At 72.3% G+C, this 55,177-nt stretch carries 54 protein-coding genes and 1 pseudogene (1 of these 55 cut by a window edge); 34 read left to right on the top strand and 21 right to left on the bottom strand.

Annotated features, from left to right (window positions below):
• Positions 1-793, bottom strand: the 5' portion of a protein-coding gene (locus ACIHEJ_RS11125) for an MFS transporter (RefSeq protein ID WP_400135127.1). The gene continues 695 nt to the left of window position 1, outside the view; the window shows 793 of its 1,488 coding nt (coding positions 1-793); it begins with the start codon at positions 791-793; the stop codon falls past the left edge of the window.
• Between the two features lie 199 nt (positions 794-992).
• Between ACIHEJ_RS11125 and ACIHEJ_RS11120 the strand changes: the two genes are divergently transcribed.
• The 3 genes from ACIHEJ_RS11120 (at position 993) to ACIHEJ_RS11110 (ending at position 3,844) form a co-directional block, all read left to right on the top strand.
• Positions 993-1,628 carry a TetR family transcriptional regulator gene (locus ACIHEJ_RS11120; RefSeq protein ID WP_400134147.1) on the top strand — a complete coding sequence of 212 codons (636 nt, stop codon included), beginning with the start codon at positions 993-995 and terminating at the stop codon, positions 1,626-1,628.
• A gap of 83 nt (positions 1,629-1,711) precedes the next feature.
• The gene (locus ACIHEJ_RS11115) at positions 1,712-2,929 is read left to right on the top strand and encodes an alpha/beta hydrolase (protein WP_400134144.1); all 1,218 of its coding nucleotides are present in this window, start codon (positions 1,712-1,714) and stop codon (positions 2,927-2,929) included.
• 66 nt (positions 2,930-2,995) lie between these two features.
• Positions 2,996-3,844, top strand: coding sequence for a DUF4429 domain-containing protein (locus ACIHEJ_RS11110; RefSeq protein ID WP_400134142.1), 849 nt, complete (start codon positions 2,996-2,998; stop codon positions 3,842-3,844).
• 1 nt (position 3,845) lies between these two features.
• On the opposite strand, the gene ACIHEJ_RS11105 is transcribed toward ACIHEJ_RS11110, so the two are convergent.
• Positions 3,846-4,859 (bottom strand): aldo/keto reductase, encoded by a 1,014-nt coding sequence (locus tag ACIHEJ_RS11105; protein ID WP_400134140.1) that lies wholly within the window; start codon positions 4,857-4,859, stop codon positions 3,846-3,848.
• On the bottom strand, positions 4,856-5,317 hold the full coding sequence (locus ACIHEJ_RS11100; protein WP_400134138.1) for a MerR family transcriptional regulator: 462 nt from the start codon (positions 5,315-5,317) through the stop codon (positions 4,856-4,858). The genes ACIHEJ_RS11105 and ACIHEJ_RS11100 overlap by 4 nt, the downstream gene beginning before the upstream one ends.
• Before the next feature lie 96 nt (positions 5,318-5,413).
• On the opposite strand from ACIHEJ_RS11100, the gene ACIHEJ_RS11095 reads away from it, so the two are divergent.
• Both ACIHEJ_RS11095 and ACIHEJ_RS11090 read left to right on the top strand, forming a co-directional pair.
• Entirely contained in the window at positions 5,414-5,890 is a 477-nt protein-coding gene (locus ACIHEJ_RS11095; RefSeq protein WP_400134135.1) for a GNAT family N-acetyltransferase, read from the top strand.
• Positions 5,891-5,909: 19 nt separating this feature from the next.
• On the top strand, positions 5,910-6,725 hold the full coding sequence (locus ACIHEJ_RS11090) for a serine hydrolase domain-containing protein (protein ID WP_400134133.1): 816 nt from the start codon (positions 5,910-5,912) through the stop codon (positions 6,723-6,725).
• A gap of 5 nt (positions 6,726-6,730) precedes the next feature.
• Here ACIHEJ_RS11090 and ACIHEJ_RS11085 read toward each other — a convergent pair whose 3' ends face one another.
• Positions 6,731-7,417, bottom strand: a complete 687-nt coding sequence (locus tag ACIHEJ_RS11085; RefSeq protein WP_400135126.1) for a pirin family protein — start codon at positions 7,415-7,417, stop codon at positions 6,731-6,733.
• Positions 7,418-7,503: 86 nt separating this feature from the next.
• On the opposite strand from ACIHEJ_RS11085, the gene fasR reads away from it, so the two are divergent.
• From fasR to fabF, 5 genes are all read left to right on the top strand, one after another.
• A complete protein-coding gene (fasR, locus tag ACIHEJ_RS11080; RefSeq protein WP_400134131.1) occupies positions 7,504-8,709 on the top strand; it encodes a fatty acid biosynthesis transcriptional regulator FasR in 1,206 nt (401 codons plus the stop codon).
• Between the two features lie 89 nt (positions 8,710-8,798).
• Positions 8,799-9,716 carry an ACP S-malonyltransferase gene (locus ACIHEJ_RS11075; RefSeq protein ID WP_400134129.1) on the top strand — a complete coding sequence of 306 codons (918 nt, stop codon included), beginning with the start codon at positions 8,799-8,801 and terminating at the stop codon, positions 9,714-9,716.
• Between the two features lie 10 nt (positions 9,717-9,726).
• Positions 9,727-10,758 carry a ketoacyl-ACP synthase III gene (locus tag ACIHEJ_RS11070; protein WP_400134127.1) on the top strand — a complete coding sequence of 344 codons (1,032 nt, stop codon included), beginning with the start codon at positions 9,727-9,729 and terminating at the stop codon, positions 10,756-10,758.
• An 80-nt stretch (positions 10,759-10,838) separates the two neighbouring features.
• A complete protein-coding gene (locus ACIHEJ_RS11065) occupies positions 10,839-11,087 on the top strand; it encodes an acyl carrier protein (RefSeq protein ID WP_366015847.1) in 249 nt (82 codons plus the stop codon).
• 87 nt (positions 11,088-11,174) lie between these two features.
• A complete protein-coding gene (gene fabF, locus ACIHEJ_RS11060) occupies positions 11,175-12,446 on the top strand; it encodes a beta-ketoacyl-ACP synthase II (RefSeq protein ID WP_400134124.1) in 1,272 nt (423 codons plus the stop codon).
• Positions 12,447-12,529: 83 nt separating this feature from the next.
• Here the strand turns inward: fabF and ACIHEJ_RS11055 are convergent, their stop codons facing one another.
• Positions 12,530-13,024, bottom strand: coding sequence for a DUF3145 domain-containing protein (locus tag ACIHEJ_RS11055; protein ID WP_400134122.1), 495 nt, complete (start codon positions 13,022-13,024; stop codon positions 12,530-12,532).
• A 266-nt stretch (positions 13,025-13,290) separates the two neighbouring features.
• Here ACIHEJ_RS11055 and ACIHEJ_RS11050 point away from each other — a divergent pair, with 266 nt between their 5' ends.
• Positions 13,291-14,184: an SGNH/GDSL hydrolase family protein gene (locus ACIHEJ_RS11050; protein ID WP_400134120.1), complete on the top strand. Its 894-nt coding sequence runs from the start codon at positions 13,291-13,293 to the stop codon at positions 14,182-14,184.
• Between the two features lie 26 nt (positions 14,185-14,210).
• Positions 14,211-15,188 (top strand): aldose epimerase family protein, encoded by a 978-nt coding sequence (locus tag ACIHEJ_RS11045; protein ID WP_400134118.1) that lies wholly within the window; start codon positions 14,211-14,213, stop codon positions 15,186-15,188.
• Between the two features lie 14 nt (positions 15,189-15,202).
• Here ACIHEJ_RS11045 and ACIHEJ_RS11040 read toward each other — a convergent pair whose 3' ends face one another.
• Entirely contained in the window at positions 15,203-15,889 is a 687-nt protein-coding gene (locus ACIHEJ_RS11040) for a hypothetical protein (RefSeq protein ID WP_400134116.1), read from the bottom strand.
• Positions 15,890-15,904: 15 nt separating this feature from the next.
• Between ACIHEJ_RS11040 and ACIHEJ_RS11035 the strand changes: the two genes are divergently transcribed.
• Positions 15,905-16,246, top strand: a complete 342-nt coding sequence (locus ACIHEJ_RS11035; RefSeq protein WP_400134114.1) for a hypothetical protein — start codon at positions 15,905-15,907, stop codon at positions 16,244-16,246.
• A gap of 115 nt (positions 16,247-16,361) precedes the next feature.
• On the opposite strand, the gene ACIHEJ_RS11030 is transcribed toward ACIHEJ_RS11035, so the two are convergent.
• Positions 16,362-18,800: a beta-glucosidase H gene (locus ACIHEJ_RS11030; protein WP_400134112.1), complete on the bottom strand. Its 2,439-nt coding sequence runs from the start codon at positions 18,798-18,800 to the stop codon at positions 16,362-16,364.
• Between the two features lie 123 nt (positions 18,801-18,923).
• Between ACIHEJ_RS11030 and ACIHEJ_RS11025 the strand changes: the two genes are divergently transcribed.
• Positions 18,924-19,487: a TetR/AcrR family transcriptional regulator gene (locus ACIHEJ_RS11025; RefSeq protein WP_400134110.1), complete on the top strand. Its 564-nt coding sequence runs from the start codon at positions 18,924-18,926 to the stop codon at positions 19,485-19,487.
• A 3-nt stretch (positions 19,488-19,490) separates the two neighbouring features.
• On the opposite strand, the gene ACIHEJ_RS11020 is transcribed toward ACIHEJ_RS11025, so the two are convergent.
• The 3 genes from ACIHEJ_RS11020 to ACIHEJ_RS11010 are packed head-to-tail and all read right to left on the bottom strand — an operon-like array spanning position 19,491 to position 21,095.
• A complete protein-coding gene (locus ACIHEJ_RS11020) occupies positions 19,491-19,823 on the bottom strand; it encodes a YrdB family protein (protein ID WP_400134108.1) in 333 nt (110 codons plus the stop codon).
• The gene (locus ACIHEJ_RS11015) at positions 19,820-20,224 is read right to left on the bottom strand and encodes a RidA family protein (protein WP_400134106.1); all 405 of its coding nucleotides are present in this window, start codon (positions 20,222-20,224) and stop codon (positions 19,820-19,822) included. The genes ACIHEJ_RS11020 and ACIHEJ_RS11015 overlap by 4 nt, the downstream gene beginning before the upstream one ends.
• A gap of 10 nt (positions 20,225-20,234) precedes the next feature.
• Positions 20,235-21,095: an NAD(P)-dependent oxidoreductase gene (locus tag ACIHEJ_RS11010; RefSeq protein WP_400134104.1), complete on the bottom strand. Its 861-nt coding sequence runs from the start codon at positions 21,093-21,095 to the stop codon at positions 20,235-20,237.
• Between the two features lie 59 nt (positions 21,096-21,154).
• On the opposite strand from ACIHEJ_RS11010, the gene ACIHEJ_RS11005 reads away from it, so the two are divergent.
• On the top strand, positions 21,155-22,093 hold the full coding sequence (locus tag ACIHEJ_RS11005) for a LysR family transcriptional regulator (RefSeq protein WP_400134102.1): 939 nt from the start codon (positions 21,155-21,157) through the stop codon (positions 22,091-22,093).
• Between the two features lie 8 nt (positions 22,094-22,101).
• Here the strand turns inward: ACIHEJ_RS11005 and ACIHEJ_RS11000 are convergent, their stop codons facing one another.
• Entirely contained in the window at positions 22,102-22,902 is an 801-nt protein-coding gene (locus tag ACIHEJ_RS11000; RefSeq protein ID WP_400134100.1) for an EI24 domain-containing protein, read from the bottom strand.
• Positions 22,903-22,937: 35 nt separating this feature from the next.
• On the bottom strand, positions 22,938-23,372 hold the full coding sequence (locus ACIHEJ_RS10995) for a MarR family winged helix-turn-helix transcriptional regulator (RefSeq protein WP_400134098.1): 435 nt from the start codon (positions 23,370-23,372) through the stop codon (positions 22,938-22,940).
• An 88-nt stretch (positions 23,373-23,460) separates the two neighbouring features.
• Here ACIHEJ_RS10995 and ACIHEJ_RS10990 point away from each other — a divergent pair, with 88 nt between their 5' ends.
• Both ACIHEJ_RS10990 and ACIHEJ_RS10985 read left to right on the top strand, forming a co-directional pair.
• Positions 23,461-24,495 (top strand): NADP-dependent oxidoreductase, encoded by a 1,035-nt coding sequence (locus ACIHEJ_RS10990; protein ID WP_400134096.1) that lies wholly within the window; start codon positions 23,461-23,463, stop codon positions 24,493-24,495.
• A gap of 94 nt (positions 24,496-24,589) precedes the next feature.
• Complete coding sequence (locus ACIHEJ_RS10985; RefSeq protein ID WP_400134095.1) at positions 24,590-25,009, top strand: organic hydroperoxide resistance protein; 420 nt, start codon at positions 24,590-24,592, stop codon at positions 25,007-25,009.
• A gap of 64 nt (positions 25,010-25,073) precedes the next feature.
• Here ACIHEJ_RS10985 and ACIHEJ_RS10980 read toward each other — a convergent pair whose 3' ends face one another.
• Together ACIHEJ_RS10980 and ACIHEJ_RS10975 are read right to left on the bottom strand one after the other, a co-directional pair.
• A complete protein-coding gene (locus ACIHEJ_RS10980; protein ID WP_400134093.1) occupies positions 25,074-26,225 on the bottom strand; it encodes a serine hydrolase domain-containing protein in 1,152 nt (383 codons plus the stop codon).
• 196 nt (positions 26,226-26,421) lie between these two features.
• Positions 26,422-27,372 carry a hypothetical protein gene (locus ACIHEJ_RS10975; protein ID WP_400134092.1) on the bottom strand — a complete coding sequence of 317 codons (951 nt, stop codon included), beginning with the start codon at positions 27,370-27,372 and terminating at the stop codon, positions 26,422-26,424.
• A 201-nt stretch (positions 27,373-27,573) separates the two neighbouring features.
• On the opposite strand from ACIHEJ_RS10975, the gene ACIHEJ_RS10970 reads away from it, so the two are divergent.
• The 8 genes from ACIHEJ_RS10970 (at position 27,574) to ACIHEJ_RS10935 (ending at position 37,755) form a co-directional block, all read left to right on the top strand.
• Positions 27,574-28,731, top strand: a complete 1,158-nt coding sequence (locus tag ACIHEJ_RS10970) for a mandelate racemase/muconate lactonizing enzyme family protein (RefSeq protein WP_400134090.1) — start codon at positions 27,574-27,576, stop codon at positions 28,729-28,731.
• A complete protein-coding gene (locus ACIHEJ_RS10965; RefSeq protein ID WP_400134089.1) occupies positions 28,728-29,741 on the top strand; it encodes a zinc-binding dehydrogenase in 1,014 nt (337 codons plus the stop codon). Before ACIHEJ_RS10970 ends, ACIHEJ_RS10965 begins: the two co-directional genes overlap by 4 nt.
• Positions 29,742-29,855: 114 nt before the next feature.
• A complete protein-coding gene (locus ACIHEJ_RS10960) occupies positions 29,856-30,824 on the top strand; it encodes a hypothetical protein (protein ID WP_400134087.1) in 969 nt (322 codons plus the stop codon).
• Between the two features lie 35 nt (positions 30,825-30,859).
• On the top strand, positions 30,860-31,969 hold the full coding sequence (chvE, locus tag ACIHEJ_RS10955) for a multiple monosaccharide ABC transporter substrate-binding protein (RefSeq protein ID WP_400134085.1): 1,110 nt from the start codon (positions 30,860-30,862) through the stop codon (positions 31,967-31,969).
• Between the two features lie 41 nt (positions 31,970-32,010).
• Entirely contained in the window at positions 32,011-33,570 is a 1,560-nt protein-coding gene (mmsA, locus tag ACIHEJ_RS10950) for a multiple monosaccharide ABC transporter ATP-binding protein (RefSeq protein WP_400134083.1), read from the top strand.
• Positions 33,567-34,811 (top strand): multiple monosaccharide ABC transporter permease, encoded by a 1,245-nt coding sequence (mmsB, locus tag ACIHEJ_RS10945; protein WP_400134081.1) that lies wholly within the window; start codon positions 33,567-33,569, stop codon positions 34,809-34,811. Before mmsA ends, mmsB begins: the two co-directional genes overlap by 4 nt.
• A 46-nt stretch (positions 34,812-34,857) precedes the next feature.
• On the top strand, positions 34,858-36,009 hold the full coding sequence (locus ACIHEJ_RS10940) for an aldose epimerase family protein (RefSeq protein WP_400134079.1): 1,152 nt from the start codon (positions 34,858-34,860) through the stop codon (positions 36,007-36,009).
• 102 nt (positions 36,010-36,111) lie between these two features.
• Positions 36,112-37,755, top strand: coding sequence for a pyridoxal phosphate-dependent aminotransferase (locus ACIHEJ_RS10935; protein WP_400134077.1), 1,644 nt, complete (start codon positions 36,112-36,114; stop codon positions 37,753-37,755).
• A 50-nt stretch (positions 37,756-37,805) separates the two neighbouring features.
• Here ACIHEJ_RS10935 and ACIHEJ_RS10930 read toward each other — a convergent pair whose 3' ends face one another.
• A complete protein-coding gene (locus ACIHEJ_RS10930; protein WP_400134075.1) occupies positions 37,806-38,456 on the bottom strand; it encodes a DUF4360 domain-containing protein in 651 nt (216 codons plus the stop codon).
• A gap of 169 nt (positions 38,457-38,625) precedes the next feature.
• The gene (locus ACIHEJ_RS10925) at positions 38,626-39,084 is read right to left on the bottom strand and encodes an RrF2 family transcriptional regulator (protein WP_400134073.1); all 459 of its coding nucleotides are present in this window, start codon (positions 39,082-39,084) and stop codon (positions 38,626-38,628) included.
• Between the two features lie 75 nt (positions 39,085-39,159).
• Here ACIHEJ_RS10925 and ACIHEJ_RS10920 point away from each other — a divergent pair, with 75 nt between their 5' ends.
• A complete protein-coding gene (locus ACIHEJ_RS10920; RefSeq protein WP_400134071.1) occupies positions 39,160-42,114 on the top strand; it encodes a beta-galactosidase in 2,955 nt (984 codons plus the stop codon).
• Here ACIHEJ_RS10920 and ACIHEJ_RS10915 read toward each other — a convergent pair.
• A complete protein-coding gene (locus ACIHEJ_RS10915; RefSeq protein WP_400134069.1) occupies positions 42,101-43,621 on the bottom strand; it encodes an alpha-N-arabinofuranosidase in 1,521 nt (506 codons plus the stop codon). The genes ACIHEJ_RS10920 and ACIHEJ_RS10915 overlap by 14 nt on opposite strands.
• A gap of 304 nt (positions 43,622-43,925) precedes the next feature.
• Here ACIHEJ_RS10915 and ACIHEJ_RS10910 point away from each other — a divergent pair, with 304 nt between their 5' ends.
• The 3 genes from ACIHEJ_RS10910 to ACIHEJ_RS10900 are packed head-to-tail and all read left to right on the top strand — an operon-like array spanning position 43,926 to position 47,156.
• Positions 43,926-44,531: a toxin-antitoxin system, toxin component family protein gene (locus tag ACIHEJ_RS10910; protein WP_400134066.1), complete on the top strand. Its 606-nt coding sequence runs from the start codon at positions 43,926-43,928 to the stop codon at positions 44,529-44,531.
• 5 nt (positions 44,532-44,536) lie between these two features.
• Positions 44,537-45,760 carry an MAB_1171c family putative transporter gene (locus tag ACIHEJ_RS10905; RefSeq protein ID WP_400135125.1) on the top strand — a complete coding sequence of 408 codons (1,224 nt, stop codon included), beginning with the start codon at positions 44,537-44,539 and terminating at the stop codon, positions 45,758-45,760.
• On the top strand, positions 45,753-47,156 hold the full coding sequence (locus ACIHEJ_RS10900) for an NAD(P)/FAD-dependent oxidoreductase (RefSeq protein WP_400134064.1): 1,404 nt from the start codon (positions 45,753-45,755) through the stop codon (positions 47,154-47,156). Before ACIHEJ_RS10905 ends, ACIHEJ_RS10900 begins: the two co-directional genes overlap by 8 nt.
• A 9-nt stretch (positions 47,157-47,165) precedes the next feature.
• Here the strand turns inward: ACIHEJ_RS10900 and ACIHEJ_RS10895 are convergent, their stop codons facing one another.
• Both ACIHEJ_RS10895 and ACIHEJ_RS10890 read right to left on the bottom strand, forming a co-directional pair.
• Positions 47,166-48,014, bottom strand: coding sequence for an SMP-30/gluconolactonase/LRE family protein (locus tag ACIHEJ_RS10895; RefSeq protein ID WP_400134062.1), 849 nt, complete (start codon positions 48,012-48,014; stop codon positions 47,166-47,168).
• On the bottom strand, positions 48,011-48,784 hold the full coding sequence (locus tag ACIHEJ_RS10890) for an IclR family transcriptional regulator (RefSeq protein WP_400134060.1): 774 nt from the start codon (positions 48,782-48,784) through the stop codon (positions 48,011-48,013). The genes ACIHEJ_RS10895 and ACIHEJ_RS10890 overlap by 4 nt, the downstream gene beginning before the upstream one ends.
• A 143-nt stretch (positions 48,785-48,927) precedes the next feature.
• Between ACIHEJ_RS10890 and ACIHEJ_RS10885 the strand changes: the two genes are divergently transcribed.
• A complete protein-coding gene (locus ACIHEJ_RS10885) occupies positions 48,928-49,485 on the top strand; it encodes a hypothetical protein (protein WP_400134059.1) in 558 nt (185 codons plus the stop codon).
• 9 nt (positions 49,486-49,494) lie between these two features.
• Here the strand turns inward: ACIHEJ_RS10885 and ACIHEJ_RS10880 are convergent, their stop codons facing one another.
• Positions 49,495-50,325 carry an oxidoreductase gene (locus tag ACIHEJ_RS10880; RefSeq protein ID WP_400134058.1) on the bottom strand — a complete coding sequence of 277 codons (831 nt, stop codon included), beginning with the start codon at positions 50,323-50,325 and terminating at the stop codon, positions 49,495-49,497.
• A gap of 93 nt (positions 50,326-50,418) precedes the next feature.
• Here ACIHEJ_RS10880 and ACIHEJ_RS10875 point away from each other — a divergent pair, with 93 nt between their 5' ends.
• A complete protein-coding gene (locus ACIHEJ_RS10875; RefSeq protein WP_400134056.1) occupies positions 50,419-51,321 on the top strand; it encodes a LysR family transcriptional regulator in 903 nt (300 codons plus the stop codon).
• 1 nt (position 51,322) lies between these two features.
• On the opposite strand, the gene ACIHEJ_RS10870 is transcribed toward ACIHEJ_RS10875, so the two are convergent.
• Positions 51,323-52,195, bottom strand: a complete 873-nt coding sequence (locus tag ACIHEJ_RS10870) for a RimK family alpha-L-glutamate ligase (protein ID WP_400135124.1) — start codon at positions 52,193-52,195, stop codon at positions 51,323-51,325.
• Between the two features lie 136 nt (positions 52,196-52,331).
• Here ACIHEJ_RS10870 and ACIHEJ_RS10865 point away from each other — a divergent pair.
• The 3 genes and pseudogenes from ACIHEJ_RS10865 to ACIHEJ_RS10855 all read left to right on the top strand — a co-directional run.
• Positions 52,332-52,585 (top strand): annotated as a pseudogene (locus ACIHEJ_RS10865) (hypothetical protein); the annotation flags it as partial.
• Positions 52,586-52,746: 161 nt separating this feature from the next.
• Positions 52,747-54,231, top strand: coding sequence for an acyl-CoA synthetase (locus tag ACIHEJ_RS10860; RefSeq protein WP_400134054.1), 1,485 nt, complete (start codon positions 52,747-52,749; stop codon positions 54,229-54,231).
• Positions 54,224-55,177, top strand: a 954-nt coding sequence (locus ACIHEJ_RS10855) for a carboxyl transferase domain-containing protein (RefSeq protein ID WP_400134052.1), incomplete at its 3' end; no start/stop codon positions are given. The genes ACIHEJ_RS10860 and ACIHEJ_RS10855, both read left to right, overlap by 8 nt.

Genomic DNA, 55,177 nt, shown 5'->3' with positions numbered 1-55,177 from the left:
ACAGACCGCCCATGAAGGCGATGGCCATGAGGACCATCAGGACGACGCCCGCCGACAGCGGGACGGAGCGGAACAGGCCCAGCGGGATCAGCGGCTCCCTGATCCGCGCCTCCCAGAAGGAGAAGAGGCCGAAGCCCACGACGGACGCGGCGATGAACGCCCACGTCCTGCCGTCGCCCCAGCCCCAGCTCGGGGCCTTGATGAGCGCCCACACCAGGCAGAACATGGCGCCGGAGAGCAGTGCGATGCCGAGGATGTCGAAGGAGCGCGGGGCGTTCTCGGCGCGGTGGTCGAGCAGGATCAGCGCGCCGAGGAGCAGGGCGACCGCGCCGACCGGCACATTGATGAAGAACACCGACTGCCAGTTGACGTGCTCGACGAGGACACCGCCGAGGATCGGGCCGCCCGCGGTGGACGCGCCGATCACCATGCCCCAGATGCCGATCGCCATGTTGAGCTTCTCGGCCGGGAAGGTGGCCCGCAGCAGGCCGAGCGCGGCAGGCATCAGCAGCGCGCCGAACAGGCCCTGGAAGACGCGGAAGGTGACGACCGCGGCGATGCTGTTCGACAGCCCGATGGCACCGGACGCGGCGGCGAAGCCGGTCACGCCGATGAGGAAGGTCTGGCGGTGCCCGAACCGGTCACCGAGCTTGCCCGCGGTGATGAGGGAGACCGCGAGGGCGAGGAAGTAGCCGTTGGTGATCCACTGCACCTGGGCGAAGGTGGCCCCCAGGTCCTTCTGGATCGCCGGGTTGGCGATGGCCACGATGGTGCCGTCGAGGGCCACCATCATGACGCCGACGGCGACGGTGATCAGGGTGAGCCAGGGATGCCCGCGCAGCCCCGCGGCCGGGGCCGCCTCCGACGGGGCCGCCGGTGCGCTGTCCCCCGGTCCCGTCGCGTCGATGGTGGTCTGACTGGTCATACCTTCAGAGGCTAGTGACAGTCGCTGACAATTGACAAACGATTTCACAAGTCGGTAACTGACACCTATGGAAACACTGCGCGAACGCAAGAAGCAGCGCACCCGCGAAGCGCTGCTGCGGGCCGCTCTCGAGCTGTTCACCACCCAGGGCTACGAGCACACGACCGTGGACGAGATCACGGAGGCGGTCGAGGTCTCGCAGCGCACCTTCTTCCGCTACTTCGCGGGCAAGGAGGACGTGGCCTTCGCGGTGCAGGAGATGACCGAGGCCCACTTCGTCGAGGCGGTGCGCGCCCGCCCGGCGCACGAGGCGCCGATGGTGGCGCTGCGGCAGGCGGTCCTGGAGGGCTGGGACGCGATGCGGGAGACCGTCGAGTCGGCCGTCCCGGTCGAGCTGTATCTGCGGATGTACCGGACGATCGAGTCGACGCCGGCGCTGCTCGCCGCCCATCTGCGCCGCTCGGCGGCGACCGAGGAGACGATCGCACAGGTGCTGGCCGAGCGGGAGGGCGTCGACGTGGACGCGGACCCGCGTCCACGGCTGGCCGTGGCGGTGTTCGGCGGCGTGATGAGGGTCACCGAACGGCAGTGGTGCACGGGTGAGGACTTCAGCCTGGTGGCGATCCGTCAACTCACCGCGTCGTACCTCGATCAGGTGGGTTCGGCGCTCACCGGTAACTGGCGTACCACCCGAGATCGTTGAGGAGGCGTTCGAGGATTGCCGAAACGTGATCCCTGTCACTCGGTTACCTCGAGACCCTCTCGTTCTCCTAGTGTGTCCTCCCAGTGACTTCCTTCGACACCTCCCCGCAACTGAACGTCTGGCGCGCTCTGCTGGCGCTGGCCGTGGTGTTCGTGATGCTCGCGACCACCGGCTGGACCGCCTTGCGCACCCACCGGGAGTCGACAGCAGTGCAGGCCTCGCTCACCAAGTGGGAGCACGGCCGCCTCCACGGCGTCCCTCTGCCGGACCCCGGGGCCGCCCCCGCGCGGCTCACCCGTTTCTACGCCTCGCTCACCCCCGAGGAGCAGGGCCGGCTGGCCCACCGCTATCCGCTCGCCGTGGGGAACATGAACGGCGCCCCCGTCGCGCTGCGCTACCGCGCCAACCGGGTCGCGCTGGACCAGGCCCGCAAGGTCGAGCGCACCCGCATGCACGACAGCCGGCTGAGCCCGGCCGGACAGCAGGACGCGGGCCGCCGCATGCACCGCTACGAGTCCCTGCTGGAGCCCGGCCGGCACATCCTCGCCTTCGACCCCGACGGCTCGGGCCGGATCGCCGAGGTCTTCGGGAACCTCGACAGGGCCGAGCGGATCTCGGTCGTCGTTCCCGGCGTCGACACCGACCTGCTGACCTTCCAGAAGAGCTACCGCCAGTACACCGCCCCGGTCGGCATGGCCAAGGCGCTGTACTCGGCCGAGCGCGCGGCGCGCCCCGGCACCCGTACGGCCGTGATCGCCTGGGCCGACTACACCTCGCCGGACGGCCTCGGTGTGGACGCGGCCACCGGACTGCGCGCCGCGGAGGGCGCCGTCCGGCTGAACGCGCTGCTGGACGCGCTGCCCGGCCGCACCCCGGTGGCCATGATCTGCCACAGCTACGGCTCGGTGGTGTGCGGGGTCGCCGCGCACGGGATGCCGCGCCGGGTGACCGACATAGCGGTGGCGGCGAGCCCCGGCATGCGGGTCACCAAGGCCTCCCATCTGGACACCACGGCCCGGGTGTGGGCCATGCGGGACGCCACCGACTGGATCCAGGACGTGCCGTACCTGGAGCTCGGCGGGCTGGGTCACGGCGCCGACCCGGTGTCCTCGGCGTTCGGCGCGCGGGTGCTGTCCGCCCACGACGCCCAGGGGCACGCCGGCTACTTCCAGCCGGGCACGGACAGTCTGCGCAACCTGGCCGCGGTCGGCGTGGGGGCGTACGACGCGGTCACGTGCGCCCAGGAGAACGATGCGTGCCGGTCCGGTCTGCCCGGCACGGCGACGGCCGGACGCGCGTAGAAACAGCAGGAAGTGCGGTCTGCGCGGGTGGCGACGGAGGAGCACGTGCCGCATACGATGAGCCGCATGGGTGACGTACTGGCGGGTTTTCATGCCGTCTGGGAGTTCGAGTCCGACTCCGTGCTCATCCGTTACGAACGGGGGATTCGAACACCGAAGCTGTTCCAGGCGCTCGGCGAACGGCGGATACCGCTGTCCGCGGTGGAGGACGTGACGCTCACGCCGGGCCGCCGCGGCACGGTGGTGCTGCGGCTGACGCCCCGCGCGGGCGCCGACCCGCTGATGGAGGCGGCGGACGGGCAGCTGAAGGAGGGCTCCGACCCCTACCGGCTGGCCCTGCCGGCCGAGCGGGAGACGCTCGCCGAGTACTACGCGGACGAGCTGAAGGGTCTGCTGACCGAGTCCGGTCCCGCCGAGCGGCACCTGGTGGCGGCGCCCGAGGCGCCGCTGCACTTCAAGGCGTACGACGGGAAGGCGTCCTTTGACGGGACGTCCGTGCAGTTCCGCTGGTCGTGGACCGGCGCGTCGTCGGCGAAGTGGAAGGCCGGCGACCAGAGTTTCCCGGTCGCCGGCCTCGGCGGGGTGGAGTGGCGGTCGCCGGAGGTGTTCGAGGGACACCTGCGCCTGCTGCCGCGCTCCGCCGGCCCGGCGGAGTCCGTGCAGCCCGACCAGGATCCGGCCGCCGTCGTGTTCGGGCTGGGCTACGGGCCGGTGCACGAGTCTCTGCCGTTCGCCGCGGCGGTCCTCGCGGCCGTCCGCACCCGGGGGCCGGTCCCCGTGGTACCGGCCCGGGTGCGGCGGGATCCCGCCGACATCGCCGAGCGGATCCGGCATCTCGGGGAGCTGCACCAGGCCGGACTGGTCACCGACGAGGAATTCTCCTCCAAGAAGGCGGAGTTGCTCGCGGAGCTCTGACCTACTCCCGGCCGGCGGACGTGAACGTCATGTCCGCGTAGCGCTCGCCCGCCACCTTGCCCGCGATCGGCTCCAGCCGCGCGAGCTCCTCGTCGGTCAGGGTGAGCGTCGCCGCCGCCACGTTCTCCTCCACCCGGCCCGGCTTGCGGGTGCCCGGGATCGGGACCACCGGCAGGCCGCAGACCGTGGCCCGCTGCTGCACCCAGGCCAGGGCGACCTGGCCCGGGGTGGCGCCGTGGGCCTCGGCGATCGCGCGGACCGGCTCCAGGAGGGCCGCGTTGGCCGCCGCGTTGTCACCGGTGAAGCGGGGCTGCTGACGGCGGAAGTCGTCGGCGGAGAGCTGCTGTTCGGCGTTGGTGAAGGAGCCGGTGAGGAAGCCGCGGCCCAGCGGCGAGTACGGCACCAGGGCGACGCCCAGCTCCCGCGCGGCCGGTACGACCTTCGCCTCGATGTCCCGGCTGAACAGCGACCACTCCGACTGCACGGCCGCGATCGGGTGCACGGCGTGCGCGGCGCGCAGCTCGTCGGCGGTGACCTCGCTCAGGCCCAGGTGCTTGACCTTGCCCTCGCGGACCAGCTCCGCCATCGTGCCGACGGTCTCCTCGACGGGGACGTCCGGGTCGCGGCGGTGCATGTAGTAGAGGTCGATCTCGTCGACGCCGAGCCGCTTCAGGCTGGCCTCGACGGCCTCGCGGATGTACGGCGCGTCGTTGCGGATGATCCGCTTGGTCGGGTCGTCCTCGGGGATCGACAGGGCGAACTTGGTGGCGATGACCACCTCGTCCCGGTGCGCCGTGAAGAACGGGGACAGGAACCGCTCGTTGTCCCCGGCGCCGTAGGCGTCCGCCGTGTCGTACAGCGTCACGCCCAGCTCCAGCGCCCGGTCCAGCGCGGCGCGGGCCTCACCGGCGTCCGTGGGGCCGTACGCGAAGCTCATGCCCATGCAGCCGAGCCCCTGTACGCCGACCTCCGGCCCGTTCTGTCCGAGCCGTGCCGTCGGAATCCTGGCGGTCATCGAGTGGTCCCCTCCGTTGCGTAAAAGCTGATCTTGCGGTCCAGTACGGCGAGCGTGTCCTGCAGCTCCGCGATCCGGTTCAGGACGTCGCGGCGCGTCGACTCCAGCAGTGCCCGGCGCTCCCGGTAGGTGCTCTCGCCCTCCCTGACCAGTTCCGCGTACCGGACCATGTCGGCCACCGGCATGCCGGTCAGCCGGAGCTTGGTCACGAAGTCCAGCCAGTCCAGGTCGCGGTTGCTGTAACGGCGCTGCCCGGTGTGCGAGCGGTCGACGTGCGGCATCAGGCCGATCCGCTCGTACCAGCGCAGGGTGTGCGCGGTCAGGCCGGTGAAGGCGACGACCTCGCTGATCGTGTAGCGGTCCTCGCCGTCGGGGCGCGGAGGGCGTCGGGGTGGGGCGGAGCAGATGTCGGGGGTGGCCCGGTCGGTGGCCGCTGGCGTGGTCTGCATCACCGTCATGACCCCCACGCTATGACCTTGGAGTGCACTCCAAGCAAGCGAAACCGGTAAGAAATCGGCAGGACGCGGCCGGGGCGGCTGGCTAGCGTGCGGTCCATGAGTCTTGCACGCAGGGCCCTGCCCGAGGACGCCGCCGAAGTGCTGCGCCTGCGCCAGGTCATGATCGACTCGCTGGGGGGCGGGGGTGGTGCCGGGACCACGGAGTGGCATGCCGAGTCGCTGCCGACGCTGCGGGCGCGGCTGGCCGAGGCCGACGGGAACTTCGTCGCCTTCGTCGTGGACCGTCCGGAGCGGCCGGGGACGCTGGCCGCGCTGGCGGCCGGGACGCTGGAGTACCGGATGGGGCGGGCCGGGAACCCGCACGGGCGGGTCGGGCACGTGTTCAGCGTCGCCACCGATCCGGACGCCCGGCGCCGCGGGTACGCGCGCGCGTGCGTCGAGGAGCTGCTGACGTGGTTCCGGGAGCGGGACGCCGTGCACGTCGATCTCAACGCGTCCGCCGAGGCGGAGCCGCTGTACGCGTCGCTGGGGTTCGTGCGCAGGCCCGACCCCTCGATGCGGATGACGCTCTGAGCCGCATAGGCTCGCGGACATGTCGTTGCAGAGCCTGGCGCTGATCGAGAACTGGCCCGTCCCCACCGCCGCGGCGGGTGTCGTACGAGCCGACGGGACCGTCCCGGGGACGCACGGACCCGTCGGGCACCGCTTCCCGCTGGCCTCGGTGACCAAGCCGCTCGCGGCCTACGCGGCGCTCGTCGCGTACGAGGAGGGGGCGATCGAGCTCGACGAGCCGGCCGGGCCCCCCGGTTCCACGGTGCGCCACCTGCTCGCGCACACCTCCGGGCTGGCCTTCGACGAGCACCGGGTGACCGCCCCGCCCGGGGAGCGGCGGCTGTACTCCAACGCCGGCTTCGAACAGCTCGGGGACCACATCGCCAAGGCGACGGACATCCCGTTCGCCGAGTACCTGCGGCAGGCGGTGCTGGAGCCGCTGGGGATGACCGCGACGTCGCTGAACGGGTCACCGGCCAAGGACGGCGTCTCGACGGTCGAGGACCTGCTGCGGTTCGCCGCGGAGGTGCAGGCGCCCCGGCTGCTGGACCCGCGCACGGTCGCGGAGGCGATGACCGTGCAGTTCCCGGGGACGAAGGGCGTGCTGCCGGGGTACGGGCACCAGAACCCGAACGACTGGGGGCTGGGCTTCGAGATCCGCGGCCGCAAGTCGCCGCACTGGACGGCGGTCGCCTCCTCGCCGCGCACCTTCGGGCACTTCGGGCAGTCCGGCACGTTCCTGTGGATCGACCCGGACGCCGGCGCGGGCTGCGTCGCGCTGACCGACCGGGCCTTCGGGCCCTGGGCGATCGAGGCGTGGCCGGTCTTCACGGACGCGGTGCTCCGCGAGATCTGAGCGGCTCAGCCACCTTGCCGGTGCGGGGGCCGGGCCGCCGGACCGGTCATCTCCCAGATCAGCAGCTCGGCCGCGGTCAGGGCCGTCGCCGTCAGGTTCTCGGCGGCCGTGACGCGGGCCGCGTCGCCCGGGTCCAGCTCGGCGCCGTCCAGCCGCACCCGGCCGCGTACGACGTGCACGTACACGTGCGCCCCGTCCGGGACCGCCGTCCGCTCCCCCGCCGCCAGCCGCCGTGCGTGCAGCATCGCGCCCGCCTCCGGGACGGCGTACGGGGTGGAGTCGGCGATGCCGCGGACGATCTCGTACGACGGCTCACCGCCCGGCTCCAGCGGGGCCAGCCACATCTGGACGAAGGCCAGCGGCGCCGTGCCGTCGTTGCGCTCGACGTGCCGCACGCCCGCCGCCGAGCTGAGCCGCTGCACGTCGCCGGGCCGTACCCGCGTCTCGCGGCCGGTGGAGTCACGGTGGGTCAGCTCGCCCTCGACCACCCATGTGACGATCTCGGTGTGGCTGTGCGGGTGTTCGTCGAACCCGGCGCCGGGCGCGAGTCGCTCCTCGTTGCAGGCGATCACCGCGCCGAAGCGCAGGTTGCCGGGGTCGTAGTGCGGCCCGAAGGAGAAGGCGTGCCACGACTCGATGCCGGCCTCCGGGTCCCCTCCGCGGTAGCGCTCACCGGCGCGGCGTACGTCCATCACGGCCCTACGGTAGTCCCTCGTCGCCGCGGGCAAGCCTGACCCGGCGGCGCATGCCCGCGTCCGGATAAGGCAGTCTTGTCCCCGTGCCCGAACCCGAATCCCACAGCAGCGATCACGCAGCGCATCACGTCCACCCGCACGCCGCGACCCTGAAGCGCCTGGAGAAGTCGTCCGGGTCTCTCGCCGCGCAGGCCATCGCGCGCATGGACGAGACCCTGCCGTGGTACCGGGCCATGCCACCGGAGAACCGTTCCTGGATCGGGCTCGTGGCCCAGGCGGGCATCGCTGCCTTCACCGAGTGGTTCCGGCACCCCGACGCACCGCAGGCGATCTCCACTGACGTGTTCGGGACCGCGCCGCGCGAGCTGACCCGGGCCATCACGCTGCGCCAGACCGTGGAGATGGTGCGCACCACCATCGAGGTCATGGAGAGCGCCATCGACGAGGTGGCCGCCCCCGGCGACGAGAGCGTGCTGCGCGAGGCGCTGCTGGTGTACGCCCGCGAGATCGCGTTCGCCACCGCCCAGGTGTACGCCCAGGCCGCCGAGGCACGCGGTGCCTGGGACGCCCGCCTGGAGTCGCTGGTGGTGAACGCGGTACTCAGCGGCGAGGCCGACGAGGGAGCCGTCAGCCGGGCCGCGGCGCTCGGCTGGAACTCCCCCGAGCATGTGTGCGTCGTCCTCGGGACCGCCCCGGACGGGGACAGCGAGCTGACCGTCGAGGCGATCCGGCGGGCCGCCCGGCACGCCAAGCTGCAGGTGCTCACCGGGGTCCTCGGCGACCGGCTCGTCGTCATCGCCGGCGGCAGCCCCAATCCGCTGGCCGTCGCCAAGTCGCTGATCGGCCCGTTCGCCGCCGGGCCCGTCGTCGCCGGGCCGATCGTCCCCGACCTGCTGGCCGGCCCCCGGTCCGCGCAGGCCGCCGCCGCGGGCCTGAAGGCGTGTTACGCCTGGCAGGACGCTCCCCGGCCGGTGCTGGCGGACGATCTGCTGCCGGAGCGCGCGATCGCGGGCGATCCGAGCGCCCGCGAGCAGCTGGTGGAGGAGATCTACAGACCGCTGGAGGAGGCCGGCTCGGCGCTCCTGGAAACCCTGAGTGTCTACCTGGAGCAGGCGAGCAGTCTGGAAGGCGCGGCCCGGATGCTCTTCGTTCACCCGAACACCGTGCGCTACCGGCTCCGACGTGTGACTGACGTCACCGGATGGTCGCCCTCCGATGTACGATCCGCGTTCACACTGCGGATCGCCCTGATCCTGGGGCGTCTGGCCGATGGTGAACCTCAGGCATAGGGTTTTGTGGGGGCCCCACAAAAGCCCTTCGTGTTCTTCGTCCCTGTCCTCACGGGCGGCCGTGGCCGTCCCCAAGAGAGAGTGTGAGAGTGCTCGTACTCGTCGCTCCCGGCCAGGGCGCCCAGACGCCCGGCTTCCTGACCCCCTGGCTCGACCTCCCCGGTGCCGCGGACCGCGTCACCGCGTGGTCGGACGCCATCGGACTGGACCTCGTCCACTACGGCACCCAGGCCGACGCCGACGCCATCCGTGACACCGCGGTGGCCCAGCCGCTGCTGGTGGCCGCCGGAATCCTGTCCGCCGCGGCACTGGGTGACATCGCCCCGGACGCCGTGGCCGGTCACAGTGTCGGTGAGATCACCGCCGCCGCCTTCGCCGGTGTCCTGGGCGACACCGCCGCGCTGGGCCTGGTCCGCAAGCGGGGTCTGGCCATGGCCGACGCCGCCGCGATCACCGAGACCGGCATGTCGGCGCTGCTCGGCGGCGACCCGGAGACGTCCGTCGCGCACCTGGAGAAGCTGGGCCTGACCCCGGCCAACATCAACGGCGCGGGCCAGATCGTCGCCGCGGGGACGCTGGAGCAGCTCGCCGCGCTGAACGACGACAAGCCCGAGGGCGTCCGCAAGGTCGTCCCGCTCAAGGTGGCCGGCGCCTTCCACACCCGGCACATGGCCCCCGCCGTCGAGACGCTGGCCAAGGCCGCCGCGGGGCTGGACCCGGCCGATCCCAAGGTCACCTACGTCTCCAACAAGGACGGCCGGGCCGTCACGTCCGGCGCCGAGGTGCTGGAGCGGCTGGTCGGCCAGGTCGCCAACCCGGTGCGCTGGGACCTGTGCATGGAGACCTTCAAGGAGCTGGGCGTGACCGCGCTCGTCGAGGTGTGCCCGGGCGGCACCCTCACCGGCCTGGCCAAGCGCGCCCTGCCCGGGGTGAAGACGCTGGCCCTGAAGACCCCCGACGACCTCGACGCGGCCCGCGAGCTCATCTCCGAGCACACCGGCGCCTAAGGAGCGGTACATGGCGAAGATCAAGCCCAGCAAGGGTGCCCCGTATGCGCGCATCCTCGGCGTCGGCGGCTACCGGCCGACCCGGGTGGTGCCCAACGAGGTGATCCTCGAGAAGATCGACTCGTCCGACGAGTGGATCCGCTCGCGCTCCGGCATCGAGACCCGGCACTGGGCGGGTCCCGAGGAGACGGTCGCCGCGATGTCCATCGAGGCCTCCGGCAAGGCGATCGCGGACGCGGGCATCGACGCCGAGCAGATCGGTGCCGTGGTCGTCTCGACCGTGTCGCACTTCAGCCAGACCCCGGCCGTCGCCACCGAGATCGCCGACAAGCTCGGCACGAACAAGGCCGCCGCCTTCGACATCTCGGCCGGCTGCGCGGGCTTCGGCTACGGCCTGACCCTCGCCAAGGGCATGGTGGTGGAAGGTTCCGCCGAGTACGTGCTCGTCATCGGCGTGGAGCGGCTCAGCGACCTGACCGACCTGGAGGACCGTGCCACGGCCTTCCTGTTCGGCGACGGCGCGGGCGCGGTCGTGGTCGGCCCCTCCCAGGAGCCGGCGATCGGCCCGACCGTGTGGGGCTCCGAGGGCGACAAGTCCGCCACCATCAAGCAGACCGTCCCCTGGGACCGGTTCCGCATCGGCGACCTCGCCGAACTGCCCGTCGACAGCGAGGGCAACGTCAAGTTCCCTGCGATCACGCAGGAGGGCCAGGCGGTGTTCCGCTGGGCCGTGTACGAGATGGCGAAGGTCGCCCAGCAGGCGCTGGACGCCGCCGGGATCAGCCCGGAGGACCTGGACGTCTTCATCCCGCACCAGGCCAACGTGCGGATCATCGACTCGATGGTGAAGACCCTCAAACTGCCGGAGCACGTCATGGTCGCCCGTGACATCCGCACCACCGGCAACACCTCGGCCGCCTCGATTCCGCTCGCTATGGAGCGGCTTCTGGCGACCGGGGAGGCGAAGAGCGGCGACACCGCGCTCGTCATCGGATTCGGGGCGGGTCTCGTGTACGCCGCCACGGTCGTTACCCTCCCCTAGGCACTCCGTGCCGGATCATGCGATTCGGCAGGGGGACAACTGCCACAAACCGTCTGCAATATCGAGAAGGAGCGCCTGACATGGCCGCCACTCAGGAAGAGATCGTCGAAGGTCTCGCGGAAATCGTCAACGAGATCGCCGGCATCCCGGTTGAGGACGTCCAGCTGGACAAGTCCTTCACCGACGACCTGGACGTCGACTCGCTGTCCATGGTCGAGGTCGTCGTCGCCGCCGAGGAGCGCTTCGAGGTGAAGATCCCGGACGAGGACGTCAAGAACCTCAAGACCGTGGGCGACGCCGCCGACTACATCCTCAAGCACCAGGCCTGATCCACCCCTTAGGTCTGTCAGGCTGCAAGGCCCCGCCACCCGGCGGTGGCGCCGTAGATTCCCGCATCCGTTGGAGAAAGAATTCCCGTGAGCCCGACCAATCGCACCGTGGTCGTCACCGGTATCGGCGCAACCACACCGCTGGGTGGCGACGTAGCTTCCACCTGGGAGGGCCTGATCGCCGGCAAGTCCGGCGTCAAGCCCCTGGAGCAGGACTGGGCGGCCGAGCAGGCCGTCAAGATCGCGGCCCCGGTCGCCGTGGAGCCGACCGAGGTCATCCCCCGGCCGCAGGCCCGCAAGCTGGACCGCTCGGCGCAGTTCGCGCTGATCGCCGCTCAGGAGGCCTGGCAGGACGCGGGCTTCACCGCCAAGGCCGGTGAGGACGGATCCGTCGACCCCGACCGCCTGGGCGCCGTGATCGCCTCCGGCATCGGCGGTGTGACGACGCTCCTCGACCAGTACGACGTGCTGAAGGAGAAGGGCGTCCGCCGCGTCTCCCCGCACACCGTCCCCATGCTGATGCCGAACGGCCCCTCGGCCAACGTGGGCCTGCTGGTGGGCGCCCGCGCGGGCGTGCACACGCCGGTGTCCGCGTGCGCCTCGGGTGCGGAGGCCATCGGCTACGCCATCGAGATGATCCGCACCGGCCGGGCCGACGTCGTCGTCGCCGGTGGTACGGAGGCGGCCATCCATCCGCTGCCGATCGCCGCGTTCGGCAACATGATGGCGATGTCCAAGAACAACGAGGACCCGCAGGGTGCCTCGCGCCCCTACGACGTGGCCCGCGACGGCTTCGTGCTCGGCGAGGGCGCCGGTGTGCTCGTCCTGGAGTCCGCCGAGCACGCCGCCAAGCGCGGGGCCCGTGTCTACGCGGAGGCCGTCGGGCAGGGCGTGTCCGCCGACAGCCACGACATCGTGCAGCCGGAGCCCGAGGGCCGCGGCATCTCGCACGCGCTGCAGAACCTGCTGGACAACACCGACCTGAACCCGGCCGAGATCGTGCACGTCAATGCGCACGCCACGTCGACGCCGGCCGGTGACATCGCCGAGCTGAAGGCGCTGCGCAAGGTGTTCGGCGACGACGCGGACCACATGGCGGTCTCCGCCACCAAGTCGATGACCGGTCACCTGCTCGGTGGCGCCGGTGGCGTGGAGTCGGTGGCGACCGTGCTCGCGCTGTACCACCGGGTGGCGCCGCCGACGATCAACGTCGAGAACATCGACCCCGAGGCGGAGGCCAACGCCGACGTCGTACGGGACGAGGCCCGGAAGCTGCCGGTCGAGGGCCGCATCGCCGCGCTGAACGACTCGTTCGGCTTCGGCGGGCACAACGTGGTCCTGGCGTTCAGGACCGTCTGAGAACGTGAGTGAGAAGGGCCCCTGCCGGTCGGCGGGGGCCCTTCCTCATGTCCGTGTCTTCATGTCCGCACGCGGCGGGAGTCTCACACCACCTGGTGCAGCCAGCGCACCGGTGCTCCCTCGCCCGCGTAGCGGAACGGCTCCAGCTCGTCGTCCCACGGCTTGCCCAGGAGCTTGGCGATCTCCGCCTCCAGGTCCGTCTCGTCGCGCTGAGAACGTGTCAGCGCCGCGCGCAGGCGGTCCTCGGGGATGAGGATGTCGCCGTGGATGCCCGTCACGGCGTGGAAGATGCCCAGGTCGGGGGTGCAGCTGTAGCGCTCCCCCTCGGCGGTGGGGCAGGGCTCGGCGGTCACCTCGAAGCGGAGCAGATGCCAGCCGCGCAGGGCGGAGGCCAGTTTGGACGCCGTACCGGCCTCACCCTGCCAGGAGAACTCCGAGCGCCAGGTGCCGGGGGCCGCGGGCTGCCGGATCCAGTCGAGGCTGACGCGCGTGCCGAGCACCCCGGCGACGGCCCACTCGACATGCGGGCACAGCGCGCGCGGCGCGGAGTGCACGTACAGAACTCCACGTGTCGTCACCGGAACCTCCGGGCAGAGCGGGACATCTTGCGGACTGGCTGGGCGGCAGTGACACGACGGCCGCGTTGATGGCGAGGCTACCCTGCGGCGGCGCAAGGAGTGTGACGTACCGTCGGTCCCGCTGCCAGGAAACCCCCGCCATTCACCCGGGGGGACGCTTGTACGGGTCCCGTCCGTTCCAGCGGGCCCGGCCGGGAACCCTCGCACGTTGTCATGGGGGAAGCACCGGAAAGCACCGGATTCGACGACGAGGGGATCACCAGGGGATGCGGAAGCGAAGCAGCCGGGGACGGGCCGCTCTCGCCGTCGTGGCGGCGGCCGTGCTCGGTGTCGCGGGATGCGATGCCGTCGGCGGCGGTTCGCCCGCGCCCGGGACCACCAAGGCGCGGGCCGCCAGGCCCGCCCCCGTGTGGGACCGCAGCCCCGGCTCGATCGCCGCGGTCGGCGACTCCATCACCCGCGGCTTCGACGCGTGCACGGTGCTCTCCGACTGCCCCGAGGTGTCGTGGGCGACGGGCAGCGACGCCAAGGTGGACAGCCTGGCGGTGCGCCTGCTCGGGGTGACGGGCGCGGCGGAGCGCAGCTGGAACTACGCGGTGACCGGCGCCCGCATGGCCGACCTGCCGGACCAGATGGCCCAGGCGGCCACCCGTGCCCCGCAGTTGGTGACGGTGATGGCGGGGGCGAACGACGCCTGTCGCGCCTCGGCGTCGGCGATGACCCCGGTCGCCGACTTCCGTGCGCAGTTCGAGGACGCCCTGCGCATCCTGCGCTCGGCGCTGCCGAAGACGCAGGTGTACGTGGCGAGCGTGCCGAACCTGAAGCGCCTGTGGTCGCAGGGGCGGAACAATCCGCTGGGCAAGGAGGTGTGGAAGCTCGGCATCTGCCCGTCGATGCTGTCCGACGCCGACGATCTGACCGGTGCGGCCACTGTGCGCCGGGACCGGGTGCAGCAGCGGGTGGTGGAGTACAACAAGGTGCTGAAGGAGGTCTGTGCCAAGGACCGCCGCTGCCGCTTCGACGGCAACGCGGTCTACGAATACCGCTTCGGCACCGACCAGCTCAGCCACTGGGACTGGTTCCACCCCAGCAAGGACGGCCAGGCCCGGCTCGCGGCGATCGCGTACCGGACGATCACGGCTCCGGACCCGGCCGCCTAGGAGACCGGTCACTTACTGTTTTCCACATGAGCGAACTTTTCGGCACACTTTCCGACGGCACCGAGGTCCACCGCTGGACGCTGGAGCGCGCCGGGACCCGGGTGGAGATCCTGACGTACGGCGGGATCGTGCGGTCGGTGGAGGTCCCGGACCGGGACGGGCGCACGGCGAACGTGGTGCTGGGGTTCGCCGAGCTGGACGGTTATCTCACCCACCCGGGGCCGTACTTCGGCGCCCTGGTCGGCCGGTACGCCAACCGCATCGCGGGCGCCCGCTTCCCGCTGGACGGCCGTAGCCACGCCCTGGAGCCGAACGACGGGCCGCACTGCCTGCACGGCGGCAGGCGGGGATTCGACAAGCACGTGTGGCAGGCGGAGCCCGTCGAGGACGGGGTGCGGCTGGGCCGGGTCAGCCCGCACGGCGAGGGGGGCTTCCCGGGCCGCCTGGAGGTGTCCGCGACGTACACGCTGGACGCGTCCGGCGCGCTGCGGATCGCCTACGAGGCGACGACCGACGCACCGACCGTGCTCAACCTCACCAACCACAGCTACGTCAACCTGGCCGGGGCCGGCACGGGCCGCGCGGGCGGACACGAGCTGCGGCTCGCCGCCTCCCGCTACACCCCGGTCGGCGCGGACCTGATCCCGACGGGCGCCCTGGAGGACGTCTCCGGCTCCCGCTTCGACTTCCGCGAGCGGCGCGAGGTCGGCTCCGGCTTCGACCACAACTTCGTCCTGGACAAGGGCGTGACCGGGCATCCGGAGGAGGTCGCCGAGCTGTACGACCCGGCCTCCGGGCGGACCCTCACCGTGGCGACGACCGAGCCGGGCCTCCAGCTCTACACCGCCGACCACCTGACCGCCCCCTTCGCACCGGGCGACGGCATCGCCCTGGAGACCCAGCACTTCCCGGACTCCCCGAACCGCCCGGAGTTCCCGAGCACGGTGCTGCGGCCGGGTCAGGCCTTCCGCTCGGAGACGGTGTACGGCTTCTCGGTGCGCTGAGCGGGCACCGGCCGCTAGACGCTCTCGCCCCGCATGCGCCTGGCCGCCTTGCCCAGCAGGGACATGGCGCCGCCGCAGACGAGCAGGGTGCAGGCACCGGCCAGGACCGGGCCGGCCGCATGGCCCTTGATGCCCTCGCCGGTCACCGTCGTCGCCAGCACGAAGATGATCGAGTACAGGCTCCGGCCGACCCGCGCGCCGGCCGGAACGACCCGGAGCAGCTGCGGGACGGTGGTCGCCGCGGCCAGGGCCATGCCGAAGGGCAGGGCGGCGCCGAGCATCAGCGCGCCGAAGCCGAAGGAGTTGCCGTACGCGCCCCAGCCGGCGCCCTTGTGGAGCAGATAGCCGGTCGCGGCGAGGGACAGCAGCACCAGCAGGCCGTTGAGATAGGCGGCTTGCGTGGCGGCCTTGCGGGCGCCGGGCAGATGAGCGGCCGGGGAGCGCCAGGCGTCGGCCGTGATCAGCCGCAGCTGCCGCTTGAGTGCCTGCATCTGCAGGAGTGAGAAGACACCGAAGGCGAGCAGGGCCAGTCCGGCGAGGGCTGCGGCGAAGCCGACGGGCTGCCGCGTGATGCCGTAGTGGACACCGCCGAAGGTGAACGGGATGCCGAGCACCATGCCGTAGGCCATGGGCTTGGCCTTCGCCTGGATCTTCAGCACCAGCTCGCGCTGGACCGGGGTGAGATTCGGATCCAGCCGCATCGGGGCTTCGCCGACGTGCTGGACGGGCGCCGGGCGCTGCTGCCGGGGACGGGGCTGCGGCGGGTGGGTGCCGGCCTGGTGGGGCGGGTACGGCTGCTGCGGCGGGTGGGTGCCGGCCTGGTGGGGCGGGTACGGCTGCTGCGGCGGGTACGGCTGCTGAGGCGGGTACGGCTGTTGGTACTGGGGCTGCTGCGGGTACGGCTGCTGAGGCGCGTACGGCTGTTGCGGATGGGGCTGCTGCGGCGCGTACGGCTGGTGGTACTGGGGCTGCTGCCCGTACGGCCCCGCCGGTGGCTGCTGGCCGTACGGCCCCGGCGGTTGCTGCTGGCCTGGATACACGATGTCTCTCCCCCGTGACCGGTGTGTCCGGTGTTCGCGGCCCGGGAGTCTGCCATACGCGCCCGGACGCAACGAGCCCCGGTCCGGGGGTCAGGTCCCGGACCGGGGCTGCTCGTGGGGGACTTGTCCCGGATCAGACGTTAATCGGCGTGGTCAGCCTGCGGTCGGCGATCGAGCGTCCAGCGGTGATCTCGTACGAACCCTTCACAAACACCCACGACTTCGCCTCCTCGTCCCAGGCCTCGAAGGCGCGGCGCGGCAGCTCGACGGTCACCTCGACACATCCGCCGGGTCCGGCCTCGGCGGAGGCGAAGCCGGCCAGCCAGCGGGCCGGGCGCCCTGTGTCGGGCTCGGCCGGGGAGAGGTAGACCTGGACGACCTCGCGGCCGGGACGCTCGCCCGTGTTGCGGACGCGGATGCGGGCGGTGGTGCCGTCGACGGTCAGGGACTCGTAGGCCCAGTCGGTGTAGCCGAGGCCGTGACCGAAGGGGTAGGCCGGGGTGCGGCCCGCCCTCTCCCAGGCGCGGTAGCCGATGAACAGGTCCTCGGTGTAGGTCAGTTCGCCGGCGACCGGCACGACCTGGGTGACCGGGGCGTCGGCGAGCGAGCCCCAGGTCGTGGGGAGCCGGCCGCCGGGCTCGTGGGCGCCGGTGAGCACGTCGGCGAGGGCCGCGCCGCCCTCCTGGCCGGGGAACCAGCTGAGCAGCACGGCTGCGACCTCGTCCCGCCAGGGCAGCTCCACCGGGGAGCCGGAGTTGACGACCACGACGGTGTTCGGGTTGGCGGCGGCGACCGCGCGGACGAGGTCGTCCTGGCGGCCGGGGAGCTTCAGGTCCGTACGGTCGAAGCCCTCCGACTCGACGCGGTCGGTGGTGGCGACCATGACCACGGCCGTGTCGGCGTTCCGGGCGGCCTCGACGGCCTCGGCGATCAGTTCGTCGGCGTCGCCCTGCGGGGCGGAGTGGGCGAGGGCGAAGGCGACGACCTTCATGGGGATGTTCTCGGGCAGCCGGACGACGTGGGTGAGGGAGACCTCGACCGGCTCACCGGCGGTCAGCCCGGCCTGCGCGCGCGGGACGGGGGCGCCGAAGAAGGCCTCGAACGGATCGTCCTTGTCGGGCCGCCGGGTGTCGTCGTAGTACGTCGTCCCGCCGACCGCGAGCGTGAAGGCGCCCGTGCCCTTGATGCCGAAGGTGTGCGGGCCGGACTCGCGCGGCGTGAAGGTGCCGGTGAGTTCGACGGTGTGCAGGCGGTCGTGGGTGACGCCGTCGGGGAGGTCCGAGCCCATCCACTGGATCTGGCCGTTCGGGGCGGAGCGGGTGCCGATGACCGTGCCGTCCGCGTCGCGGCAGACGGCCCTCAGGGTGAAGCCCTGGTCGGCGACGGCGAGTTCGGTGGCCGGGTCGGCGCCGACGGCGTAGCCGAGGCTGCCGTCGGGGAGGGCGGCGGTGAGGCCGTCGAGCGGGGAGACCACGCGGGCCGGGAAGACGGTCGCGGAGCCGCCGCCGAGGACGCGGGCGTCGCGGGCGGCGGCGCCGATCAGGGCCACGGTGCCGGGCTTCAGCGGGAGTGCGCCGCGTTCGTTGCGGACGAGGACGAAGGAGCGGCGGGCGATCTCGCGGGCCAGGGCCTCGCCGTCGACCGGGGCGGGCGGTTCGGGTACGACGGGTTCGGCGCCGTCCAGGATGCCGACGCGGGCGGCGAGGCGCAGCACGCGGCGTACGGCGGAGTCGACCGTGGCCTCGGCGACCCTGCCGTCCCGCACGGCCCGGGCGAGGGCCTCGCCGTAGACGGTCCGCGGGCCGGGCATGGCGACGTCGAGGCCGCCGTCGACGGCGCGCACGGTGTCCCGGGCGGCCATCCAGTCGGAGACGTTGCACCCGTCGAAGCCCCATTCGCCGCGCAGGACCTCGTGGACCAGGTGGTGGTGCTCCGTCATGGTCGTGCCGTTGACCCTGTTGTAGGCGGTCATGATGCCCCACGGGTGGGCGTTCTCGACGATCGCCTCGAACGGGGCCAGGTACAGCTCGCGCAGGGCGCGCGCGGAGACCCGGTTGTCGACCGTGAAGCGGTCGGTCTCGGCGTCGTTGGCGACGAAGTGCTTGACGGTGGTGCCGACTCCGCCGGACTGGACGCCAAAGACATAACCGGTGCCGATGGCGCCGGTGAGGTACGGGTCCTCGCTGTAGCACTCGAAGTGGCGGCCGCCGAGCGGTGAGCGGTGGAGGTTGACCGTGGGGGCGAGGAGCACGTGGACGCCCTTGCGGCGGGCCTCCTGGGCGAGCAGCACGCCTGCCCGGCGGGCGAGTCCGGGGTCCCAGGTGGCGGCGAGCGCGGTCGGCGAGGGCAGGGCGACGGAGGGGTCGTCGGCTGTCCAGCGCACACCCCGGACGCCGATCGGACCGTCGGACATGACCAGGGACTCCAGGCCGATCTCGGGCAGGGCGGGAAGGGTCCACATGTCCTGGCCGGCCAGCAGCCGGGCCTTGGCGTCCAGGTCGAGCTTGCCGAGGGCGGCCTCGATGACCGCCTCGCGGGCCGTGTCGGCAGGGGTGGGCTGGGATCCCGCCATGGCGGTGCCTCCTCGTTTGAGGTCCGTGCAGGTGCCTCCATCGTGCCTCCGTTACCTGTAGAGCGGTAGATTTCGTTATCTGCCCGTTATATTCATGGCACGGGGATGCCGTAGGTTGATGACATGAACGCGAGGGTCAGGAGCGAGGAGCGGCGGGCGGAGATCGTCGGGGCGGCGCTGGAGGTGATCGCCGAGCGCGGTTACCGGGGGGCGAGCCTGGCCGCGGTCGCCGAGCGCGTCGGTCTCACCCAGCAGGGTCTGCTGCACTACTTCCCCACCAAGGACGCCCTGCTGGTGGCCGTGCTCCAGGAACGGGACCGGTGGGACGCGGTGCCGGACACGCAGTGGCGGGTGGATCTGCTGGCCTCGCTGGTCGAGTACAACGCGATGCGCCCCGCGATCATCCAGACCTTCTCGGCGCTGCTCGGCGAGAGCGTGACGGAGGACCATCCGGCGCGGGGTTACTTCACCGAGCGGTACGCCCGGGTGCGGGCGTCCATGGCGGCGGTCCTGCGCACCGAGTACGGGGACCGGCTGCCGGGCGGCCTCACCCCCGAACGGGCCGCTCCGCTGCTGGTGGCGGTGATGGACGGGCTGCAGTACCAGTGGCTGCTGGACCCGGAGTCGGTGGACATGCCGGGGGCCTTCCGGGACTTCCTGCGGCTGCTGGGCGAACCGGTCGAGTAACGGCTACTGGCCCCAGCTCACGGCGAGGCTCTTGCTCACCGCGCACACCACAGCCAGGACGAGCGCCCATGCGACGGCTCCCGCGGCCCACAGCGCCGCCACCCCCGCGCCGAACCACAGCACCTCGAAGGCGACACGGCCCCCGCCCCGCGTCCTGAACCGGGCCCGCGGGGCGCCGAACAGCGACCACAGGGCGACCATCGCGGTGAGGGCGGCCACGCTGACCAGCCAGTCGAGCGAGGTGTCCCGGGTCAGGCCCCAGTAGGCGGCGGCCGCGAGTGCGCCGAGTTCGACGAGGACGAGGACTCCCAGGTTCGCGGCCTTCGCTGTCTTCATGCCGCGTAGTATGGCCGTCCGGCCGGCACCGCCGCCACCACTTCGATCTCGATCCGTGCCTCCGGGCGGAACAGCCGCGGCACCTCGAAGGTCATGCTCGTCGGCGGTGTCCCGGTGAGGAACCGGCGGCGTACGGCGCCGTACTCCTCCAGTTCGGTGATGTCGGTGAGGTAGGTGCGGATGCTGACGACGTCCGCGAGGCTCGCGCCGTGCGCCTCGAGCAGGGCGGCGATGGTCTCGAAGACGCCCCGGCTCTGCTCGGCCAGCGTGGCGCCCTCCGCGATCTGACCGGAGAGGAACAACAGGGCGCTGCCGTCGGCGTGTTCGACCCGGGCGACCTGGGAGTAGTAGGGGCTCAGCGGCTGCGGTGCGGCGGCGGGGTTGTCCAGGGTGATCTGCACGGGAGGTCCTTCAAACGGTACGGACGATGCGGGCGGCGGCCTGTGCGATGTCCGCGTGGGCCAGGGCGGGGTCGGCGGCGACGGCGTGCCGCAAGCCCTCCAGCACCGCTTGCGTCACCGGCAGCCGGGCGGCCTTGGTGGCCAGTCCCGCGTCCTTGACGGCCAGGCCGGTGCCGAAGTGGACGCCGTCGGCGAAGGCGCGGGCGACGGCGCCGCCGAGCGGGCCGCGGCCGAGGGCGGCACGGGCGACGTCCTCGTCCAGGCCGAGCGCGCGGGCGAGCCGCAGCGCCTCCGCGACGACGCCGACCCCGCCGATCACGGCCGCGTTGGCCACCAGTTTGAGCGCGGCCCCGGATCCGGGCGGGCCGCTGCGGGTGACGGTGCCGAGGCGGGCCAGGACATGTGCGACACCGGCGACGTCGCCGCCCGCGAGGATGCCCAACTCCCCCTCGGCCGCCCGGTCGGTGCTGCCGAGGACGGGCGCGTCGACCAGCGTCACCCCGCTGCCGAGCCGGATGGCGAGTGCGCGCACCGCGTCCGGTCCGACCGTCGACATCTCGATCCACCGGGCGCCCGACCGCAGGGCCGGTGCGACCTCGGCGGCGATCGCGTCGAGGGCGTCCGGGCCGGCGACCATCGTGATCAGCACGTCGGCGTCCCGGACGGCGTCGGCGGGGGACGCGGCGAGCACGGCTCCCTCGGCGACGAGCGGGCCGGCCTTGGCGGCGGTGCGGTTCCAGACGGTCAACGGGTGGCCGGCGGCGAGCAGTCGGCGGGCCATGGGCACGCCCATGTGCCCCAGGCCGATGAACGCGACCTTCTCCACGGCGTGCGCGGCGGTCCTCTCCGCGGTTTCTTCGGCGGTCTTCATGCCGTCGACGCTACGAGCGGGCGCCGGAATGCCACAAGCGCATGTCTAGCATGGCAGCCATGCGAACTGGGCATGTCTCTCCGCTCCCGGATCTCTCCACCGTCTGGCTGCGGGCCTTCCTGGAGGTGGCCCGCTGTGGCTCCTTCACGGTGGCCGCGCGGACCCTGGGCTGGACGCAGTCCGCGGTGTCCCGGCAGGTGGCCTCGCTGGAGTCGGCACTGGACGGCGGGCCGCTGTTCGACCGGCTGCCGCGCGGGGTGCGGCTGACGGAGGCGGGCCGGGCGCTGGTGCCGTACGCGGAGACGGTCGCCGAGTCGCTGCACGGCGCCGTGCGCGAGCTGGCCGCGCTGCGTGAAGTGGCGGGCGGGCGGCTGCGGTTCGGGGCGTTCGCCACTGCGGACGCGGCCCTCGTCCCCCGGGCTCTGGCAGCGTTCGGGGCCCGGCACCCGGCCGTCCGGGTCGAGCGGGAGGAGGGCCTCACCCCCGCCCTGCTGGACCGGCTGACCGCCGGGCACCTGGACCTGGCGGTGGTCTCCACCACGGGCCGTGCCCCGCTGGCCGCCCACGACCTGCACCATCTCCTGGACGAGCCGCTGTACGTCGCCGTACCGGCCGGGCATCCGCTGGCCGGTGCGGACGGGGTGCGGCTCGCTCAACTGGGCGACGCGGACTGGATCTCGGGCAGTGCCCGGCCCGAGGGCACCCTGCTGGACGCGGCCCTGCGGGCGGGATTCCGGCCGCACGTGGCGCACGTGGTGGCCGAGTGGACCGCCAAGCAGGGGTACGTGGCCGCGGGCCTCGGGGTGGCACTGGTGCCGGGGCTGGCGGCCGGCTCGGTGCGCCCCGACGTCGTCCTTCTTCCGGTGCGGGACGACGGGGCCCCGGCCCGGGCGGTGTACGCGGCGACCGTGCGGGGGCGGTCGCCTTCGGCGGCGGCACGGGCGTTCCTGGAGGTGCTGCGGGCGCAGGCCGCGGAGACCGTACGGGCCATGCCGTAGCGCGGCGCCTACCGCGTTCCGGAGGTGACCTCCTGGTCGCCGTCCTCGGTGTCAGGCTCGCCGCTCTCCTCGCCCAGCAGGTCGCGGGCGAGGAGCGTGGCGCCCGCGACCGCGCCCGGCATCAGGAACACCGCGACGAACGGGACCAGGAAGGCCAGGCCGAGGGGCGTACCGAAGCCCCAGACCAGGGCCTTGCGGGAGCGGAGCAGGCGGAGCCGGGCGCGCAGTTCGACGCCCCGGCGCTGCAGGGCGACGGCGGCCAGTTCCTCGGTGAGGAAGAAGCCGGTGACGAAGAAGCCGACGACGGGGACGGCGGTCTGCCCGACGAACGGCAGGAAGCCGAGGGCGAAGAGCAGCACGCCCCACAGGGCGGCCCGCGCCAGGATGCGCAGGCTGTCGCGGGCGGATGTCCACAGCTCGCGCCAGAGCGGAAGGTCCGACCGCGGGGCGGTGCCGTCGGGTGAGACGTCGGCGTCGACCTTCTCGGAGAGGTTCTCGTAGAAGGGCTGGCCGATCAGCAGCGTGACGGCTGTGAACGTCAGTACGGCCAGCAGCAGACCCAGCGCGAACAGGACGGCCGTCAGCAAGCCGCGGAACAGGCCCTGCCAGGGGCCGGCCCAGTCGTCCGCGAACGGCGTCGCCCAGGTGACGGCGTCCTCGCCCCACACCGCGAGCGCGACGAGCGCGGCCGCGTAGAGGACCAGCGTGATCAGTCCCGGCAGCAGCCCGAAGCCGTAGCTCCGGCCGTGCCGGGCCACCCAGCGCTGGCCCTTCAGCAGATGACCGAACCCCGCCCCAAGATCACGCATGGCGAAGACCTTACCGGGGCCCCGGACGGCCGGACTCAGGCGTCCAGCATCCGGCGCAGCAGGTCCCGCAGGGCCAGTCGCTCCTCGGCGGACAGCCCGACCAGAGGTTCGCGGGCGAAGCGCAGACCGTCGCGCAGCTCCCGGGCCACCCGGCAGCCCTCGTCCGTGGCGACGGCCAGCTTCACCCGGCGGTCGGTCGGGTCCGGGCGGCGCTCCACCAGGCCCCGGGACTCCAGCCGGTCCACGATCCCCGTGACGTTCGACGGCTCGCACTTCAGCCGCTGCGCCAGCTTGCGCATCGGCAGCGGGGCGAGCGAGAGCAGGCCGAGCAGCTTCGCCTGGGCACCGGTCAGGCTGTGCCCGGCGGCGGCCTCCTCGTAGTCCGCGTGATACCGGGCCACCACCTCACCGATCAGCTCGACGACCTCCATGGTCAATTCGTCCGGACGGGTCTTCTCGGGTGGGGCCATGCCCTCAGGATACCCCGCTTACTTGACATCCTGAAATATTCAGGTGCACGGTTGTTTCAGGTACTGAAGTAAATCGAAAGGCCCAGTGATGATCAACCGCGAGTGGCACCTGGTCAGCCGTCCCGTCGGCTGGCCGAAGCCCGAGGACTTCGCCCTGGTCGAGACCGAGGTCCCGACCCCGGGCGAAGGCCAGGTCCTGGTGCGCAACGAGTACCTCTCCGTGGACCCGTACATGCGCGGCCGGATGAGTGCCGCCAAGTCGTACGCCGCCCCCTTCGAGCTGGGCAAGGTCATGCAGGGCGGAGCGGTCGGCGAGGTCGTCGCCTCGAACGCCGAGGGAATCTCCGTCGGTGACCACGTCCTGCACTTCTTCGGCTGGCGCGAGTACGCGGTCGTGGACGCGAAGAACGCCGTCAAGGTGGGTCCGACAGCCGTCCCGGCCGTCCAGGTCGACGCCGGCGCCCACGAGGTGCCGCTCTCGGCGTACCTCGGCGTCCTCGGCATGACCGGCCTCACCGCCTACGCCGGCCTGCTGCGCACCGCCTCCTTCAAGGAGGGCGACGTCGTCTTCGTCTCCGGTGCCGCCGGCGCCGTGGGCAGTCAGGTCGGCCAGCTCGCCAAGCTCATGGGCGCCTCCCGGGTGATCGGCTCGGCCGGTTCCGACGAGAAGGTCGCGCTGCTGGTCGACGAGTACGGCTTCGACGCGGCGTTCAACTACAAGAACGGCCCGGTCGCCGAGCAGCTGCGCCAGGCCGCGCCCGACGGCATCGACGTGTACTTCGACAACGTGGGCGGGGACCACCTGGAGGCCGCCATCGGCTCGCTCAACCAGGGGGGCCGGATCGCCATCTGCGGCATGATCTCGGTCTACAACAACACCGAGCCCGCCCCCGGCCCGAGGAACCTCGCCCGCCTGATCCAGACCCGGGGCCGGATGGAGGGCTTCCTGGTCGGCGACCACTACGACCTCCAGCCGCAGTTCGTCCAGCAGGTCGGCCCCTGGGTCGCCTCGGGCGCGCTGAAGTACCGCGAGACCGTCGTCGAGGGCATCGAGAACAACCTCGAGGCGTTCCTCGGGGTGCTGCGCGGCGACAACATCGGGAAGATGGTCGTCAAGCTCTAGCCTTCACTGAATTTCCGGCATGCGGTAACTTCTTTCCGATATCCGCTGTCGATCGTGGGCGCGAGTCGTGGCGGACCGAGGAGGAGGACACCGCATGCCCATTCAGCAGTCCGACGTTCTGTACACCGCCGTGGCCACCGCCGAGAACGGCCGTGACGGCCGGGTCGCCACGGACGACGGCAAGCTCGACGTCGTCGTGAACCCGCCGAAGGAGATGGGCGGCAACGGCGCCGGCACCAACCCGGAGCAGCTGTTCGCCGCGGGCTACAGCGCCTGCTTCCAGGGGGCGCTGGGGGTCGTCGCCCGGCAGGAGGGTGCCGACATCTCCGGTTCGACCGTCACCGCGAAGGTCGGGATCGGCAAGAACGACGAGGGGTTCGGGATCATCGTGGAGATCTCGGCGACCATTCCGAACGCCGACGAGGCCACCGCGCGGGCGCTGGTCGAGAAGGCGCACCAGGTGTGCCCCTACTCGAAGGCGACCCGCGGCAACATCACCGTGACGCTTGTCTGACCCGGTCGTTGCGTACGACGAAGGCCGCACCCTTGGACGTGGGGTGCGGCCTTCGCCCGTCCGGTCACCCGGCCGACGCCGCGCCGTGCACCGCCCGCACGAACCGCTCGTTCTCCGGTGCCGCCCCGCCCGGGTAGGAGCAGCGGCGGCGGGTGTAGCCGTAGGCCAGGCCGGAGCGGGGGTCGGCGAAGCCCTGGGAGCCGCCGGCGCCGCTGTGGCCGAAGGCGCCGGCGCCCAGGGACGGGTGGGTCTCGGCGGCCGTCGCCTGGAAGCCGAGACCGAACGCCCGGAGCCCCTGGGCCACCAGGTCGTGGCCCACGGAGTGGATCTGCCCCACCTCCGCGATGGTGTCGGGTTTGAGCAGCGGCGGCCGCCCCTCCAGCCCGCTGATCGCCGCCGCGTACATCCCGGCGATCCCGCGTGCTGCCGCCACCCCGCCCGCCGACGTCGGCCCCTTCGCCCGCACCAGTCGGGAGTTGACGTGGTTCACCGGATCCCCGGCGCCCGGCACATGGGCGTTGAAGGCGATCGCGGCCAGCGTGTGCGTCCCGGTCGGCGCCGCGTCCAGCACCGCCTGCTGCTCCGGCGTCGGCGCCATCGGCTGCACGCTACGGAACCGCGGCTCCAGCGCCTCCGGCAGCCCCAGATGGAAGTCGAGCCCGTGCGGCGCCCGCACCCGCTCCTCGAACAGCTCCTGGGTGGTGCGGCCCGTGGCCCGCCGCACCACCTCACCGGTCAGTGCCCCGATCACGAACGCGTGATGGCCGAACGCCGTTCCCGGCCGCCAGAACGGCCGCTGATCGGCGAGCCGCTCGGCGATCGCCCGGTCGTCGGCCAGCTCCTCGTCGCTGAACCCGGCGTCGAGACCGACGACACCGGCCCGGTGCGCGAGCAGTTCCCGCAGGGTCACCGCACCCTTGCCCTCGGCGGCGAACTCCGGCCAGTAGTAGGTCACTCTGCGGTCCAGCTCCAGCGTGCCGTCCTGCACCAGCAGGGCGACCACCAGATGCGCGGCGCCCACGGTGGACGAGAACACGCCGTAGAGGGAATCGGCCCGGCCGCCCGCCCACAGGTCGACGACGCGCCGGCCGTGGACGTAGGCGCACAACTGGCCCTCGTAGTCGTCCCGCTCCTCGGCGACGAAGGCGGCGAACTCCTCGCGCACCGCCTCGAAACCCTGGGCGACCGCGCCGTGGACGGTGATCTCCTGCGTCATCCGCACTCCTCAACTGAGCCGCTGCTCGCCGCTCCCTCTCGTGCCAACGCCCGTTGCGGCTTCGGACGTTCTGGAGGTCGGTACGGCGAGAGGTGCCTGTTCGACTCAACCGCCGCACGAGCCCGCGGGTGTCACGCATGCCCCGGATGGCGGAGGGAAGAGGAGCTGAGGCCGGGCGCCCGGGAGGAGCGAGCGCTCAGGTGCACCACCACAGGAAACGGTTGCACGTCTTGGTGGGCGACGGGCGCGGGGTCGGAGCGGACGTCGTGGGGGCGCTGCTCGGGGTGGGCGCGGGCGCGGTCGTCGCCGGAGCGGCGGGGGAGGTGGCGGTCGCGCCGGAGCCCGTGGCGGCCGACTGCGCCGCCTTGTCGGTGGCCTTGGCGGACGGGGAGGCGGAGTCCTTGTCCTTCGGGGACTCGGACGCGGACGCCGAGGCCGAGGCGTCCGGGGAGGCGGAGGCGCCCGTGCCGGACGCGGTACCCGAGGTGGCGCCCGGCGGGTCGGCGCTGTGGCCGGGGGTCGTGGAGGACGAGCCGCCGTCGGCCGAGGTGTCGCCTGCGGGTTCCGGATTGCCGCTGGAGAAGGGCGAGAAGGGAGCGTCCGTGCCCAGTTCGGCAAAGCTGAGACCGCCTGCGGCCAGGACGAAGCCCGCCGCGATCAGCACGGTGCGGCGGCGCCGGCGGCGGTGTGCGGCGGCCTTGCGGTCACGCCGGCTGGAGTCGGCGTCGGCGGGGCCGACGGTGACGGCACCCCGCGTCCGGCGCCGGGCGGCCCGGCCACCGGGAGCGGGGTCGGAGTCCGTATCCGTCTCCGGATCGGGTCCGGACTCCGCGTGGAGCGCGGACTCCGGTTCCTCCGTCTCGTCCGGCCCCTCCGGTTCGTAGGCGGGGGTGACAACGTAGTCCTGGGGCGCGTCGTAGCCCTGCTGCCCGTCGTAACCCCGAGGCTCGGCATAGACCTGGGGCTCGGCGTAGCCCTGGTGTGCCGTGTACGTCTGGTGGGGGACCTGCCCGTCGTACCCTGCCGCACCCGCGTAGGCAGGCGCGGTCGGCGCCTGCGCTTGCGCGGTCGCGCGCGCCGGTGTTCCGCACCCGGGGCAGGCCAGGGCGCCGTTGAGGTGCCGTTGGCACGGGTGGCAGAAGTCCATGACGCCGGAAGACTAGAGTCCGCGTCGGTCACGTTCCTAGGCACCACTGTGAAGGTTTCGTGGAGCAGCGAAAGAATTCTCGAAATCCTTGCCGAAACCGTTACCCGTTCGCCCCATTGACACCCCCGCCGCCCCCTCCTTACTGTCACGCCAGCATTTCGAACGTGTGACGAAATCTCGAACAGCTGAGGGGCAACTGCCGTGCGCATCACCGGAATCAGCACACACGTGGTCGGGACGCCGTGGCGCAACCTGACCTACGTCCAGGTGCACACCGACGAGGGGGTCACGGGAGTCGGCGAGACCCGGATGCTCGGTCACACCGACGCGCTGATCGGCTATCTGCGGGAGGCCGAGGCCAACCACATTCTCGGCTCGGACCCGTTCGCCGTCGAGGATCTGGTCCGCCGCATGAAGTACGGCGACTACGGCCGGGCGGGTGAGATCGTGATGTCCGGCATCGCGGTCGTCGAGATGGCGTGCTGGGACATCAAGGGCAAGGCGCTGGGGGTGCCGGTCTGGCAGCTGCTCGGCGGCAGGGTCACCGACAGGGTCAAGGCGTACGCCAACGGGTGGTACACGACCGAGCGAACGCCCGAGGCGTACCACAAGGCCGCCCAGGGGGTGATGGAGCGCGGCTACCGGGCGCTGAAGATCGACCCGTTCGGCACCGGGCACTTCGAGCTGGACCACCAGGAGTCCCTGTACGCCGTCTCGCTCATCGAGGCCGTGCGCGACGCGATCGGCCCGGAGGCCGAGCTGATGCTGGAGATGCACGGCCGCTTCTCCCCCGCCACCGCCGTGCGGCTGGCCAAGGAGATGGCGCCCTTCAAGCCGGCCTGGCTGGAGGAGCCGGTCCCGCCGGAGAACCTGAAGGCGCTGGAGAAGGTCGCCGCCAAGGTGGACGTCCCGGTCGCCACCGGTGAGCGCATCCACGACCGCATCGAGTTCCGCGAGCTCTTCGACAGCCAGGCCGTGGACGTCATCCAGCCCGACGTCGGCCACATCGGCGGCATCTGGGAGACCCGCAAGCTGGCGGCGACCGCCGAGACGCACTACATGCTGGTCGCGCCGCACAACGTGGGCGGCTCGGTGCTGACGGCCGCATCGCTCCAGGTCGGCTTCACCTCCCCGAACTTCAAGATCCTCGAGCACTTCAACGACTTCGCGGACGCGGAGATCAAGAAGGTGGTCAAGGGGGCACCCGAGGTCGTCGACGGATACTTCCACCTCTCCGACGCGCCGGGGCTCGGTGTCGAGCTGGACGTCGACGCCGCCGCCGAGTTCCCGCAGCAGCAGGCCCGGTTCGACCTGTGGGCCGAGGGCTGGGAGCAGCGCAAGCCGAAGGGCACGCAGTGAGCCCGGCCGCATCCCAGGTCGTCGTGCAGGCGCCCGGGGAGCACCGGGTCGAGGAGCACACACCCCGGGAGCCCGGGCCCGGTGAGGCGCTGGTCGCCGTGCACGCGGTCGGCATCTGCGGCAGCGACCGCGAGGTGTACCAGGGCAACCGGCCCGAGGGGTACGTCCGTTACCCGCTCACGCCCGGGCACGAGTGGTCCGGGACCGTGCGGGCGGTGGGCGCCGGGGTGCCGAAGTCACTGGTCGGCCGGAAGGTCGTCGGCGAGGGCTTCCGCAACTGCCAGGTCTGCGACCGCTGCCACGCGGGCGAGACCACGCTGTGCACGGACGGCTACGAGGAGACCGGCTTCACCCGGCCGGGAGCCATGGCCGCCACCCTCACCCTGCCGGCCCGTCTGCTGCACCCCCTGCCGGACGACGCCGACCTCACCGCCGCCGCCCTGCTGGAGCCGGCCGCCTGTGTCGCGGCCGCCGCGCTGAAGGCGGGCGCCCGGCCGGGCGAGCGGGTCGCCGTGGTCGGCACGGGCACCCTCGGGATGTTCGCCGTGCAGTTCCTGAAGGCGATCTCGCCGGCCGAGCTGCTGGTGGTCGGTACCCGGGACGAACGGGAGGCGCTGTCGCGACGGTTCGGGGCCACCGACTTCCGGCTCAAGGACCGACACCTCCCCGAAGACTTCGACGTCGTCATCGAGACCGCCGGGTCCGCGTCCGCCGCGCGCACCGCCGCCTCGCTGCTGCGGCGCGGCGGACGGCTGGTCCTCACCGGGATCCCGGCGCCGGGAGCGGACGGGCTCGACCCGACCGATCTGGTCGTACGGCAACTGGAGGTGCACACGGTCTTCGGGGCGCCGCCGGACGCCTGGGCGCACGCCGTGCGGGTCTTCGGCGCCGGGCTGCTGGACCCGCTGCCGCTGGTCACGCACGAGCTGCCGCTGACCGAGTTCTCCCAGGCCATCGAGCTGGTCGGGGCCGGCGATCCGAAGGTGGGCAAGGTGCTGCTCCGTCCCTGAGCCGTACGCCGGTCGGAGCGCGACCTGACGGCGCCCCGACCGGCGTACCACCAGGCCTTTCTCGCGCCCTGAGACGCGAACCTTGTCCGAAATATCGAACACGAAGGACAGCTTGTGATCGACGCTTCCGCCCCGGCAGCCCGCAGGCCCGGCGAGCAGGTGCTCGCCGCACTCGGTCTGGGTGCGCCCGCCCTCGACCCCGCCGACACCTCCGCCCACTCCTTCCCGGGCGGTGGCCGCTGGCGCACCGAGATCCCCTCGTGCGAGGGTCCCGAAGCGCTGGCGGTCGTCCTGAAGGAGTCCTCCCGGCTCGACGTGCCGATCCACCGGATCAGCCAGGGCAGCGGCGTGTGGATGCTCACCGACGCCGAGATCACCGAGATGGTCGAGGCCACCGCGGCACGCGACATCGAACTCTGCCTGTTCACCGGCCCGCGCGGCACCTGGGACACCGGCGGCTCGGTGCGCTCCGACTCGCGGGGGGCCGGACTGCGCGCCCGGGGCCACGACGCCGTCGCCGGCTGCGTCGAGGACGCCGTCCGGGCGACCGGGCTGGGCGTGAAGTGCCTGCTGGTCGCCGACGAGGGCGTGCTGTGGACCCTGCACCGGGCGCGCGAGGCGGGGATCATCCCGGCCGACACGACCCTGAAGGTGTCCGCGCTCATCGGCCCGGTCAACCCGGCCTCGTACGCCGTCTACGAGCGGCTCGGCGCCGACTCGATCAACGTGCCCAGCGATCTGACGCTGGATCACCTCACCGAGATCCGCCGGGCGTCCGGCGCCCCGATGGACATGTACATCGAGGCGCCCGACGACCTCGGCGGCTACGTCCGGATGTACGAGGTCGCCGAGCTGATCCGGCGCGGCGCCCCGCTCTACCTGAAGTTCGGTCTGTCCAAGGCGCCCGGCATCTACCCGTGGGGCACCCATCTGCGGGACGTGACCCTGGACACCGCCCGGGAGCGGGTGCGGCGCGGCCGGCTCGCCCTGGACCTGCTCGCCCGGCACGGCGCGGACGGCGGCATGGCGCCGCTCGGCTCGCGGCTGCCCGGAACCCTCCACCGCTTCCCCACCACCGCGTGACCTCTCAACGACGAGACGACCAAGGACGGATCACCATGCGCAACCGCAGAGCCGCACTCGCCGCCATAGCCGGAGCCGCCTCGCTCGCCCTCACCCTGACCGCCTGCGGCCAGAGCGGCGAGGGCGGCAGCAAGGAGAAGACGAGCGACGTCAAGGGCGCCACCATCGGCATCGCCATGCCGACCAAGTCCTCCGAGCGCTGGATCAACGACGGCGACAACGTCGTCAAGGACCTCCAGGCCCAGGGCTACAAGACCAAGCTGGTCTACGGCGAGGACGACCCGGCCACCCAGGTCTCGCAGATCGAGAACCTCATCACGCAGGGCGTCAAGGGCCTGATCATCGCGGCCATCGACAACAAGTCCCTGAACAGCGTGCTCCAGGAGGCCAAGGACGCGAACATCCCGGTCATCGCCTACGACCGGCTGATCCTCGGCACCAAGAACGTCGACTACTACGCGTCCTTCGACAACGAGAAGGTCGGTGTCCTCCAGGGCACGTACATCGTGCACAAGCTGGGCCTGGACAGCGGCAAGAAGGGCCCGTTCAACATCGAGCTGTTCGCCGGCTCGAACGACGACAACAACACCAAGTACTTCTTCAGCGGCGCGATGAGCGTGCTCCAGCCGTACATCGACAAGAAGCAGCTGGTGGTCAGGTCCGGCCAGACGGCGATGACCCAGGCCGTCACCCTGCGCTGGGACGGGGCGACCGCGCAGAAGCGCATGGAGGACATCCTCACCTCCTCCTACAAGTCCGCGAGCGTCGACGCGGTGCTCTCGCCGTACGACGGCATCTCGATCGGCGTCCTCGCCGCGCTGAAGTCCGACGGCTACGGCTCGGGCAGCAAGCCGCTGCCGGTCATCACCGGCCAGGACGCCGAGCTGGCCTCGGTGAAGTCGATCATCGCCGGTCAGCAGACGCAGACCGTCTACAAGGACACCCGGCAGCTCGCCAAGGTCGCCTCGACCATGGTCGACGACGCCCTGAAGGGAAAGCAGCCGCAGGTCAACGACACCAAGACGTACGACAACGGCTCCAAGGTGGTGCCCGCGTACCTGCTGCAGCCGGTCAGCGTCGACAAGTCCAATTACCAGAAGGTCCTGGTCGACGGCGGTTACTACACCGAGTCCGAGCTGAAGTAAGCCCCCCGCCCCCTGTTTCCCACGGATTGGAAGGCACGACCATGGCGGGACCCGTCCTGGAAATGCGCTCGATCGTCAAGACCTTTCCCGGTGTCAAGGCGCTGTCGGACGTCACCCTGACCGTCCGGCAGGGCGAGGTCCACGCCATCTGCGGGGAGAACGGCGCCGGCAAGTCCACCCTGATGAAGGTGCTCTCCGGCGTCCACCCGTACGGCAGTTACGAGGGCGACATCCTCTTCGAGGGGGACGTCTGCCAGTTCCGGGACATCCGGGCGAGCGAGCAGCGCGGCATCGTCATCATCCACCAGGAGCTGGCGCTGGTGCCGCACCTGTCCATCGCGGAGAACCTCTTCCTCGGCAACGAGCACGCCCAGGGCGGCCTCATCGACTGGCGCGAGACCCTGCGCCACGCCACCGAACTGCTGCGCCGGGTCGGGCTGCACGAGCACCCGGAGACCCGCGTCGCCGACATCGGCGTGGGCAAGCAGCAGCTGGTGGAGATCGCCAAGGCGCTGTCGAAGGAGGTGAAGCTGCTCATCCTCGACGAGCCGACGGCGGCCCTGAACGACGAGGACAGCGGCAAACTCCTCGACCTCATCCTGGAGCTGAAGAACCAGGGCATCGCCTCGATCATCATCTCCCACAAGCTCAATGAGATCCGCAAGGTCGCCGACTCGGTGACGATCATCCGGGACGGGCGGTCCATCGAGACCCTCGACGTGCGGGCGCCGGAGACCACCGAGGAGCGGATCATCGCCGGCATGGTCGGCCGCGACCTCGACCACCGCTTCCCCGAGCGCACCCCGCACCAGCCGGAGGAGGGCGCGGCACCGGCGCTGGAGATCCGCAACTGGACCGTGCACCACCCGATCGACCAGCAGCGCAAGGTCGTCGACGACGTGTCGATCAGCGTCCGGCGCGGCGAGATCGTCGGGATCGCCGGCCTGATGGGCGCCGGCCGCACCGAACTCGCGATGAGCGTCTTCGGGCGGACCTACGGCCGGTACGCGGGCGGCACGGTCCTCAAGGACGGCACGGAGATCCGGACGAAGACCGTCGCCGAGGCGGTCCGGCACGGCATCGCGTACGTCACCGAGGACCGCAAGCACTACGGCCTCAACCTCATCGACACCATCAACCGCAACGTCTCCCTGACCGCGTTGGGCAAGGTGGCCAAGCGGGGCGTGGTGGACGAGCACCAGGAGCGGCAGGTCGCCGAGGGCTTCCGCACGTCCATGAACATCAAGGCGCCGACCGTGTTCGAGCCGGTGGGCAAGTTGTCCGGCGGCAACCAGCAGAAGGTCGTCCTCAGCAAATGGATCTTCGCCGGTCCCGATGTGCTGATCCTGGACGAGCCGACCCGCGGCATCGACGTGGGCGCCAAGTACGAGATCTACACGGTCATCGACCAGCTCGCCGCCCAGGGCAAGGCGGTCGTCTTCATCTCCTCGGAGCTGCCCGAGCTGCTCGGCATGTGCGACCGCATCTACACGATGGCCGCCGGGCGGCTGACCGGTGAGGTGCCCCGGGCCGAGGCCACGCAGGAAGTGCTGATGCGCCGTATGACGAAAGACAAGACGGACGAAGAGGTAACGCGATGAGCACGGACGTGACCGCCAAGACCCCGGCCCCGGCGCCGCCGGGCAAGAGCGCATCGGCCGACGGCGGGGGCCTGCTCCGGCTGATGCTGGACGGCCTGCGCCGCAACATGCGCCAGTACGGCATGCTGATCGCGCTCGGCCTGATCGTGGTCCTGTTCGCGATCTGGACGAACGGGGACCTGCTGCTGCCGCGCAACGTCTCCAACCTTGTGCTGCAGAACAGCTACATCCTGATCCTCGCGATCGGCATGATGCTGATCATCATCGCCGGGCACATCGACCTGTCGGTCGGCTCGCTGACGGCGTTCGTCGGCGCCTTCGCGGCCGTGCTGACCGTGCAGCACGGCGTCTCCTGGCCGGTCGCCCTCGTGCTGTGCCTCCTGGTGGGCGCGGCGGCCGGCTCGATCCAGGGCTTCCTGATCGCCTATCTCGGCATACCGTCCTTCATCGTCACCCTCGCCGGGATGCTGCTCTTCCGCGGTCTGACGGAGATCCTGCTGAAGGGCCAGACCCTCGGCCCCTTCCCCGACGGGCTGCAGAAGATCGGCAACGGCTTCCTGCCGGAGGTCGGCCCGAACACCAACTACCACAACCTCACCCTGCTGCTCGGGCTCGTCCTGATCGCGGCCGTGGTCCGGCAGGAGTTCCGCGACCGGCGCCGCCAGCAGGAGTTCTCGCTCGACGTGCTGCCCACCCGGCTGTTCCTGCTCAAGCTGACGGCCCTGGTCGCGGCGATCCTCGTGCTCACCCTGCTCCTCGCCAGCTACAAGGGCGCCCCGATCATCCTGATCATCCTCGGCGCGCTGGTCGTCGGCTACGGCTACGTCATGCGCAACGCGGTCTTCGGCCGGCACATCTACGCCATCGGCGGCAACCTGCCGGCGGCCAAGCTGTCCGGTGTGAAGGACAAGAAGGTCACCTTCTACGTCTTCCTGAACATGGGCGTGCTCGCGGCCCTGGCCGGTCTGGTGGTCGCCGCCCGGCTGAACGCGGCCTCGCCGAAGGCGGGCGTCAACTTCGAACTCGAGGCCATCGCCTCGTCGTTCATCGGCGGCGCCTCCATGAGCGGCGGTGTCGGCACCGTCCTCGGCGCCATCATCGGCGGTCTCGTCCTCGGCGTGCTGAACAACGGTATGAACCTCCTCAGCGTCGGCACCGACTGGCAGCAGGTCATCAAGGGCCTCGCCCTGCTGGTGGCGGTCGGGTTCGACGTGTGGAACAAGCGCAAGTCCGGTTCGTGAAGCGCCCCATCCGGTTCGACAGACGCACACAAAGGGAGCCGCACCCATGGAACTGAACAGACGCACGGTCATCGCCGGCGCCGCCGCGGCGGGCCTCGCCGCCACCGCCCTGGGCACCGGAACGGCACAGGCGACCGGAGGCAGGAAGCCGGTCAAGGAGCTGTTCGGCACGCTCGCCGACGGCACCAAGGTCCACCGCTGGTCGCTGGAGAACGGCGGCACCCGCCTGAAGGTCCTCTCCTACGGCGGCATCGTCCAGTCACTGGAGATCCCCGACCGGCACGGCCGGTACGCGAACGTCTCGCTCGGCTACGACGACCTCGCCGCCTACGTGGCCGGGACCACGTACTTCGGTGCGACCATCGGCCGCTACGGCAACCGCATCGCCAAGGGGCGGTTCACCCTGGACGGCACCACGTACCAGCTGTCCGTCAACGACGGGGTGAACAGCCTGCACGGCGGCGCCAAGGGCTTCAACACCAAGGTGTGGGACGTCGAGCCGTTCACCTCCGGCTCCGACGTCGGGCTGCACCTGTACTACACCAGCGTCGACGGCGAGATGGGCTACCCGGGCACGCTGAGGACGAAGGTCACCTTCACCCTGAACCGGCACGGCGACTGGCGGATCGACTACGAGGCCACCACCGACAGGCCGACGGTCGTCAACCTCACCAACCACACGTACTACAACCTCGCGGGCGAGGGCAGCGGCAGCATCTACGACCACGAACTCTGGCTGGCCGCGAGCCGGTACACCCCCACCGATCCGGGCCTGATCCCGACCGGCGAGCAGGCGAAGGTCGCGGGCACCCCGTTCGACTTCACCCGCACCAAGCCGATCGGCCGGGACATCCGCACCGGTCACCCGCAGCTGGTCACCGCCAAGGGGTACGACCACAACTTCGTCCTCGACAAGGGCGTGACCGCACGGCCGGAGCACGTGGTGACGCTGCGCGACCCGGGGTCCGGCCGCACCCTGAAGATCTTCACCGACCAGCCCGGTGTGCAGTTCTACTCGGGCAACTTCCTCGACGGCACCCTGGTCGGCCCCTCCGGCCGCACCTACCGGCAGGGCGACGGTCTGGCGCTGGAGACCCAGCACTTCCCCGACTCGCCGAACGAGTCGTCGTTCCCCTCGACCGTGCTGCGGCCGGGCCGGACGTACCGGACGACGACGATCCACACCTTCGAGGCGTGAACCGGCTCACACCGCAGGTGAGTTGAACGCCACTGGTGCCTCCTCCGTATCCATGGGCGGCCCGTGCTCCCCCGCACGGGCCACCCTGAACGGAGGTCTCCCTTGACCGGCAACGTCACGTCGTTGTTCCGCGGCACCGCCGCGCACAGCCCCTCGATGGCGGCGCTGACGCGGGAGGGCGGCGACGGGACCGGCCCGGTGGACTTCTGCATCCCCTGCAACCCGTACTTCCCCACACCGGCGATGTTCGAGGAGATGTCGGTCCGGCTGCGCGAGATCGTCACGTACTACCCCAGCAGCGCCGACACCATCACCGGCGAGCTGTGCGGGCTGCTCCAGCTGCCGCCGCAGTGCGTGGCCATGGGCAACGGCTCGACGGAACTGATCACCTGGATCGACCACCTGCTGGTCCGTGAGTCCCTCGCCGTCCCCGTCCCCACCTTCGGCCGCTGGACCGACCAGCCGATGGAGACCGGCAAGCGGGTCGACATGTTCCCCCTCCAGGAGGCGAACGACTTCGGCCTGGACCTCGCCCGGTACGCCGAGTTCATCCGCGCCCGGGGCACCCGGGTGGCCGTGCTCTGCAACCCGAACAACCCGGACGGCGGCTATCTGCGCCGGCAGCAGGTGGTGCAGTTCCTGGACGCGATGGCGGACCTGGACCTGGTGGTGGTGGACGAGTCCTTCCTGGAGTTCGCCGACGCGGAGGCCGAGCCGAGCGTCGTGCAGGAGGCGATGCTCCGCCCCAACGTGATCGTGCTGCGCAGCCTCGGCAAGAACTTCGGTCTGCACGGGATCCGCTTCGGCTACCTGGTCGCCAACCCCGCGCTCGCGGGCAAGGTCCGCTCGATGCTGCCCAAGTGGAACCTCAACTCCTTCGCCGAGCACGTGGTGTTCATGCTGCGCGACCACGGCCAGGAGTACGCGCAGAGCCTGCTGCAGGTCCGCCGGGACCGCCTGGAGATGGCCAGCCACCTCTCCGCGCTGCCCGGCCTGACGGTCTACCCCTCCCAGGGCAACTTCCTCTTCGTACGCCTTCCGGTGGGAGCCGAGGGCACCGTGGTCCGGGACCGGATGCTCACCGAGCACCGGATCCTGGTCCGTGAGTGCGGCAACAAGATCGGCTCCTCCAGCCGCTTCCTGAGACTCGTGGTGCGCCCCCAGGTCGACGTGCGTCGCCTGGTGTCCGGCCTGGAGCAGGTGCTCTACGAGTCCAGGAGGGGAGCCGCCGTACCCGGGCTGGGCACCGGGACCAGCTACAGCTCGGGTACGGCGGCGGTGGACCGGCTGGTCAGCGAGACCAACGGGGCGGGGCTGCCGATTCCCCCTGCGCCCCAGCCGGTGCCGGACCGGCAGCCGGTGGCACCGGTACCGCAGCCGGCCCCGCTCCCGGCACCGGCGGCGCAGCCGGCACCCGAGCCCGCGCCCGTGATGCCCGCGCCCGCCCCGCCGCCCACGCCCATGCCCATGCCCATGCCCATGCCCCCGCAGGTGCCCGCGCCCGGCCCGATGCCCGCACCGGCGCCCATGCCGGTGCCTTCACCCGCACCGGTACCGGCACCTGTGCCCGCGGCCGCTGTGGCGCCCACTCCGCCCGGGGTCCCGGCCCGCGGCGGGCTCACGGCGGCCCAGGTGCGCGGGATGACGGCGCCGGCCGCCACCCCGGCCCCCGCGACGGGCCTGTCCCCCGCGCCCGCCACCGGGTGGCCCAACGCGCAGAGCTGGCCCAACGCGGCGGGCGCCTGACCGGCGGGGACGGCGACGGGTGCGGTGCGCCGACGCACCGCACCCGCCCGCTACCTACTCGGGCACTCCTTCCACGCCAGGTGGTAGACCGTGCTGATGTCGCCGTCCGTCGAGTCCATCGTCATGAAGCTGACCTTGTCGGCGGACGCGCTGCCCGCGCTCACCCGCAGCTCCGTGTTGATGTTGAAGTTGCGCAGGACCCCGCAGGGCGCCCACACCAGCTGGGCCCAGTCCGTGCTGTCGGTGGCCTGCCAGTCGTCGTTGTAGGCGCCGCTGAAGGGGTGGGTCCTGGGCACGGTCTGCGAGGAGCCCTGGAAGTAGTACGAGGCCTTCTGGGTGGCGGTCGCACCGGGCTGGAGCGAGAGGAAGCCCCGGTAGTCGACGCTGGCGACCGCGTAGGTGAAGCCCTGGGGGACGTGCACCACCAGGTTCAGCTGGCAGTTCTTGCGGAACGCCGTGGGGTCGGAGTTGCCGCCGGCCTGGGCGAGGTAGTTGCTGTACGTCACCGTGAACGCGGTGTTGTCCGGCGAGACGGCGACCGCGGCCGTGCCCGCGGGGCAGCCCGAGCCGTTCACCGTCGCCACGTCGATGACGATCTTGTCCGGCGGCGGGTTGTCGAACACGGGGGACGAGCCCTGCGCGGGTAGCGCGGTGGTCAGGAGAGCGGCTACGGCGCCGCTCAGGAGTAGTCCACCAGCCATGGTTTCTCCCGGTTGTCGAGTGGGGGGTCACGCCTCCGCTCCGCCCGATCACCTTTGGAGAAACTGTGCGTCAACCGTGAAGGAGGAAGGGAGGCGTGGGTAGCGTAGGGAGCCCCACGAGCACCCGGCAGAGCGAACTCAGGCCATTCACTTCCGGTTATTCACTCCCTCACGGGTTCTCCCAGGCCGCCGGTTCCGCCGCCAGCGCCCGCACCGGCTCGGGCAGCGCGTCCGCCGCGAGGTCAGCGATCGTGACGCCCTCCAGGATCCGGCGGACGTTCGCCCTGAGGGCGATCCACAGCGGCAGCAGGGGCTGGGCGGTGCCCGTGTAGGCGAGGCCCGTGGGGCGTTCGCCGCGGACCGAGACGATCGGGCCGTCGACCGCCCGGATGACGTCCGCCACCGTGACCGCCGCCGCCTCCCGCGCCAGCCGGTAGCCGCCGCCCCCGCCGCGCCTGCTGTCCACGATCCCGCCCCGGCGCAGGTCGCCCAGAATGCCCTCCAGGAACTTGTGCGGGATGTCCTGTACGGCGGCGATTTCCTCCGCCTTCACCGGACCGTTACCCTGCCGTACGGCCAGCTCCAGTACCGCCCGTACCGCGTAATCCGCCCGCGCCGAGATCCTCATGGGTCCATTGTGGGCCGTCGCGCCATGGAGAATGGCCTGCACCCGCGCCCCGTAAGATCGCCGGGAGGATCCACCTTGGCGCTCAGCAGACGTACCTTCAGTGCCCTGGCCGGCTCGGCCGCGCTCGGGCTCGCCCTGGGCGGCAGCGGCGGCTCCGGGGCCTCCTCGGCGTTCGCGGCGCGCAGCGTGCCGACCGGGCCCGCGCCCGCCCCTCCGAGCGCCGACGGTGCGCGCCACACGATCGGGTACGACCGCTACTCGCTGCTCGTGGACGGGCGGCGGCTGGTGGTGTGGTCCGGCGAGATGCACCCGTTCCGGCTGCCGAGCCCGTCCCTGTGGCGGGACGTGCTGCAGAAGATGCGGGCCCACGGGTACAACGCCGTCAGCGTCTACGTGGCCTGGAACTACCACTCCCCCGCGCCCGGCCGTTACGACTTCACCGGCGTCCGGGACCTCGACCTGTTCCTGCGCACGGCCGCCGAGACGGGCCTGTACGTCGTCCTGCGACCCGGTCCGTACATCAACGCCGAGGTCGACGCGGGCGGTTTCCCCGGGTGGCTGACGGCGACGAAGGGCACGGCCCGGACCGACGACCCGACGTACCTGCGCCACGTCGACGAGTGGCTCACCCAGGTGAACCGGATCGCCCGCAAGCACCTGTACACGCAGGGCGACGGCACGATCCTGCTGTACCAGATCGAGAACGAGTACGACGCCCACCCCGGCGACGCGACCGGCCGGGCATACATGTCCCATCTGTACCAGAAGGTCCGGGCCGACGGGATCGACGTCCCGCTGTTCCACAACGACAAGGGACGCAACGGCTACTGGGTGCCCGGCTCGTTCGGCACCGGCGGGGAGAAGGGCGGCTGGCTGTACGGGTTCGACGGGTATCCGTCGCCGTCGCAGACCCCGCCGGACTGGGGGACCTTCGGGCCCGGCGGGGCGAAGGGCGGGGCCAGCGCCTCGCCGTCCACGCCCGGGTTCGTGCCCGAGTTCGGCGGCGGCTGGTTCGACCCGTGGGGCGGGGCCTGGTTCGACGGCAAGGGGTACGCCGAGTCGCGGCGCACCCGGGACGCGGCCTACGAGCGCCGCTTCTACCTGACCAACCTCGCCAACGGGCTCACCCTGCACAACGTGTACATGACCTTCGGCGGGACCTCGTGGGGCTGGCTGCCCGCGCCCGTCGTCTACACGTCCTACGACTACGGGGCCGCGATCGACGAGGCCCGCAACGTCACCGCGAAGATCGCGCCGATGCACCAGCTCGGGCATCTGCTGCAGCGCGTGCCCGACTTCGCCAAGCTCGACCGGGCGGCGGAGGTGAAGGCCGAGGGGCTGAAGGTCTACCACCTGACCAACCCGGACACCGGCGCCCATGTGTACGTCGCCCGCAACGACGGGACGGACGCGGTCACCACCGACCTGCCCACCGACGCCGGCAGCCTGCGGGTCACCGTGCCCGGCAAGGACGCCACCCTGCTGACCACCGGCCTGAAGCTGGGCGAGCGGACGCTGAAGTACGCCACCGCCGAGCCCCTGCTGTGCCTCACGGCGGGACGGCAGGACATCGCGCTGTTCACCGGCCGGAAGGGCCAGATGGCCGAGCTGGTGCTGAAGTGCCCGGTCGAGCCGTTCGTGATGCGCCTGGACCCGGAGGCCGCGTGGGTCTACGACAACGACGAACTCCATGTGAACGTGCCGCTCGGCCAGGGCGGGCTGACCCGGATACTGGTGCAGAAGGGCGAGACCGAGACCCCGCTGCTGCTGCTCTTCGCCGACGACGCCACCGCCGTACGGCTGTTCCCCTACGACACCCCGTCCGGGACCCTGCTGGTGTACGGCCCGGCGCTGCTGCGGCACGCCGAGGTCCGGGGCTCGGAGGTCCATCTGACCGGTGACGTCACCGGGGGGACCAGCATCGAGGTGTGGGGGCCGCGCGGGATCGGGACTCTGGTGTGGAACGGCCGGGCGCTGCCGACCCGGGTGACCATGTCCGGCAGCCTGATGACCACCGGGCTGCTGCCCGCCGTGCCCGAGGTGAGGCTGCCCGCGCTGGGCGGCTGGCGGATGCGGACGGAGAACCCGGAGGCCGGGCCCGGCTTCGACGACTCGGGCTGGAAGGCCGCGGACAGCAGGACGTCGTTCAGCACGACGCCCGTCCCCGACGGCGGGCCGGTCCTGTTCGCCGACGACTACGGCTTCCACTACGGGGACGTCTGGTACCGGGGCTCCTTCACCGACTCCACCGGCCTGGAGGAGGTCTCGCTCGCCTACAGCACCGGCACCCAGGGCCTGTTGATGGCGTGGCTGGACGGGGAGCCGCTGGGCACGCACCGGATGCCGGTGCCGGACAAGGACACGACGGTCCGGCAGGGCACCTGGACGGCCACGGCCGCCTTCCCGGTGCGGGAGGCACTGCGCTCGTCCGGCCGGCATGTGCTGTCCGTGCTGGTGCGGCGCATGCAGCACGACCAGGACGGCAAGGGCCTGGACACGCACAAGGCGGCCCGCGGGCTGACCGCCGCCGCCTTCAAGGGGGCCGACCCCGAGGTGAGTTGGCGCATCCAGGGCGAGGCGGCGGCCGACCCCGTGCGCGGGCCGATGAACAGCGGCGGCCTGTACGGCGAGCGGGAGGGCTGGCACCTGCCCGGCTTCCGCGACCGGGACTGGGAGGCGGTGAGCTTCCCGCGGGCCGCGCGGTACCAGGGCGTGACCTGGTACCGGACGACGTTCCGGCTGTCGGTGCCGGCCGACGTCGACGCGTCGGTCGGCCTGACCCTCCAGGACGACCCGTACCGGGCCTACCGCGCGCAGATCTTCCTCAACGGCTGGAACATGGGTCAGTACATCAACGACGTCGGGCCGCAGCACACCTTCGTCCTGCCGAACGGCGTCCTGCGCACCCGGGGCACCAACACCCTCGCGCTGGCGGTCCTCTCGGAGTTCACCACGCTGTCGGGCCCCGGGGCGGTGAGCCTGACGCTGCTCGGCAGGGCGAGCGGCGGAGTGCCGGTCACACCAGTCTGATCATGTTCCAGGACAGGGGCTGCAGTACGGCGGTGAGGGTGCCGTCCGCAAGGGCGGTGCCCTCGACCGGGTGCGGGGTGACCCGCTCGGGGTCCTCGAGGGTGTTGCGGGCGTCGGGGTCGGCGTCCGCGAGGGCGCTGTGCTCGGCGACGGCCGTCAGGTCGAGCCCGTTCAGGGTGACTTCGAGCGGCAGGGGCCGGGTGCGGCCGCGGTTGACGGCGAAGACCGTGACCGTGCCGTCGGCCGCGCGGACGGCGGTGGCGTGCAGCAGGTCCGTCTCGCCGTACTTCTTCGTCCCGTACCTCGGCGAGTCCACCCGTACGTCGAGGACCTCCCCGCGGCCGTGCTTCGAGGCCTGCGCGAACGGGAAGAACGTCGTCTGCCGCCAGGCGGCACCGCCCGGCTCGGTCATGATCGGGGCGATCACGTTGACCAGCTGGGCGAGGCAGGCGACGGTGACGCGGTCGGCGTGCCGGAGCAGGGCGATGAGCAGCGAGCCGAGGACGACCGCGTCGGTGACGCTGTAGTCGTCCTCCAGCAGGCGGGGCGCCTCAGGCCAGTCGGCCCGGTCGATGGTCTTCGCGTGCTCCTCCCACCTCGACAGGTACCAGACGTTCCACTCGTCGAAGGAGAGGTTGATCCTCTTCTTCGACTTGAGCCTGGCGCCCACGTGGTCGGCGGTGGCGATCACGTTCTCGATGAAGGACTCCATGTCGACGGCCGAGGCGAGGAAGGAGTCCACGTCGCCGTCGGTGGGCTCGTAGTAGGCGTGCAGGGAGATGTGGTCGACGAGGTCGTACGTCTCCTGCAGGACGGTCGCCTCCCACGCGGCGAAGGTGGGCATGGCCTGGCTGGAGGAGCCGCAGGCGACCAGCTCGACGGCCGGGTCGATCCGGCGCATGGCCCGGGCCGTCTCGGCGGCGACGCGGCCGTACTCCCGGGCGGTCTTGTGGCCGGTCTGCCAGGGACCGTCCATCTCGTTGCCCAGGCACCACAGCCTGATGCCGAAGGGCTCCTTGTCGCCGTGGGAGGCGCGCAGGTCGGAGAGGGCGGTGCCGGCGGGGTGGTTGGCGTACTCCTGCAGTTCGAGGGCCTCGGCGACGCCCCTGGTGCCCAGGTTCACGGCCATCATCGGTTCGACCCGGGGGCCGATCTTCTTCAGGAACGCGATGTACTCGGAGAGGCCGAAGCGGTTGGTCTCGGTGGAGTGCCAGGCCAGGTCGAGCCGGCGGGGGCGGTTCTCGACCGGGCCGACGGAGTCCTCCCACCGGTAGCCGGAGACGAAGTTGCCGCCGGGGTAGCGGATGGTGGTGACCCCGAGCTCACGGACCAGCTCCAGCACGTCGGTCCGCAGTCCGGCCTCGTCGGCGCGGGGGTGTCCGGGTTCGTAGATGCCGGTGTGGACGCAGCGGCCGAGGTGTTCGACGAAGGAACCGAAGACGCGAGGGCTGACCTCACCGACGGTGAAGGCGGGGTCGAGGGTGAAGCGGGCGGTGCTCTTGCTCATGGGATCCTTCCGAGTCACTTGAGAACGGGCCGACCCGCACGCCGGCCCAGCTCGTCGAGGCCGGGCTTCCAGCACTTGCCTGCGATTCAGGCCAGGTTGGCCCATACCTTGCCCCCACCGTCCGAGACGTTCGAAATATCGACTAACGCTCGTAACTTCGAACGGGACCGTAGATTCGAAGCGCTTCCGCGTCAATGGGTCGGGCACGAGCTCACAGGTGGTTTCGTCCTGGACGAAGCTCGCCGGGATCCCGTGACGAGGACACGCCCGGACGCGTACGCTCGGAGCGGCAGAAGGGGGATCGATGAGCATCGCGGGGGCGCGTGGGCGGGCCGCACGCCTGGCGGCACGGCTGCGGCCGGCCCGTCCGGGCTCGGCGATGCGCTCCCTGGCCGGCGACCTCGCCGCCGCCGTCCAGGCCCGGCCCGAGCCGCCCGTCGGAGTACGGGAGTTGTGCCGGGCGCTGTGCGAGGAGATGGGCGCGCGGCGCGGCGGACGGCCGGTGGAGCTGCGCTTCGAGCGCTTCCCCGACGAGATCGAGGTCACCGGGCTGTGGGTGGAGTTCGCCGACTTCGACCTGGTCATCGTGGAGGACCGGGCCGAGGCCGTGCAGCAACTGGTGATCCTGGGACATGAGTTGTGGCACCTGCACGCCGGGCACCGGCACCACCACCTGGCCGGGGCCGCGGCGGCCCGCGCTCTCGCCGACACGCCCGACTGGGGGGACGCGGCCCTGACGGTGGCCGCCCGCAACGGCTCCCGGGAGGCCGACGAGGCCGAGGCCGACAACTTCGGGCACCGCCTGGCCACCCGGTTCCGGCGCCACCTGGACGGCTCCGCCTCCGGCGTGCCCCTCAACCCGGTGCAACGCTCCCTCGGCTATCGCGGACGCGGAGGAACCGCGCGGTGACCCTGCTGGCACTGAACACCCCGGGACTCCTCAGCAAGTTCTACATCTCCTTCTGGATCCCCACGGCGGTCCTGAGCGCCGCCCTGGTGATCAAGCTGCCCAGCATCGTCAGGCTGTGGCGGGACCCGCTGCTGCGCGCGGTCGGCGGCCTGCTGCTGTTCGCCTGCGCGGTGTTCGTCTTCGCGTCCCCGAACACCATCGCCTGGACGAACCGGGTCACCGGGGTGCCGAACATCTCGGCGCCCTGGGTCTACTCCCTGCTCACCGCCCTCTGCGCGTGCTGGCTGCTGCTGATCGTCGCCTGGCGCAACGGCCGCTCCGACCGTTCGGCCGAGACCCGTCGCGTCACCCGCTGGGTCGTCTCCGTCTACGCAGGCGTGGTCGTCACCCTGTGGGTGCTGTTCGCGCTCGCGGACGCCCCCGTGGAGCGGCTGCGGGACCTGGACACCTACTACGCCACCACGCCCTTCATGCGCGAGGAGATCCTGCTCTACCTCGTCGCGCACACCGTGGCCTGCTCGATCACCGCCCGGCTGATCTGGAACTGGATCCGCACCGACGGTCTCGACGCCTGGCTGCGCTGGGGGCTGAGGCTGCTGGGCCTCGGCTATGCGACGAACCTGTTCTTCGACGCCGCCAAGCTCACGGCCGTCGTCGCCCGGTGGACCGGCCACGACCTGGACTGGCTGAGCACCGACGTGGCGCCCGCGGGCGCGTGCGTGTCCGCCAGCCTGGTCGCGGTGGGCTTCATCGTCCCGCACGCCGGCCAGTACCTGCACGAACGCTGGCACGTCCGGCTGCGCCACCGCGAACTCCGGCCCCTCTACCGGCTGATGCGGACCGTCACGGGCGAGCGCGAGCCCTTCGCCCCGCACGCCCCCGCGGAGCTGCGCCTGATCCGCCGCGAGACGTTCGTCCGCGACGCACTCCTGCAGCTGTCCCGGCACCTGGACGAGGACCTGCGCGAGCGGTCGTACGAGGCCGCCCTCACCCTCGGGTTCGAGCCCGGCCGGGCGAAGGCCCTCGCCGCCGCGGTCACGCTCCTGGACGCGGCCGGGGGCGAGCGGCTGCCGCGGCCCGACGGCGCCGCCTCCCCGTCCGGGCCCGGCACCACGTACCTGCTCCAGGAGATCCAGGCCGTGTCCCGAGCCCTCCGCCGCCCCGACGACATCACGGCGGTGCGTGCCCTCGCGGCCGCCCCGCCAGAGAGCGTGCCCGCACATGAGTGAACGCCCCGCCCGCGCCAGAACCGCCGTCGTGCTGGGAGGTTCCCATGCCGGCATGCTGGCGGCGCGCGCCCTCGCCGAGTTCGCCGACCGGGTCGTCGTGGTCGAACGCGATGTGCTGCCCCGTGGCGCCGAACCCCGCAAGGGGCTGCCGCAGGCGCGCCACGCCCACATGCTGTGGTCGGGCGGGGTGCGGGCCGTGGCGGACCTGCTGCCCGGAATCGTCGACGCCCTCGGCGCCGCCGGGGCCCGCCGGCATCCGGTCACGACGGGCGTGGTCGCCCTGTCGGCGCAGGGCTGGTTCCGGCGCTGGCCCGAGTCCCACCACGTGATCCTGGCCGGCCGGGACCTGCTGGACGCCACGATCCGGGCCCAGGTACTCGCCGACGAACGGATCGAGCTCGTCGACCGGGCCGAGGCCCTCGGTCTCACCGGCACCGGCGCCGCGGTCACCGGCGTACGGATCCGGGTGCACGACGACTCCGAACGCACGCTGCCGGCCGACCTCGTGGTCGACGCGACCGGACGCGGGTCCCGTACCCCGCGGTGGCTGACGGAGCTGGGGCTGCCGGCACCGGAGTGCCGCGAGATCGACCCGGGCCTGGTCTATGCGAGCCGGCTCTACCTCGCGCCCGAGGCGGCCAGGGACGGCTTCCCTGTGGTCAACCTGCAGCCCGATCCGCGGTGTGGCGGCCCGGGCCGCTCGGGCTTCCTGCTGCCCGTCGAGAACGGCCGGTGGATCGTCACCCTGGCGGGCACCCGGGGCGGTGAGCCCTCCGCCGCGAACGACGACTTCGTGCGGTTCGCGCGGGAGGAGCTGCGGCACCCGTTGATGGGCGAACTGCTGGAGCACGCCGAACCGCTGTCCGACGTGTCGGTCACCCGGTCCACGGTCAACCGCAGGCACTTCTACGAGCGGATGCCGGCGTGGCCCGAGAACTTCGCCGTCCTCGGTGACGCGCTCGCCGTGTTCAACCCGGTCTACGGCCACGGCCTGGCCGCCGCCGCCCAGGGCGCCGTGCTGCTGCGGAACGTGATACGGCGTCATGGCTGGGGCACGCCGGGCCTGGCACGCCGCATCCAGCGGGCGGCGGCCCGGCCGGTCCGCGCGGCCTGGGACCTGGCCCTGGGCCAGGACGTGTTCTACCCCGGCGCGACGGAGCACGGCCCCACCCTGCGGGACCGGCTCCTGTCCGCCTACGTCGGCCGCCTGCTGTACACCGCGACGGGCAACGGCCGCATCGCCCGCCGGGTGACGGACGTGACGTCACTGGAGCGGGGCGCCGGCGTTCTGCTGTCCCCGAGCATGCTGCTCGCCGCCGCGGTGGGCCCCCTGAAGCCGGCGTTGCCCGGACCGCCCATGACCGCGGAGGAGCGGAAGGCGGCGGGCTTCACGTAGGCGGTGCCCTCAGCCCGCGAACGCCGGCTGGGGCAGGCCCTGACCCGCGTCCGGGATCACCAGGACGGAGCCCGACAAGGGGTGGGGCGAGGGCAGGCCCGTGCGGGCCGTGGTGATGTACAGGTCCCTCAGCCCGGCGCCGCCGAACGCGCAGGCCGTCGTCCGCGCAGTCGGCACGCTGATCACCCGGTCCAGCGCGCCGGCGGGCGTGTACCGCCGGACCGCTCCCCCGTCCCACAGAGCCACCCAGACACAGCCGTCCGCGTCGACCGTCAGCCCGTCCGGAAAACCGGCCCCCTCCTCGATCTCCAGCAGCGGCCGCCGGTCCCGCACCCGCTCACCGTCGTAATCGAAGACGTCGACACGGCGGGTCGGGGTGTCCGTGTAATACATGAGCCGGCCGTCCGGGCTCCAGCCCGTGCCGTTGCTGACGGTGACGTGCGACAGGACCGGCTCCACCGCCCCGGCACCGGTCAGCCGGGTCAGCGTGCCCCCGCCCGCCGCCTCGTCGTACCGCATCGTGCCCGCCCACAGCGAGCCGTCCGGCGCGACCGCCGCGTCGTTCGCCCGGCGGCCCGGCACCGGCTCGTGGTGCAGCCAGCGGAAGGTGCCGTCGGGGTCGAGCAGGCCCACGCCGTCCCGGAGGTTGAGCACCAGGCCCCCGCCCGCCCGGGGCTTGGCCGCGCCGACGTGCTGCTCCGTCGTACGGGCCGAACGGCGGCCCGTCGCCGGGTCGTACGTGTGGATCCGCATGCCCAGGATGTCCAGCCAGATCAGGCGGCCCGTCGCGGGATCCCAGGCCGGGCCCTCGCCCAGCGCCGCCCCGGCGCGAACGGCGACCTCGTACCCGCCGCTCACGCCGCCCCCCGATGACCGAGCCGCTCCGACAGCTCCGCCGCGCCCTTCGTGGCGAGCTGCTCCAGCTCGGGCCGCCGGTCCTCGCTCCAGCGGATCATCGGCACCGAGATGGACAGGGCGGCCACCACCTGCCCGGTGCGGTCGCGGACCGGTGCCGCCACGCAGGAGACGTCCGGGTTGGACTCGCGGTTCTCCACCGCGAGGCCCCGCTGCCTGATCCCCGCCAGGGCCTCGCGCAGCGCGGCCGGATCCGTGATGCTGTTGGGGGTCATCGCGGTCAGCTCGGCGCCGTCCGGGATCCGGGCGGCCAGCTCCTGCTCCGGCAGCGACGCCAGCAGCATCTTGCCGACCGAGGTGCAGTGGGCGGGAAGGCGGCGGCCGGCGGCCGACACCATGCGCACCGCGTGCGTGGAGTCGACCTTGGCGATGTAGATGACGTCGGTGCCCTCGAGGATGGCCACGTGCACGGTCTCGTCGCAGGTCTCGGCGACCGAGCGGGCCACCTGCTGGCCCTCGGCGGCGAGGTCGAGCTGCTCGGCGTAGCGGCTGCCGAGCTGGTAGGGGCGTACGCCGAGCCGGTACCGTCCGGGCTGGCCGGGAACGGGCACGATGTACGACCGTGCGGCGAGCGTGGTGACCAGCTCGTGCACGGTGGTGCGCGGCAGCTGCAGCTTGCGCACGATGTCGGGGGCGGTGAGCGTCCCGTCCCCGTCGAGGAACAGCTCAAGAATGTCGAGAGCCCGGGTCACGGCAGGCACGAGGCGTCCCACGTCCGGCCCCCTCCCTTGGGTCTAGGCGCCCGTTCACCACCCCGGTGTTCGAGATATCAACAGGCGATCGGCATGACGAACACAGGCTAGTCATGGACAGGTGGGCGGGCAATGGGCGGAACCCGCCGGGCACCATGGGTGCCATGCAAGTCGACTTCCAGCTGGTGCTGCTGCGCCGCATGGCAGACCACAATCCGGATCTGGTGGAGGACGCCCGGCGGGAGCTGGGCGCCTCGATCGCGGACATGCGGGAGGCGAACAAGCGCTGGCAGGCGATGGTGCGCTCGCCCAGGTCCCGCTCCGCCGCCGCCCGCTACCGCTCGGTCCTCGGCGAGCCGGAGTCCGTCGCCCCGCGCCGGCTCGGCGACGTCGACTGCGAGGCCCGGCGCTGGGCCCTGCCCCTCTGGCCCGATCTGCGCTTCGAGGTGCTGGTCGGGCCGGAGGGCGCGGTGTGGAACGAGTGGCTGGTCCGCGCACCCGGCGCCCCCGCGCCGAAGCTGCGGACCCTGGACGACCTCGCCCCCTGGTCCTGCACGGTGGACGAGGCCGCCCGCGCCTTCGCCCCGGCCCGTCCGCTGGAGGGCACGGCACCCACCCGGTGGGGGCTCGCCTTCAGCGCGCCGGACCGGGACGGCGTACCGCACGAGGTGGCCGCCGAGTTCACCTGGGGGCTGCTCCAGCGGACGGCGGTCCTGCACTGAGCGGCCCGCTCAGTCGTCGTAGCCCGTCGCCCGGGTCCGCTTCTCCCACGCGGTGACGTCCTCGCGGACCTGGTCGGCGTGGGCCAGCACGGCGCTCACCGAGTCCTCGCCGAGCGGCAGCCGCAGCGGGGTGCGCTCGGCCGCCAGCGCGGCCAGGATCAGGGCCGCCGCCTTGGCCGGGTCGCCGGGCTGGGCGCCGTCGCCGCCGGACACGAAGCCGCGGGTCTCGCCCACCTTGGAGTACGCCCCGCTGTCCGCGCTGACGCCCGCCCGGCCGGTGTCGAAGATCGAGGTCCGGAAGGCGCCCGGCTCCACGATCAGCACCTTGATGCCGAACTCCGCCACCTCGTCCGCGAGCGCCTCCGAGATCCCCTCCAGGGCGAACTTGGTCCCGCTGTACGCGCCGAAGCCCGCGAAGGACATCTGCCCGCCCATGCTGCTCATCTGCACGATCGCGCCCGAGCGCCGCTCCCGCATGTGCGGCAGCGCCGCCCGCACGAGCGCCGCGGGCCCGAAGACATGCAGGTCGAACAGCGAGCGCAGCTCGGCGTCGGTGGTCTCCTCGACCGCGCCGACGTGCGTCCGGCCCGCATTGTTGACCAGCACGTCGATCCGCCCGTGCCGGGCCACCACATCCCGTACGGCCGCGTCGATCGCGGCCAGGTCGGTGACGTCCAGGCGCAGCGCCTCCACCTGGTCCGGGTGGGCGGCCACCAGGTCGTCCAGGGCCTCCGGCCGCCGGGCCGCGCCGATCACCACATCACCGGCGGCGACGGCCGCCTCGGTGATCGCCCGCCCGAGACCGCTGCTCGCCCCGGTCACCAGCCATACCTTGTTCACGACAACTCCCCGTCGGTCTCGCGTCCTTGACACGCACCAGCCTGCCGCCGGATGCCGTTGCCCGTCCAAGACCCACGGTGATAACCAACGGCTATGACGAACGACGTCCACGCCCGCGACCTGCGCTACTTCGTCGCGGTCGCCGAGGAGCTGCACTTCACCCGCGCGGCCGAGCGGCTGTACGTCTCGCAGCCCGCGCTGAGCAAGCAGATCCGGGCGCTGGAGCGGCAGTTGGGAGCCGAACTGCTGCGGCGCGACCGGCACGGGGTGGCGCTGACGGCGGCGGGCGAGGCGCTGCTGCCGCACGCCCGGCAGGTGCTGTCAGCGTGGGAGGCGGGCGCGGCGGCGGTGGAGGCGGCCAAGGCGGCCCAGCGCAGCACGCTCGTCGTGGGGATGAGCACCAGCCCGGGCCGGGGCGGACTGCTGCCGGCCATCCGCTCCCGCTTCACCGCCGTCCACCCCGGTGTCACGGTCCGGCTGCGCCAGAGCAGCTGGGACGATCCCACGGCGGGCCTCGCGGACGGCGGCACGGACGTCGCCTTCGTCTGGCTCCCGCTGCCCGACGGTCAGCGGTACGCCTGGACGGTGGTCGCCGAGGAACCCCGGCTGCTCGCCCTGCCCCAGGGGCATCCGCTCGCCGCCCGTGCCGAGGTCGACTTCACGGAGCTGCTGGACGAGCCGTTCCTCGCGCTGCCGCGGAGCGCGGGTCCGCTGCGCGACCACTGGCTGGCCCTGGACGCCCGGGCCGGCCGGCCGCCCCGGATCGGCGCGGAGATCGCCGGGGCGGAGGAGGCGTACGAGGCGCTGGTCGGCGGTCTCGGGGTCTGCCTGGTCGCCGCGGGCAACACCCCGCTGATCAGCCTGGGCGGGGTCACCACCCGTCCGGTGCGGGGCATCGGGCCCAGCAGATACGTGCTGGCCTGGCGCCGCGAGGACGAGGAGCGGCCCCTGGTGCGGGCGTACGTACGGGCCTGCCGGGAGACGGTCGCCGCCTGAGCTACTCCCCCGCCGCCGTGAGGACCGCCTCGGTGACCCGCTCCAGTGAGCCGGGGTGCAGCCTGAGGAACAGATTCGGCTCGACCAGCTCCAGCTCCATCAGACGGGGCTCGCCGTCCTCCCCGTCCACGAGGTCCACGCGCCCGTACAGCAGTTCCTCACCACCGGGCACGGCCGCCAGCGCCTTCTCGGCGACGGCGAGTTCCGCGTCCGTCGGCTGCCAGCGCTCCAGGTCCGGGTGGGCCACCTTGTCGGCGTCGTAGGGGGTGCCCGGGGCGAGGACGGCGCCCTTGCGGCTGGCGTGCAGCAGCCGGCCGCCGAAGAACTGCAGCGCCCGCTCCCCGCTGACGTCGATGCCGCGCACATACGGCTGCACCATCGCGGTGAAGCCCTCGGCGTGCATCCGCGCGAGCTGTCGTACGGCGGTGTCGTGCTCGGCGGGCGTGTAGCGGGCGGCGAACCGGGCACCCGCGCCGGAGGTCGGCTTGATCACGTACTCGTGTCCGTCGGGCAGGTCGGCGGGCTCGCCCGGGGCGATGTAGCGGGTGGGCACGGTCGGCACCCCGGCCGCCGCCAGCTCCCCCAGGTACCGCTTGTCGGTGTTCCAGCGCACGACGCCGGCCGGATTGGCGATACGGGTCGCCCGCCCGACCCGCTCCACCCAGGCCCCGAACTCCGCGGCACGCCAGCTGTAGTCCCAGGTCGAGCGGATGACCACCAGGTCGTAACCGCCCCAGTCCGCGTCCGGGTCGTCCCAGTACCGGGCCTCCGCCCGCGCGCCGGCGTCCGTGAGCGCCCGCACCAGCTCCGGGAGATCGCCGTCCATGCTCGGCTCGGCTCCGGGGTCGTAGGTGGCTAGGGCGATGCGGTGCACGGCGGACTCCCTGTCGTACGGCGGTTCGAGCACCGTGAGGCTAACAACCGCCGCCGGAACCGGGACAGGGCGATCGACCTTCACCCTCGGTGGGGCCCCGGCATCGAGGGCGGACGAGGAGGAACACGCGATGCGGATCGAGTTCCTGACGACCGGGGCGTCCACCTGGGCCGGCCGCCTGTCACCGAAGGCGCTGCGGCTCCACGACGAGCTGGAGCTGCCGCGGCCCGCCCGGGCCGACCCGGACACCGGCTACCGGTACGGCGCCGTCACCCGGCCGGAGCGGGCCCGGACGGTGGCCTGGCTGCGGCGCCGGGGATGCCGCTCGCCGGGATCCGGGCGGTGTGCGCCGTGGATCCGGTGGACGCGGCCCAGGAGGTCCGTGCGTTCGCCGTGCCGGACGCACGGATCAAGGACCTGCCGGCCGGGGAGGCCCGCCTCGGCCTGCGGCGCGGCTGCTGGGGTAGGACCCGGGCCTGCGGCGCGGCTGCTGGTGTAGGAAGGGTGCAGTTGCCCCGACAGGGTTGCCCCGACAGTAAGGAGTGCGCCGCGTGTCCTCCCTCTTTCCCGCCCTGGCGGACCGCCCGGGCGAGCACAGCGAGACGGGGGTCTCCCCGGACCAAGTCCAAGGGAGGGTCGCCCTGCGCTTCGGTGAGCGGTCGTTGTCGTACGGCGAGCTGGCGGGGGCCGCGGGTGCGGTCGCCGCGCGGGTCCGGGGGGCCCGCCGGGTCGCCGTGTGGGCCACCCCGGAGCTGGAGACCGCCGTCGCCGTGACGGGTGTGCTGCTCGCCGGGGTGGCCGCGGTGCCGCTCAACCCGAAGTCGGGCGAGAAGGAGCTGGCGCACGTCCTGGCCGACAGTACGCCGGACCTCGTCCTCACCGCGCCGGGGACGGAACTGCCCCCGGTGTTCGGCGCGTCGGAGCGGCTGGACGTCGACGCCTCCGCCACCGGCACCGCTCCCGACACGCCGGTCTCCGACGGCGACCCGGCGCTCGTCGTCTACACCTCCGGCACCACCGGCCCGCCCAAGGGCGCGGTGCTGCCGCGCCGGGCCCTCGCCACCACCCTGGACGCGCTCGCCGACGCCTGGCAGTGGACGTCGAGGGACGTGCTGGTGCACGGGCTGCCGCTGTTCCATGTGCACGGGCTGGTGCTGGGCGTCCTCGGCCCGCTGCGGCGCGGTGGCGCGGTACGGCACCTGGGGCGGTTCTCCACCGAGGGCGTGGCGCGCGAGCTGAACACCGGCGCGACCATGCTGTTCGGGGTGCCGACGATGTACCACCGGATCGCCGAGGCCCTGCCGGACGACCCGGAGCTGGCCGAGGCGCTGGGGCGGGCCCGGCTGCTGGTCTCGGGCTCGGCCGCGCTGCCCGTGCACGACCACGAGCGGATCGCCGCGGCGACCGGACGCAGGGTCGTCGAGCGGTACGGCATGACCGAGACGCTGATGAACACCGCCGTGCGGGCCGACGGGGAGGCGCGGGCCGGGACGGTCGGGGTGCCGCTGCCGGGCGTGGAGCTGCGGCTGGTGGAGGAGGACGGCACGGAGATCGCCGCCCTCGACGGGGAGAGCGTCGGCGAGATCCAGGTCCGTGGTGCGAACCTGTTCACCGAGTACCTGAACCGGCCCGACGCCACCGCCGCCGCGTTCACCGCCGACGGCTGGTTCCGCACCGGGGACATGGCGGTGCGGGAGGCCGACGGGTATGTCCGGATCGTCGGGCGCAAGGCCACCGATCTGATCAAGAGCGGCGGTTACAAGATCGGCGCGGGCGAGATCGAGAACGCGCTGCTGGAGCATCCGGGGGTGCGGGAGGCGGCGGTCACCGGGGAGCCGGACCCGGACCTGGGGGAGCGGATCGTGGCCTGGATCGTCCCGGCGGACCCGGAACAGCCGCCCTCGGCCGAGGAGTTGGCCGGCCATGTGGCCCGGCGGCTGGCCCCGCACAAGCGCCCGCGGGTCGTCCGCTACCGCGACTCGCTGCCCCGCAACGACATGGGCAAGATCATGAAGCGGGCGCTGACCGATGCGTGAGCGACTCTCCGCACGGCGGATACTCTCGCTGGTCGCGGACGCCGGGAGCTTCGCGGAACTCCCCGCACCGGCCAGGAAGCCGGCACCGGACGGCCCCCTCGGCTGGCAGGGCTACGACGCCTCGCGCGCCCGTGCCGCCGAGCGCACCGGCGAGGAGGAGTCGGTCGTCTGCGGCACCGCACGCGTCGAGGGCACCCCGGCCCTGCTGATCACCTTCGAGTTCGGTTTCCTGGGCGGCTCGCTGGGCGAGCGCACCGGGGACCGGCTGGAGGCGGCGTACGCGCACGCCCGGGAACACCGGTTGCCGGTCGTGCCGTTGATCGCCACCGGCGGCAGCCGGATGCAGGAGGGCATGCTCGCACTGACCCAACTTCAGCGAGTGGCACGGCAGTCGGTCCTCACCCGCGAGGCGGGGCTGCCGCAGATCGCGGTGGTGCGGGATCCGACGACCGGCGGCGGCTGGGCCACGCTCGGCGCGGGAGCCGACGTGATCCTGGCGCTGCCGGGCGCCCAGGTGGGCTTCGCCGGCTCCCGCGTCCGCCCGCCCGACGCCGATCCGACCGCGTACACGGCGGAGGCCCAGGTGGCAGCGGGCGCGGCGGACGCGGTGGTGCCTCCGGAGGAGCTGAGGGGGGTGCTCGGGGCCTGGCTGCGGCTGCTGGCCCGTCCGGCCACAGCCCCGTCACCGCAGCGGCCACCGGTCCCACCCGCCGCCGAAACGACCAGGACCCCCGCCCCACAGCCGACCACGCCCCCGGCCCCCGACTCGCAGCCCGCCACGCCCCCGGCCCACGGCCCGCGGATCACCGCCCCGGCCCCCACCAGCACCCGCCACACCGGCGGCACGCCCTCGACCCCCGACTCACCCACCACCGCCGGCACGACCGGGCCGGCCGGCTCGCCGACCACCGCCAGCGCACCCCCCACCCCCGACTCACCCCCCACC

Origin of the sequence: Streptomyces sp. NPDC052301 (assembly GCF_044593395.1) — a bacterium.
GTDB lineage: Bacteria > Actinomycetota > Actinomycetes > Streptomycetales > Streptomycetaceae > Streptomyces.
This window is presented reverse-complemented; position numbering and strand designations above follow the sequence as displayed.

What these genes read in the sequence shown, in the direction of transcription:
- ACIHEJ_RS11120 (WP_400134147.1), top strand. Translation starts at nt 993, where the DNA reads ATGGAAACACTGCGCGAACGCAAGAAGCAGCGCACCCGCGAAGCGCTG.
- ACIHEJ_RS10975 (WP_400134092.1), bottom strand. Translation starts at nt 27,372, where the DNA reads ATGGACTTCTGCCACCCGTGCCAACGGCACCTCAACGGCGCCCTGGCC.
- ACIHEJ_RS11100 (WP_400134138.1), bottom strand. Translation starts at nt 5,317, where the DNA reads ATGACGGTGATGCAGACCACGCCAGCGGCCACCGACCGGGCCACCCCC.
- ACIHEJ_RS11020 (WP_400134108.1), bottom strand. Translation starts at nt 19,823, where the DNA reads ATGAAGACAGCGAAGGCCGCGAACCTGGGAGTCCTCGTCCTCGTCGAA.
- ACIHEJ_RS10995 (WP_400134098.1), bottom strand. Translation starts at nt 23,372, where the DNA reads ATGGCCCCACCCGAGAAGACCCGTCCGGACGAATTGACCATGGAGGTC.
- ACIHEJ_RS11090 (WP_400134133.1), top strand. Translation starts at nt 5,910, where the DNA reads ATGTCGTTGCAGAGCCTGGCGCTGATCGAGAACTGGCCCGTCCCCACC.
- ACIHEJ_RS10925 (WP_400134073.1), bottom strand. Translation starts at nt 39,084, where the DNA reads ATGAGGATCTCGGCGCGGGCGGATTACGCGGTACGGGCGGTACTGGAG.
- ACIHEJ_RS11070 (WP_400134127.1), top strand. Translation starts at nt 9,727, where the DNA reads ATGGCGAAGATCAAGCCCAGCAAGGGTGCCCCGTATGCGCGCATCCTC.
- ACIHEJ_RS11040 (WP_400134116.1), bottom strand. Translation starts at nt 15,889, where the DNA reads ATGCGGCTGGATCCGAATCTCACCCCGGTCCAGCGCGAGCTGGTGCTG.
- ACIHEJ_RS11010 (WP_400134104.1), bottom strand. Translation starts at nt 21,095, where the DNA reads ATGAAGACCGCCGAAGAAACCGCGGAGAGGACCGCCGCGCACGCCGTG.
- ACIHEJ_RS11000 (WP_400134100.1), bottom strand. Translation starts at nt 22,902, where the DNA reads ATGCGTGATCTTGGGGCGGGGTTCGGTCATCTGCTGAAGGGCCAGCGC.
- mmsA (WP_400134083.1), top strand. Translation starts at nt 32,011, where the DNA reads ATGGCGGGACCCGTCCTGGAAATGCGCTCGATCGTCAAGACCTTTCCC.
- ACIHEJ_RS11045 (WP_400134118.1), top strand. Translation starts at nt 14,211, where the DNA reads ATGAGCGAACTTTTCGGCACACTTTCCGACGGCACCGAGGTCCACCGC.
- ACIHEJ_RS10875 (WP_400134056.1), top strand. Translation starts at nt 50,419, where the DNA reads ATGACGAACGACGTCCACGCCCGCGACCTGCGCTACTTCGTCGCGGTC.
- ACIHEJ_RS11030 (WP_400134112.1), bottom strand. Translation starts at nt 18,800, where the DNA reads ATGGCGGGATCCCAGCCCACCCCTGCCGACACGGCCCGCGAGGCGGTC.
- ACIHEJ_RS10915 (WP_400134069.1), bottom strand. Translation starts at nt 43,621, where the DNA reads ATGAGCAAGAGCACCGCCCGCTTCACCCTCGACCCCGCCTTCACCGTC.
- ACIHEJ_RS11085 (WP_400135126.1), bottom strand. Translation starts at nt 7,417, where the DNA reads ATGGACGTACGCCGCGCCGGTGAGCGCTACCGCGGAGGGGACCCGGAG.
- ACIHEJ_RS10990 (WP_400134096.1), top strand. Translation starts at nt 23,461, where the DNA reads ATGATCAACCGCGAGTGGCACCTGGTCAGCCGTCCCGTCGGCTGGCCG.
- ACIHEJ_RS11110 (WP_400134142.1), top strand. Translation starts at nt 2,996, where the DNA reads ATGGGTGACGTACTGGCGGGTTTTCATGCCGTCTGGGAGTTCGAGTCC.
- ACIHEJ_RS11105 (WP_400134140.1), bottom strand. Translation starts at nt 4,859, where the DNA reads ATGACCGCCAGGATTCCGACGGCACGGCTCGGACAGAACGGGCCGGAG.
- ACIHEJ_RS11005 (WP_400134102.1), top strand. Translation starts at nt 21,155, where the DNA reads ATGCGAACTGGGCATGTCTCTCCGCTCCCGGATCTCTCCACCGTCTGG.
- mmsB (WP_400134081.1), top strand. Translation starts at nt 33,567, where the DNA reads ATGAGCACGGACGTGACCGCCAAGACCCCGGCCCCGGCGCCGCCGGGC.
- ACIHEJ_RS11065 (WP_366015847.1), top strand. Translation starts at nt 10,839, where the DNA reads ATGGCCGCCACTCAGGAAGAGATCGTCGAAGGTCTCGCGGAAATCGTC.
- ACIHEJ_RS10885 (WP_400134059.1), top strand. Translation starts at nt 48,928, where the DNA reads ATGCAAGTCGACTTCCAGCTGGTGCTGCTGCGCCGCATGGCAGACCAC.
- ACIHEJ_RS10910 (WP_400134066.1), top strand. Translation starts at nt 43,926, where the DNA reads ATGAGCATCGCGGGGGCGCGTGGGCGGGCCGCACGCCTGGCGGCACGG.
- ACIHEJ_RS11050 (WP_400134120.1), top strand. Translation starts at nt 13,291, where the DNA reads ATGCGGAAGCGAAGCAGCCGGGGACGGGCCGCTCTCGCCGTCGTGGCG.
- ACIHEJ_RS10930 (WP_400134075.1), bottom strand. Translation starts at nt 38,456, where the DNA reads ATGGCTGGTGGACTACTCCTGAGCGGCGCCGTAGCCGCTCTCCTGACC.
- ACIHEJ_RS11095 (WP_400134135.1), top strand. Translation starts at nt 5,414, where the DNA reads ATGAGTCTTGCACGCAGGGCCCTGCCCGAGGACGCCGCCGAAGTGCTG.
- ACIHEJ_RS10900 (WP_400134064.1), top strand. Translation starts at nt 45,753, where the DNA reads ATGAGTGAACGCCCCGCCCGCGCCAGAACCGCCGTCGTGCTGGGAGGT.
- ACIHEJ_RS10940 (WP_400134079.1), top strand. Translation starts at nt 34,858, where the DNA reads ATGGAACTGAACAGACGCACGGTCATCGCCGGCGCCGCCGCGGCGGGC.
- chvE (WP_400134085.1), top strand. Translation starts at nt 30,860, where the DNA reads ATGCGCAACCGCAGAGCCGCACTCGCCGCCATAGCCGGAGCCGCCTCG.
- ACIHEJ_RS10980 (WP_400134093.1), bottom strand. Translation starts at nt 26,225, where the DNA reads ATGACGCAGGAGATCACCGTCCACGGCGCGGTCGCCCAGGGTTTCGAG.
- ACIHEJ_RS10985 (WP_400134095.1), top strand. Translation starts at nt 24,590, where the DNA reads ATGCCCATTCAGCAGTCCGACGTTCTGTACACCGCCGTGGCCACCGCC.
- ACIHEJ_RS11025 (WP_400134110.1), top strand. Translation starts at nt 18,924, where the DNA reads ATGAACGCGAGGGTCAGGAGCGAGGAGCGGCGGGCGGAGATCGTCGGG.